We start from the raw sequence: 57671 nt of genomic DNA, 5'->3' as shown, positions 1-57671 counted from the left end.
TTTACCTCCTAATGGTTGTTGTGTTACTAGTGAATATGGACCAGTAGATCTTGCATGTATCTTATCATCAACCAAATGGGCAAGTTTTAAGATATACATTACACCTACAGTAACTTCATTATCAAATGCTTCTCCTGTTCTTCCGTCATATAGTTTTGTCTTTCCATTAGAATTATATCCTGCTTTTTCAAGACATTCTTCTATATCATTTTCTGTCGCTCCATCAAATACTGGTGTTGCTATGTGCCAGCCTAATTTTAGACCTGCCCATCCTAGATGTACTTCTAGTACCTGACCTATATTCATACGAGAAGGAACTCCCAGTGGGTTTAAGCAGATTTGAAGTGGTCTTCCATCTGGTAAGAATGGCATATCTTCTTCTGGTAATACTCTTGAGATAACACCCTTGTTACCATGACGACCAGCCATCTTATCTCCTACTGATATTTTTCTCTTTTGAGCGATATAACATCTTACTAATTCATTTACTCCTGGAGGAAGTTCATCTCCATTTTCTCTAGTAAATACTTTAACATCGACTATTATACCAGCTTCTCCATGTGGTACTCTAAGTGAAGTATCTCTTACTTCTCTAGCTTTTTCTCCAAAGATTGCTCTTAACAATCTTTCTTCAGCTGTTAATTCAGTTTCTCCCTTAGGTGTAACTTTTCCAACTAAGATATCTCCTGATCTAACTTCAGCACCAACTCTAATTATTCCTCTATCATCTAAATCCTTTAGTGAATCCTCACCAACATTAGGTATATCTCTAGTTATTTCTTCTGGTCCTAATTTAGTATCCCTAGCTTCACATTCATATTCTTCTATGTGGATTGATGTAAATACATCTTCTCTTACTAATTCTTCAGAGATTAACATGGCATCTTCATAGTTATATCCTTCCCATGTGATGAATCCCATAGTAATATTCTTTCCTAAAGCTATTTCTCCTAAATCTGTAGAAGGTCCATCAGCAAGAACTTGATCTTTATATATAATTTCATTCTTTGAAACTATCGGTCTTTGATTTATACAAGTTCCTTGGTTTGATCTCTTGAATTTAAGTAGCTTATAAACATCTGTGCCACCATCAGAATCTCTTTTGATTCTAACTTCATTTGCGCCAACATATGTTACTACACCGGCATTTTTCGCCTTAGGTAGAACCCCTGAATCAACAGCTGCTCTATACTCAATTCCAGTACCAACTATTGGAGCTTGTGGCTTTAATAGTGGAACTGCTTGACGTTGCATGTTTGAACCCATAAGTGCTCTAGATGCATCATCATTTTCAAGGAATGGTATCATAGCTGTTGCAACAGATACTATTTGTCTTGGAGATACGTCCATCAAGTCAACATCTTCTTTTGGAACAAACAATATGTCTTCTTGAGATCTAACAGTAATTCTAGTATCTACAAAGTATCCATTTTCATCTAATGGTTCTTTTGCCTGTGCAACTAAACAATGATCTTCTTCATCAGCAGTAAAATATCTAATTTCATCAGTAACTCTTCCAGTTTCTTTATCAACAACTCTATATGGTGTTTCAATAAAACCATATTCATTAACTCTTGCATAAGTTGCTAAAGAGTTAATAAGTCCTATATTTGGACCTTCTGGAGTTTCTATTGGACACATTCTTCCATAATGTGAATGGTGAACGTCTCTTACTTCGAAACCAGCTCTTTCTCTTGAAAGACCTCCTGGTCCAAGTGCTGATAATCTTCTCTTATGAGTTAACTCAGAAAGAGGATTATTTTGATCCATGAATTGTGATAATTGTGAACTACCAAAGAATTCTTTTATAGCAGCTACAACTGGTCTAGTATTGATTAAGGCTTGTGGAGTTATTGCTTCTTGGTCTTGAATGGTCATTCTTTCTTTAACTACTCTTTCCATTCTTGATAAACCAATTCTAAATTGATTTTGTAGCAATTCGCCTACAGACTTTAATCTTCTGTTTCCTAAGTGATCTATATCATCAACTGTACCTACACCATAAGCCAATCCTAATTCGTGACTAATAGTTGCAAATATATCGTCTTTGATTATGTGCTTTGGTATAAGTCTATTTATATTTTTCTTTATTTCTTCTTTAATTATTTTTTCATCTGAATAATTATCTAGTATTTCTCTAAGTGTTGGATAATGTACTAATTCCTTAATATTTAAATCATCAATATTAAAGTCTACATGCTTATGGATATCCACAAAGTGATTTCCTATTACCCTAACTATTTTATCTTCTACAGTTATGTCGACAGAATTAATTCCTAAACTTTGGATTTGATCTGCCTTAGTTCTACTAATCTTTTCTCCACTAGAAACAATGATTTCTCCTGTTTCAGGGTTTACTATATCATTAGTAGCTATTTGATTAGCTATTCTTAAGTTAATTGCTAACTTCTTGTTAAACTTATATCTACCTACTTTAGATAAATCATATCTTTTTGCATCAAAGAATAATGAATCAATAAGTGAAACTGCACTGTCTACAGTAGGTGGTTCACCTGGTCTTAACCTTTTATAAATTTCTAATAAAGCTTCTTCCCTTGTTTTTGTATTATCTTTTTCTATACTTGCTTTTAATCTTTCTTCTTCTCCGAAATAATCAAGTAATTCTTGATCACTTCCAAGACCCATAGCTCTTGCAAGTATACTTATAGGAAGTTTTCTTGTTTTGTCTATCCTAACATAGATAATATCATTGGAGTCAGTTTCATATTCTAACCAAGCTCCTCTATTAGGATTTATTGTTGCTGCAAACAACTTTTTACCACTCTTATCAACGGTGTAGCTGTAATATACTCCTGGTGATCTTACCAATTGTGAAACTATTACTCTTTCTGCACCATTAATAATGAATGTTCCTTGATCTGTCATCAATGGGAAATCTCCCATATAGACTTCTTGCTCTTTTATTTCGCCTGTTTCTTTGTTTTGAAGTCTTACTGCAACTTTTAGAGGAGCTGCAAAATTTGCATCTCTTTCTTTACATTCTTCAACAGGATATTTAATGCTATCCATATCAAGCTTATAACCTATAAATTCAAGTACTAGATTACCAGCAAAATTTGATATAGGATTTACATCATCAAAAACCTCTTGAAGCCCTTCATCTAAAAACCATCTGTACGAATCTAATTGTACTTCAATAAGATTCGGCATTTGTACGACTTCTTTTACCTTTCCAAAACTCATTCTAGTTCGTTTACCGACTTGGACAGGATGTATCATAAGTTTTCACCCCTTGTATATAGTAAAATAACCAATAACTCAATTTTTGTTTTTGTTACTGGATTGTATACACTGCATTTAAACATTAACCATTACCCAAACTAATACTTTTCAGTAAAATATTTTGCTCTTCTGGATACATTTCAATGCAATTAAATATGTTACCACAATAGTTGTCAAGTGTCAATATTTATTCATAAAAATATATTATAAGTTATATATTACTCTTTTGCAACATATTACTTTAATAATCTTAATTTATTATTTTTTAATCAGATGTTCTAGTAATCTCTTGAACATAAACACTCAAGCATACCACTTCATCTATCAATTCATCATAATCTATGCCATATTCTTCAAAAGAAATATTAAAACTATTTTTAATTATATCTAAAACATCATTTACTATACTTCTTATAGTATAATTTTATATGTTTTTTTATTATTTGCTTATCTATTAGTAAAAATCATATACTTTAATAGATATTATGTATATATTTTTATTTAATGTTATATCTAATCATTTCCAATTCTTTTTTGCTATATCATCCTAATATAATAAGGAAATCAGGTTATATATAACTTTTTAACTTTGCATATTGGTCGACTATAAATCTAGAATCTATATCATTGGTATCAACTTGTTCCAACTCTTTTACAAACTTATTTAAATAGTATCATTACCAATTTGCTTAGTCAATATCTTTATTTACCAACAAATTATACATATAATCATGATAAAACAGTAATATATTTCTAGTTAAAAATAAAACTCCATTGGATTATAATTTATCAGATAAATTATTATATCCAACGGAGTCATTGTATCTAGAAATTAAAACTTCTATGAATCAAATTACTTTAATTCAACAGTTGCTCCAACTTCTGCAAGCTTAGCTTTTATAGCTTCTGCTTCTTCTTTAGCTACAGCTTCTTTTAATGTCTTAGGAGCTCCATCAACTATTTCCTTAGCTTCTTTTAATCCTAATCCAGTTACTTCTCTAACTACTTTTATAACCTTTATCTTTTCTGAACCAGCAGCAGCTAAAACTACGTCAAATTCAGTCTTTTCTTCAGCAGCAGCTGCACCAGCAACTCCACCAGCTACAGCTACAGGAGCAGCAGCACTTACACCAAATTCAGCTTCACAAGCCTCAACTAATTCATTTAATTCTAAAACTGTCATATTCTTTATAGCTTCTATTATTTGTTCTTTATTCATTATTCGCACCTCCGAAATTTTTCACTATTTTTTAATTATTCAGCACTTTCTGCTTCTTTTTTGTCTTTTATTGCATTAATTAAATATGCAAAGTTTGATACTGGAGCCTTGAAGCTTCCAAGAAGTTTTGCTATTAGTACATCCTTTGGTGGGATTGTAGCTAATTGCTTAATCTTAGCTTCATCATAGATATCTCCACCAACTATACCTGCTTTTAATTCAAGTTTCTTATGATCTTTTGCAAAATCATTAAGAATTCTTGCAGGTGCAGTAGCATCTTCATATCCAAATGCTATTGAAACTGGTCCTTCTAAGAATTCAACTATTCCATCATGTCCTAATTCCTTAGCAGCTAATGAAACTAACTTGTTCTTGTATACTTTATACTCAACGCCAGCTTCTCTTAAATTCTTTCTTAGTAATGTATCTTCTTCAACAGTTAGTCCTTGATAATCTGCAAGTACAACTGCCTCAGCCTTTTCTAACTTTTCTTTAATTTCAGCAACTTTAGCTTCTTTTAATTGTCTATTCTTATTTGCCACTGTTTAGTCCACCTCCTCACAGTTATTAACTGCTTTATAAATCAATAAAGGTCTCCCCATAGACATAGGAAGACCATTCAATTTCTTGTATGGAATCCTCGGCAGGTTGATTTACGTTATGACTAGCACCTGCTATCTACGGAGATCTTTATTCTGTTTTTTGCAACGGTTAAATTATATCAAAACTTTTATCACTAGTCAATACTATTCTAAAACTTTTGTTGGGTTAACCTTTGCTCCTGGTCCCATAGTTGCTGCTACAGATACAGATTTAATGTATTGTCCTTTAGCAGCTGCTGGCTTAGCCTTAACTATAGCTTCTATTAATGTATGGAAGTTTTCCTTTAACTTTTCAGCTCCAAATGAAGCCTTTCCTATTGGACAGTGGATTATAGCAGTCTTATCAAGTCTGTATTCAACTTTACCAGCTTTAATTTCTGATATAGCTTTAGCTACGTCAAATGTAACTGTACCAGACTTAGGATTTGGCATTAATCCCTTTGGTCCTAATACTCTACCTAATCTACCTACAACACCCATCATATCTGGAGTTGCAACTACAACATCATAATCAAACCAGTTTTCACCTTGGATCTTTCCAACTAGTTCATCTGCTCCAACAAAGTCAGCTCCTGCTGCTTCAGCTTCTTTAGCTTTATCTCCTCTAGCGAATACAAGTACTCTTGCACTCTTTCCTGTTCCATGAGGTAAAACTACAGCACCTCTTACTTGTTGATCTGCATGTCTTGAATCTACTCCAAGTCTAACGTGACATTCTATAGTCTCATCAAACTTAGCTTTAGCAGTTTTTACTGAAAGTTCTAGTGCTTCAGCTGGTGTATATAATGCATTTCTATCCACTAACTTAGCGCTTTCTACATATTTCTTACCCATTATTAATCCTCCTTTGTGGTATTAACGGTTTTTACCTCCCACCAATTTAGTTACGTGAAAGATTATTCTTGTACAGTTATTCCCATACTTCTTGCAGTTCCAGCTATCATGCTCATAGCTGTTTCAATTGTAGCTGCATTTAAGTCTGGCATTTTTGTTTCTGCTATCTTTCTAACTTGATCTTTTGTTAAAGATCCAACCTTAGTTCTATTTGGCACTCCTGATCCGCTTTCAAGTCCTAATTCTTTCTTTATTAGAACTGCTGCTGGAGGAGTCTTTAGTATAAAACTGAATGATCTGTCTTGATATACAGTTATAACTACTGGAATTATTAATCCAGCTTGATTTGCAGTTTTTGCATTGAATTCTTTACAGAATCCCATTATATTTACACCGTGTTGTCCTAGTGCTGGTCCAACTGGTGGTGCTGGTGTCGCCTTACCTGCTACAAGTTGAAGCTTAATCATTCCTGTTACTTTCTTAGCCATTAGTTATTCCTCCTATACTGTGGTAATTTCGGACTTACGCCCTCCCACTTAATAAAGACGTTAGTCTGATTATTAATCTAATTTTTCTATTTGATTAAAGTCTAGTTCAGCAAGAGTTTCTCTACCAAACATATCTACTAAGCCCTTAATCTTGTGTTTTTCAGAATTTATTTCTTGTATAGTAGCTACAAAATCCTTAATAGGACCTGAAATAATTCTCACAGACTCTCCTACCTCCAAGTCGATTTCTACAGGCATTTCTAAAACTCCCATAGACTCCACCTCTTCATCGGTAAGTGGTACAGGTTTAGAAGCTGGACCAACAAATCCAGTAACTCCTCTTGTATTTCTTACGACATACCATGATTCGTCTGTCATAAACATTTTTATCAATACATATCCTGGGAACTTTTTCTTTGTTAAAACTTTTTGCTTTCCATCCTTCTCTTCAACAACATCTTCTACAGGAACCTGTATATCAACTATTAAAGATCCAAGATTTCTATTTTCTATAGTCTTTTCTATATTCGCTTTAACCTTGTTTTCATAGCCTGAATATGTATGAACTACGTACCATCTAGCTCTTTCACTCATATTACATTCGGATGATTAATCATCCAAACCTCCTCTTTTATTTCTTTAGCTTATAAATTAAATCAAAGAGGTTGCTAAAACCATAATCCATTACACCTACTAATATCATAGATATTATGGTGAAAACTAATACTGCTAAAAAAGCCTTTTTAGTATCTTCTTTTGAAGGCCAAGTTATTCTTTTAACTTCTGCCTTAACCTCTCTAAAAAAATTTGTTTTCTTAACTCCCTTACTAGGAGCTGCTTTTTTAACGTTTCCCTCTACAGCCATAACCTTCACATCCTTAAGCTTTTAATCAAACACTCAAGTCATTCCTAATTGAAACTATTTTGTTTCTTTATGAAGAGTATGAGTTTTACAGAACTTGCAATACTTCTTCATTTCTAATCTATCTGGGTCATTCTTCTTATTCTTCATTGAATTGTAGTTTCTTTGCTTGCATTCTGTGCATGCTAAAGTTATTTTTACTCTCACTTTCTGCACCTCCAGTTCATTGGTATATAGGTATAATCTTCCATATTTTCGATTCTTACGCGTTACTTATTTACATTATCACACTTTTTTGATTATGTCAATAATACATCACTATGCAAAGGACTAGTTATTTAACCCAGCCCTTCCATTTAAATCTAAATACTGATGTCTGTTTATATTATTTTATAAATTAAGCGTTAATTGATGTAACAACTCCAGAACCTACTGTTCTTCCGCCTTCTCTGATTGCGAATCTTAATCCTTCATCCATTGCTATTTGTGTTATTAATTCAACATTCATGTCAATGTGATCTCCTGGCATTACCATTTCCATTCCTTCTGGTAATTTGATTGATCCTGTAACGTCTGTTGTTCTGAAGTAGAATTGTGGTCTGTATCCATCGAAGAATGGTGTATGTCTTCCGCCTTCTTCTTTCTTTAATACATATACTTGACCTACGAAGCTCTTATGTGGGTGTACTGAATTTGGCTTTGATAATACTTGACCTCTTTCGATGTCTGTTCTTTGAACTCCTCTTAAAAGTACTCCTACGTTATCTCCAGCTTGTGCTTCGTCTAGTAACTTTCTGAACATTTCTATTCCTGTTACTACAACTTTCTTCTTTTCTTCCATTAATCCAACGATTTCTACTTCGTCTCCTACATGTAGAACTCCACTTTCAACTCTTCCTGTTGCAACTGTTCCTCTTCCTGTTATAGTGAAGACATCTTCTACTGGTAATAAGAATGGCTTATCTGTTGCTCTTTCTGGTGTTGGGATGTAGCTATCTACTGCTGCCATTAATTCCATTATTGGTGCTATCTTAGCTTCATCTGTTGGGTTTTCTAATGCTTGTAATGCTGATCCCTTTATTACTGGAATATCATCGCCTGGGAAGTCATATTCACTTAATAATTCTCTTACTTCCATTTCAACTAATTCTAATAATTCTTCATCATCTACCATATCTGCTTTGTTTAAGAATACTACGATGTAGTTTACTCCAACTCTTGATGCTAGTAGTATATGTTCTCTTGTTTGTGGCATTGGACCATCTGCTGCTGATACAACTAGTATAGCTCCATCCATTTGTGCTGCTCCTGTTATCATGTTCTTTACGTAGTCAGCATGTCCTGGACAGTCAACGTGTGCATAATGTCTGTTTTCTGTTTCATATTCAACGTGTGCTGTATTGATTGTGATTCCTCTTTCTTTTTCTTCTGGAGCCTTATCTATATCAGCATAGTTAAATGCTTCTGCAAATCCCTTGTTTGCTAATACTGTTGTGATTGCAGCTGTTAATGTTGTCTTACCGTGGTCTACGTGTCCGATTGTTCCGATGTTAACGTGTGGTTTATTTCTTTCAAATTTTGACTTAGCCATTGTTAAATTCCTCCCTAAATATAAATAAATATCCTTTAGAATTTTTTCATCTTCTGGAGCTCACGATCGGGATTGAACCGACGACCTCCACCTTACCAAGGTGACGCTCTACCGACTGAGCTACGTGAGCAATTTATGGATAATTATATAATTAACTATACCAATTATATAGTTTACTAGCAAATTCTTTATTTGTCAATATTTTTTCTCCATCTACAAACATACTATATTTTATTTTTTTATTGTATATTTTATTTTTCATTAAGACATTTTTCTAGTTTTCTTTTTACCCTTTGGAGCGCATTATCTATAGATTTGGGTTCTCTATCTAATGTACATGCAATCTCTTGATACGAACGCCCATCAATGTACGAATTTAGAACCTTAAGTTCAAAATCAGACAGGACATTACCAATTTGATTTTGCATTCTCTTCATCTCTTCTTGACCTATTATTAATTCTTCAGGATTTGATATGTTTAAACTTGAAATAACATCAAGTAAAGTTCTATCTGACTCTTCCTCATAAATTGGTTTATTTAGAGAAACATAAGTATTAAGCGGTATATGTTTTTGCCTGGTTGCAGTTTTAATTGCAGTTATTATTTGTCTTGTTACACACAACTCCGCAAAAGCTCTAAAAGAAGATAATTTTTCCTCATTATAATCTCGTATTGCTTTATATAATCCAATCATACCTTCTTGATATATATCTTCCTTATCGGCGCCCACTAGAAAATATGATTTAGATTTTAATTTAACAAAGTTCTCATACCTACTTATAAGACATTCTTGTGCTCTATAATCTCCGGTTTTAGCCATAACAACTATATTCTCATCCGGCTCCCCTTCAAAATCTGTATTTCCTTTTTTCCCCATAAATCCCTGCATAAATTACACCCCTTTTGCGCCTTCATACTATTAAATTATAGAACACCTTATTTAATCAAGTCAAGCATTTAACTAGCTTCTCCTCATATTTTCAAGTTTTTTCAATACATCTTCACTTATACTATCTTCCAACAAATTTCTATCTTTTGCATAATTACTTTTGGTTTTTTTTCTAATTTTTTCTTCCGATTTTAACACATCATGATAAAATTCTAAAGAAGACATTCTCATTGCGCCTCTTTGAAAAATTGTTTGTTGTTCTAACCAATCAGAAGTTACAACCATAATTTCTGATTTTCTACCTAAATTATTCACCATCTTTTCAATAAATTGATCTGCAGTCTCACCATCTTTAGTAAAAACCACATTAATATACTTATCTGAATGAATCTTCTCTACATTTCCTGCTACCATATGAGCATCATAGACTAAATATACTTTGCAATTATTAAAACTAGCATAGTTAATCAATATATCTTCAAGCTTTTCTCTTGCACCGGAAAAGCTATACTCTTTAATTTTATTCAAATTAGGCCAACAATTAATAACATTATATCCATCAACAAATAAAATTTTCATTGCTATCACCATATAGACAATTAACTTATAGATTAATTTATCTAAATCTTCCTCTTAACACCTCATACATCATTATTCCACCTGCAACTGAAGCATTAAGTGAGTTTATCTTTCCTACCATTGGTATTTTGATAAGCTTATCACATCTATCCTTTGTAAGTTTAGCCATTCCTGTTCCTTCATTCCCTACTATCAAGCAACATGGTCCACTAAAATCAGTTTCATATGAATACTCTGTACCTTCTATATCTGCACCATAAACCCAAACGCCTTCCTTTTTAAGAGTATCTATAGTTTGGTTTATATTTGTGACCTTAGCTATCTTCATATGCTCTATAGCTCCAGCAGCAGTTTTGTATACAGTAGGAGTTATCCCCACATTTCTTCTTTTAGGTATTACTATTCCGTGAACGCCACATAATTCTGCTGTTCTAACTATTGATCCTAAATTATGAGGGTCCTCTATTTCATCTAAAATAACAATGAAAGGACTCTCCCCTCTGCTCTTGGCAAAATCTAAAATTTCTTCTACTGTCGAATATTTAAATGGCGTAACAATAGCAATTACTCCTTGATGTGCTCCTGTTTCACTTATTCCATCTAGTTTCCTTCTATCTACTTCTTTTATTACAATCCCTTTATCTTTAGCCATTTGTATAAGTTTTATTATAGAACCTTCTTTATCACCTTTAGCAATCATAATTTGCTCTATTGTTCTATCAGATTTTAAAGCTTCTATTACTGCATTTCTTCCTTCAATTATGTCTTCTCTTACTGCTTCATTAAAATTATCAGCTTTCTTAACAGTACTATTTTCGTCCCTTCTTCTATTATCCTTGAATACTTTTTTGTTGTTAAATTCTTCTTTGGACTTACAAACCTTACTTTCCTTCTGAAATCTTCCTTTTTTATTATCAACTTTCACAACACTTACCTCCAAATCTTAAGATTTTTCTTCTATTATTTGAACACACTTCTTAAAAATACTTTCAAGTCTTTCATTTTTGCCAGTTAGATATAAATATCCAATTAAAGCTTCAAACCCTGTTGCATTTCTATAATCTCTAACATCAGCATTTTTAGGAACTGTAGGTGATTTTGCATTTCTTCCTCTTTTATAAAAATACTCTTCCGCCTCTAATAATTCATTCTCCAAAACCAACATTATATCACTTTGAGCCTTTGCTTTAACAAATTTTATTGCTTTAACATGTATCTTATGTGCATTCAATTCTCTATTATTTAAAAGTATATAATTTCTAATATAAACTTCATAAGCAGCATCTCCAATCAATGCTAATTGAAGTGGATTTAATCGTCTTACTTCTTCATCACTTAATTGCTGTATCAAAAGATTTTCCAAATATAAGCACTCCTCTACTTTTAATAAGACATCTAAAAATAAATACAAGTTTCAAATATGCGACAGATATTTCTAGTTATACAAAGAAACAAGTTCCCAGATAGTAATTTATCTAAAGATTCTGTTGACATAGTATAACATAAAATGAACTAGCATATGGATTTATTTACTTCGTGAAAATGCCTAATATAACAATACCATAAAATTCGATATAAACTACACTACACACATAAATTTATTTCAACGAATATATAAAAATTTTATAAAACTTTGATAGATACTATTTTTTATATCTTATATCTTAATTAATAATAAAATCCTTGAGACAAGTCCTAATATGACATGTAAGTTAAATACAATTTCATATAACCAGACTATCTCAAGGACTTTATTCACATTATCATTACTTCATAAGCGTATATATTAAGCTCTTTTCCATCTTATGCCTTCTGGCGTATCTTCTAAAACAATATTTCTTGCTTTTAATTCATCTCTAATCTTGTCTGCTAAAGCCCAATTCTTCTCTTTTCTTGCTTTTTGTCTTTCTTCTATCAACTTTTCAATTTCCTGATCTAAATCTCCTTGAGTTGATTTTTGTAAAATTCCTAATGGTCCCCCTAACTCTCTTAATAAGGATAAAGCTCCATTAATAACAGCTTTTGAAGACTCACCAGTAATATTGCTATTTATATCTTTTACTAAATCAAATAATACTGTTATAGCATCAGCAGTATTAAAATCATCATCCATCTTTTCAATATACTTTTCTCTATACTTATTTAAATCTTCTAAGTACTTAACTTCCTCTTCATTTACATCTTCTCTAGTTGAATGACTCAAATTTGTTTCCAAACTGCACACTGCATTATATAATCTCTGCATAGATGCTTTAGCTGATTCTAATAATTCCTTTGAGAAATTCATTTGCACTCTATAATGTCCTGATAATAATAAGAATCTTATTACATCTGCATCATATTGCTCCAATAGATCTCTTACTGTAAAGAAGTTATTCAAAGACTTTGACATCTTCTTGTTATCTACATTCACAAAAGCTGCATGCATCCAATAGTTTGAAAATGTCTTTCCTGTAACTGCTTCACTTTGAGCAATTTCATTTTCATGGTGTGGAAATGCTAAATCTGTTCCACCTGCATGGATATCAATTGTATCTCCTAAAAGATTCTTTGCCATACATGAGCATTCTATATGCCAACCTGGTCTTCCCATTCCCCATGGACTTTCCCATGCTGGTTCACCTGGTTTTTGAGATTTCCATACAGCAAAATCCATTGGATCTTGCTTTCTTTCATCTACATTTATTCTTGCACCCATTTGAAGGTCATCTAGGTTTTGTCCTGATAATTTTCCATAACTCTCAAATTTCTTTGTAGAGAAATAAACATCTCCATCAACCTCGTAGGCATATCCTTTTTCTATAAGCTCTTTTACAAATTCAATAATCTTATCAATGTATTCAGTTGCTCTTGGATTTACAGTTGCTCTTTCTATATGCAATCCATCTGCATCTTTATAATATTCATCTATATACTTATCACCAAGATCTTTTACTGTAGTATTTTCTTCATTTGCTCTATTTATCATTTTATCATCTATATCAGTAAAATTTTGAACAAACTTAACATCATATCCTCTATACTCTAGATATCTTCTAATAGTATCAAAAGCAATAAAAGTTCTTGCATTACCTAAGTGGAAGTAATTATACACTGTTGGTCCACAGACGTACATTCTTACCTTTCCAGCTTCTATAGGCACGAATTCTTCTTTCTTTTTCGTAAGATCATTATAAATCTTCATACTCCTACACCTCCTCTATATTTTATTTCAATTTCATGCTATTTTCTTGAAATATACTTTTAACTCTATTGTATACATCAGCTATATTTATAGTTTCTGTATCTTCAGCATTTCTTAGCTTAAATTCTACTTGGCCTTCAGCTATCTTCTTTCCAACTGTAATTCTCATTGGAATACCCATTAAATCAGAATCTTTGAACTTAACTCCAGCTCTTTCTTTTCTGTCATCCATAATTACATCAACACCAAGTACCTTTAGTTGTGCATATATTTCCTCAGCAACCTTCATTTGCTCTTCATCTTTAGAATTAACTGGTATAACTGAAACTTCATATGGAGCAACAGCTAATGGCCATACTATACCATTTTCATCATGGTTTTGTTCTATTATTGAGGCAACAGTTCTAGTTACACCTATTCCATAGCAACCCATTATGAATGGCTTACTTTGACCATTTTCATCTATAAAATTAGCATTCATTGCTTCAGAATATTTTGTTCCTAACTTGAATATATGTCCAACCTCTGTGCCTCTAGCAATAGTTACCTCGCCTCCACATTTAGGACATTTTTCACCTTCTGTTATATTTCTAAAATCTCCTAATGTTCCTTTAAAATCTCTGCCATAGTTTACATTTTCATAGTGATATCCTGTCTTGTTAGCTCCTACTATAAAGTTATACATATTTGCTACTTCGTTATCAACAAGTAAGGTATCAACATTTATGCCTATTGGCCCAGCAAAACCTATAGCTGCTGATGTTGCTTTTTTAACTTCTGCTTCTGTTGCCATTTGTAGATTGTTAACTCCACCTAAAGCATTTGCAACCTTAGTTTCATTAACTTCTCTATCTCCTCTAACCATTACTGCTACTATCTTTCCATCTGCATTGAAAATTAATGTCTTAGCAAATTTCTTTTCAGTAGTATTAAAGAATTTCACAAGTTCTTCAATTGTTCTAGCATTTGGAGTTTCTACTTCACCTAAGTCTTTTTTAGTTTCTTCTTGAGATATTTCTGGAGTTGATACTGCCTTTTCTATATTAGCTGCATAATCACAACATGTGCAGAACACAACGTCATCTTCACCAACTTCTGATTTCACCATAAATTCAGCTGAGTTTGATCCTCCAATAGCTCCTGAATCAGCTTCTACTGGTTTTGCATCTAAGCCACATCTGTTAAATATTCTTACATACGCATCATGCATTTTGTTATAAGATATATCCAATCCTTCTTGGTCCTTATCAAAGCTGTAAGCATCCTTCATCACGAATTCTCTAGATCTCATAACTCCAAATCTAGGTCTTCTTTCATCTCTATACTTAGTTTGAATTTGATATAGGTTTATTGGAAGTTGCTTATATGATTTAATTTCATTTCTTGCTATATCTGTAAAAACTTCTTCATGAGTTGGTCCAAGACAAAAATCTCTATCATTTCTATCTTTAACTCTAAACATTTCTGCACCATAAGCATCCCATCTTCCAGATTCTTGCCATAACTCTCCTGGTATCATAGCAGAAGCCAAGAATTCTTGTGCTCCAGTATTATTCATTTCTTCTCTAACTATATCTTCTACTTTTTTTAGAACTTTTAATCCCAATGGCATATAATTATATATTCCTGATGCCATCTTTCTCATCATACCTGCTCTTAACATTAGTTGATGGCTTGATATTTCTGCTTCTGCTGGAACTTCTTTCATTGTCAAAACCAACATATTAGACATTTTCATTATTATTATCCTCCTAAAATCAAATATTTTATAACAAAAAAACTCACCCTAATTTTTATATTAGGGCGAGTTATATCCGCGGTACCACCTAAATTTGTACTCTAATTATAATAACGGTATAATACCGATAGGTTTTTCCTATAACTCCGAAGTAGGTTCGAAACGGGGTAAAAATCTTTCAGCCTAGGATCTTTTCTCTGTAATTGTTTGTTTCTACTAATCTTCATCATTGTTTGCTATTAAATTTTGTGTAAATTATATCATATGGTAATTTTACTGTCAATTATACTTGTGCTGCTAAATGTTCTGCAATTATAAGATCCTCAGGTGTTGTAACCTTAATGTTAGTATATTCACCTTCATAAATATAAACCTTATGTGCATATCTTTCAACAGCCATTGTATCGTCTGTAACTTGAACTTGATTTTCTTTAATATTATCATGACACTTTTTTATAATATCATACCTAAAACATTGAGGAGTTTGTATCGCTACAAGTGAACTTCTCTCTGGTGTTGATATTGAAAAGTTATCTTTATCTTTTACTTTTATTGTATCTTTAGGAGTTACCCCTGGGGCTGCAGCACCATATAATTTCGCAAATTCTATACCTTTATCAATAATTTCTGTGGTTACAAACGGTCTAGCTCCATCATGTATAAGTACAACATCACAGTCTTGAAGTCTGTTTAATGCATTATAAACTGAATCTTGACGTTCTTTGCCGCCTTCTACCAAATCATCAATTTTTAAATTATATTTTTGAATAACTTCCTTTACACAATAATCAATTTCATTCTTTGGCAAAACTAATATAATTGAATCAACATTCGGATTTTGTTCAAATGCCTTAATTGTATAGTATATGAGAGGTTTTCCATTAAGCGAAAGAAACTGCTTGCTCTTATCCATATTCATTCTAGTTCCTCTTCCACCTGCTAAAATAATAGCTGCTACCTTTTTCATATTAAATCCCCCATGCTAATATTAATTCTTCTGTTTTGCAAATATCATTCTACCTGCCGCAGTTTGAAGCACTGATGTTACAATAGCATTTATCTGTTCACCCATGAACTTTCTGCCACCCTCTACTACAATCATAGTTCCATCATCTAAATATGCAACCCCTTGTCCAGCTTCCTTTCCATCCTTTACCACTGTTAATTTCAATTCTTCCCCTGGTAAAACAACAGACTTTATAGCATTAGCCAATTCATTTATATTAAGAACAGGAACTCCCTGGAATTCAGCTACTTTATTCAAATTATAATCGTTTGTAACTACTTTCCCACCTAGTTTCTGAGCTAACTTTAAAAGCTTTATATCAACTTCTGCTATTTCAGGAAAATCACCTTCCCAATTTTCTACTTCTATAGTCAATTCTTTTTGTATTTTGTTTAAGATATCCAAACCTCTTCTTCCCCTGTTTCTTTTTAATGCATCAGAAGAATCAGATACATGTCTTAATTCATCCAATACAAAATTAGGAATCACTAATGGTCCTTCTATAAATCCAGTTTGGCATAAATCAAAAATTCTACCATCAATAATTACAGATGTATCTAGCACTTTGGCAGTAGTTTTTGTTTTTGATTTCTTTTCCTTACCTCCATCCTTTTTAAAATTCTTAAAGAATAGAAGCATATCATCCTTTTTCTTTATACTTAAATTTACTCCAACTATTACAGCTACTAAATTTATTACAATAAATACTACAGAGCTTAAAACTTGATTAATCTCTCCAAAAAGTCTGCTTATAGGTGCTAAAAATAACGTTGTTAATATAAGCGCAACAGTAGCTCCTAATATACCAAATAAAATTTCACTTACAGTTATTTTTTGAGTATTTTTTTCTACAATGTTGATTAGTTTTTCAATGCCCTTATACAATGTAGAAGATATCAAAAAAGATATAATGCCGAATAAAATTAATAAAAATACATATACAACTATTGTCTTCACCAGATCAGAAGCTATAGTTATATGTTTAAAATATTCACTTCCAACTACAGCAGCTGATAAAAATCCACCTATAACTAAGCCTAAAATCACTATTGTAGTCCTAAAAATATTTTTCACCAACTTTTTTCACCTCCATTTAAATTAATCTCCAATTTCTTGCTATTTTAATCTAATAATCTACACCTAATAAAATAATTATATCACAACTTAATTATACCCCCTATCAATTTTTTTATAATTCTTTTAATATATAACTACGATATGAATCCAAAAGTCCATTAAATGATTGACAAAATTGTAAGAAAATACTTATAATTAAATAGACAGTCATAGTTATTATGTAAGGGAGTGATACTGATGAAGGATATTATATTTGACGACTTTCAAAATTCAGTTGATGATTCATTATTTAGACACAGAAGTATACTTGATATAATGTCAAAGTACTCAGAGTCAACAGCTAGAGTAAATCGCGCAATTACAAAAGCTGTGACTAATTGTGGTTGTATAGGGATAAATGCTGAAAAACAACCAACTTATGATATTGACTTATCCATTGAAAATTTAACTGATACCTTAAATGATCATTTAGATGGACAATTGTGTGATAATTGTCGAGAAGTTGTTGAAAAGGAAATTGGAAATAGCTTATTCTATCTTACTTCTCTGTGTAATCTATTAGATGTAAATCTTTATGATGTTTTAATTAAGGAATATGATAAGATCAATACATTAGGTAAGTATACTTTTAGGTAAACGTATCCTTACTCTATTATTCCAGTAATTAATTAATCTATTCAGATTTTCTATAAACTTATTAAGGATATTTGCTTTATAATTAAACATAGTTTTATTTACATTACTTAAAACTATGTTTCCAATTATCTACGCAAATATCCTTATTTTTTATCAAAACTGTTTATTTAAATTAACCTGTTCCTTTATTCTTCTTACTCCATTTCTTATAGCCTTAGCTCTAGCTTCACCTATACCTTCTACGCTATCTAGTTCTTCTAGGTTTGCCTCCAATATACTCTTCAAATCTTTAAACTGTTTTACCAAATTATCTATAACACTTGCTGGAATTCTTGGAATCTTGTTAAGGATTCTATACCCCTTAGAGGAAATGAACGTATCTATCAATGACACAGAAGAATAACCTAGCTCTTTTGCTATGGATTCTAAAGATAGTAACTCTTCCGAGTTCAATTTTTGGATTCCTTCATATATTTCAACATAATCTAAATTAGGTTTACAATAATCTCTAATCATCAATATACCATCTTGTTCTATATTCTTCACTAGCTCATTTAGTTGCATTGAAATCAATCTACCCTCATTGCCTAATTCAACAATGTAAGTTTCAATTTCTTCCACTATTCTCATCACCATTTCAGTTCTTTGTATAGCTGTTACCGCATCAAATAAAGTTGACAAATCTTTAAACTCTAATAGATTAAGGTTGTTTATAACTCTATCTAGCACAGCAACATACTTTTCTAAAGTTTGTACTGCTTGATTTGCTCTAGATATAATTTCACTTGTATCTCTTAAAACATATTTTATGTCACCTTTATACACTGTAATTATATTTCTTCTTTGTGATATAGCTATAGTTACATTGCCTGTTTGCTTAGCAACTCTTTGAGCCGTCCTATGTCTAGTTCCTGTTTCAACTGTAGTAGTTGTTGGATTAGTTAATAATTGAGTATTAGCTAACAGTATCTTTTTCAAATCTGAACTCAGAACAATCGCACCATCCATTTTAGCCAATTCATATATGTACGCTGGCGAATATTCCGCATTTATTTTAAATCCACCATCTGCAAGTTTCATTACCTTTTCATTATCTCCAAGTACAATCAATCCACCAGTTTTTGCTCTTAATATATTCTCAAGTCCTTCTCTTAATTGAGTTCCTGGACTCATAATCTTTAAGATGTCTTTTATCTCTTTATCCTTATCTCTTCTCATATTTTCACCCGATTCATCTTATTATTTATATACATTATATATTACTTCATTCAATGTCTTTAGGGCAACAACTTCTATTCCTGAGAATTTTGTTCCTTTAGCAAAGGAATCTTTAGGCACATATACTTTCTTAAAGCCCATTCTCGCTAATTCTTTTACCCTGCTTTCTAAGGAAGGCACCTTTTTTAATTCTCCTGTTAATCCAACATCTGCAATAAAAGCTATATTAGAATCTATGCCTTTTTGTTTTACAGAAGAAACAATACTCATGATTACTGCTAAATTTATTGCCTGCTCTCTTATTCTCATTCCACCTGTAGTCTTAATTATTACATTTTTATCATAGAGATTTATACTGCCTCTTTGCTCAAGAATAGATATTAAGGTATTTAATTTGTCCTTACCTAAAGTTTCTCCTATTCTTGTTGGATAAGGAGTAAAGGTCTTTGAAACTAAACTTTCAATTTCTGTAATTATAGCTCTGGAACCTTCTTTTATTACAGTCAATGTACTTCCAGATACTATTTCTCCCCCTTCTCTTTTTGTCATAAAAAATTCTGAAGGGTTATCTATAGACACCATTCCTTTTTCACTCATCTGAAAGAATCCCATTTCCCCTGTACTTCCAAATCTATTCTTAGAACTTAATAAACCTCTTAGCTGCTCATCACTATCAGCTTCTATAATCAAAACAGTATCAACCAAATGCTCCAACGCTCTAAGACCTGCTAATTCATCAGACTTAGTCATCTGTCCTACAATTATTACAGCTCTTGGTCTTTTGCTGTCTTTAGCTATTCTTAAAAGTTCATTTGCACACTCCATAGTCTGAGTTGGAGATCCTGCTCTTGCTGGCAGTGAAGCTTCCATAGTAAAAGTCTGAATACTATCTATTATTAATAAATCAGGATCTATATCTTTTACTACATCAATAACATTGTCCATACTTGTTTCTTGTACTACCCATATATTATCGTGAATTTCATCGAGAATTCTATCCGCTCTATTTTTAATTTGACTGTCACTTTCCTCCCCAGATGCATACACTACTTTTTTCCCTTTTTGTGCTATGCTATCTGCTACTTGAAGTAACAAGGTTGATTTTCCCGCTCCTGGCCTTGCTGTAATTATGGTAATAGAATCTTTTACAATTCCACCTCCCATAACTCTGTCAAATTCATTAATTCCTGTAATAATTCTATCACTTTTACTTGATGTAACTTCTGATAATTTTTGAACAGGTTTCCTAGGAGTTGAACTTACTTTAAGGCTGCTACTTGAACTTCTATTGTCAACTATAGTTTCTTCAAAGGTATTCCAAGCTGCACAATCTGGACATTTTCCCATCCACTTTGGAGTTTCATATCCACATTTACTACAAACATATACGGTTTTAACTTTAGCCACCAAACTTCCTCCTATTAATCTATTTATATTCTTATTATTAAAAATTTATTATATTTCTCTTTTTTCCTCATACATAATATCTTATTATTATGAACACTATATGCGGGAAATAACCTTGTATTAAGCATATAGACTTACTTATCTTTTAATATATCTTATCTTAACTTTCCAATTCTTGTTGACATATTAACCTCTAATACATACTTATCTGACCTATAAACTGATTCTTCTACAAATAGAAACTTTCCATCTTCAGTAAAAAAGTTAGAATGTATCTTTAATAAAGGAATTTCTTTATCAATTTCAAATAATTGCTTATACTCTTCATTCATTATTACAGCACGTATATCTGAATCTGCATTGCCTACCTCATATCCAAAATCTTTTAACATACTAAAAAATGAACCCTGTAGTTTTTCCTCATCTATGTATCCGCAATAATCACAAGGAATATACACAATCTCATTAGCAACTATGTCTCCATCCACAATTCTGAGTCTATCTATCTTATATAACTGCTCAAACTTAAAAATCTCTTCAAATTCTTCTGGTGTATCTATTATCATAAACTCTCTTACACGTGTTTCTAAAATTCTTCCTGACTTACTTACTATTTCAGAGAAACTCATTATATTCTTTTGTTTTACTTTAGGCTCACAAACAAAGGTTCCTTTGCCTTTCTCTCTAACTAAAATTCCTTCTTGAACTAATTCTCCTAGTGCCTGCCTTATTGTCATCCTACTTACAGAGTATTGATCAGAAAGTTCTCGCTCACTATCTATGCACTCTCCAACCTTCCATACTCCTCTATTTATTTTATTTTTTATATCTTCTTTCAGCTGATAATAAACTGGTATAGGACTACTCTTATCTATCATAGGTGTACCCCCTAAATTAGTGTAATTATATTATATCATTTCCTTTGATTCTGTGTTGATTTAGTTTGATTATTTATTGAATTAATTTATAGTTTGTACTATATTTTAAAACTGTAACACTCTCTTATCTATATCTATGAACTTATTTATTTTTTAATATTCCTTATTATATTACGATGGTACTTGTATAGCTGAAACTTGAAAAAGAATTTTTTCAGAGTTTCTTCCAAGTTCAGAGTATGCTATGCTTGATGATACTGATTTCGAATTATACTCAGATGACTTTACTGCTGAATGCTTCTGTGAAATATAGATTCCTGTTGAAAAGAAAACTAATTTATAGATTGCAAAAAATAAACTACACACAAAATTTACTGTGTGTAGTTTTATATACTTATAATCAAAATCCCTCTCAGCCTTGATTTTTGCTATAAATATTTATATATTTTTATATAAATATATGTTTACATTTTTATAGATAACTATTTAAATAGTTACTAATTTATTTCTTCAGTACTTCACTTTCACTTAATCCTGTTATTTCTATAAGAATAAATTTATTTTTTCAATTTTAATACAGGTGTTACCTTCAAAAATAAACTTTACAACCCATGGCATTAAATTCTTTATAGAAGCAAAATCTTCATACCCAAAAGATTTATCATAATAATTTATTATAGTACTAAGTGCTGTACCATGACTGCCAACTATAATCTTTTTACCACTATGTGTTTTTAGTACCTTTTGTAAAGCAGCTATATTTCTGCTTTGAACTTCCTCTAGACATTCCCCATCACTAAGCTTATATTTAAAATCATTCCACTGGGACTTTGAAAATTCTTTAAAGTCTTCCACCCAACAACTATCAATTTTACGTTCTCTAAAATCCTCTATTTTTTCTATATCCATGTTATGCTTATCTGCAAAATGCTTAACAGTATCTATAGCTCTTTTATATGGACTGGACAAAACTATTTCTATGTTTTTATCAGAAAGATAATTTGTAACAAGTTCTCGATCAGTTAAGCCTTTTGAGGTTAATTCACGTTCCAAATCATCATGATTATTATAGTTTGATTCAGCATGTCTGATAAAATATATTTCTGTTTGCATAATAATGTCCTCCCATTATTACATAATAAAATAGTTTAGTTCTTTCTAAAAACATCTAAACTATGATGAGTTATTCCAACCAAATCTTCCCGTTCACATACAGAAAAATGATATTGTAAGTATGCTTCAAACATTTTTTCATCCATTCCACAAATTGTATCTCTCATATGATTTGTGAATAAATCAGTTGCAACAAAATGAAGACGCTCCACATCATATTCTGCCATTAATTTATCTATATCCTCTTTCCTATACATTTCAAATAGCAATGACGGATTTGATAAACACTTAAATGTCTTATTGTCAACAATACCATTTTGAATACCTTCAAGAATATTACCTTTCTGAAAGCCCCAATTTAAAATTGTTGCATCATTCATACAATATGAAACAAATACAATCCCACCTTTTTTTGTAACTCTAGTTGCTTCACTGATTGCCTGCTTTTTATCTTTTTCATTAAACAAATGGTATAAAGGGCCCAGCACTAATGTTATATCAAAGGTTTCATCCTCATAACATGATAAATCTATGGCGTTACCTTGCCTGATATCTATATTGAAACTTTCAGTAATTTTGCTCTTGAGAATATCAATATTATGTTGTATAAGTTCAACTGCATCAACTTGAAATCCTTTTTCTGCAATATCAAGTGAATATCTGCCCGTTCCTGCACCTACCTCTAGTACTCGTGCTCCTTTTTTTAAGAACTTTTCTATATACTTCATTGTCGTAAGATATTCTACCTGTCCATATTTTGATGTAAGTCGTCCCTCTTCATCATAATTACTATAATAATCAGTTAAGTATTTAAGTTCCTCCATATATTATCCACCTCCTTTTTCACTTTGCTAAAAATAATGTGACATGCTTCTTATTCTAATTGCTTGTTTACCTCTACTTGTTCATCAATCCATTTGTATACTTCATTCATTTCTGATACATAATCATCATTAATTTCAAAAAATTTAGTATTATTCTTCTTACAGAGTTCTTTTACTTGCGAATGAAGTTTAATAAAATTGTTTTTATTCATATAATCATCATAGCCCTTTTGCTCTATCTCACTTCTATGCTCAATAATACCAAAATCAAAATTCTTCTCAATATACTCCTTTGAAAATCCTATATATAGGGCAATTATATGTTTTAAATAGTTAGGTTCAAAATCACTAATAAATTCAGGAGGTAGATAACACCCTTCAATAATTATATGTTGTCCATTCTCAATATTAGTCATTATTATACCTTTTACTATTGGCCATAACTTGTACGTAAGCTCATCATCACCGTCAGTTGCTGAAAAATCACAATATTTACTTCCACGAATCAATCCCATTTTTATATGGTCTATAGACAAATATGGAATCTTGTATTTTTCTAGTAGTTTCTGAGCCATAACTGTTTTCCCTGTACAACTAACTCCACCAATTAAAATAACCATCCTATATCCCTCCATCTATAAAATACCTTTGTATTACAATCACTTATATTTGTGTAATGAGTATTTATATACTGATTTTTATTTCAATGAAGAAATAATCTTAGCTAATGCATATCCTAAAGGAAATAACATGAACATAATTCCTAAAATTATTGAACTTATATTAAATAAAGAACTTGACGAACTATCTTTTTCTTTCATCTGTTTTAAATATATTTTATTCATTGCTATGCCTGTGCAACCGATAACCACTAGACATGTCCCTATAAAGCAAATAACAGCAATAATAACACCAATCAAAGCAGTAAAAAGTGGTAAAAAAATCAAAAAGCCCATAAAATCACCCTCCTTATAATTTATTCAAAACCAATACTCCTGCAATCAAATAGCAGACAGTTATTAAAATTCCTGCCCACATCTGTATACCTGAAAGCAGCCAATAAGCAATTTTTATCTTTTTATCAGATGTAGCAAAATTTTTGCTCATCTTCATCCCCTTATAGCCTCGTATTATAGCAATGATACCTAAAAGTAGTGCCATTATAAGTGCTAAAATAATAAGCATGTTTCCTAATTTTATCATCTTATTTCCCCCATTCTATCAATAATTACTTCAATTGGATTTACACTATATTTAAAGGTAGATAAAATGCAATCACAGAATGTTACATTTTTCTAGTCATTTGAACCTCTTTTGCAAAATATTCTTTTCTCATTCCTAATATACAATAAAATAATTTCTATAGCTCATCATATCTTTGTTTACTATATTTCATTATCCATCCATCTTCCGTATACAATTCTCCTGCTAATCCATCACTTATATCTTTTATATTGCAAGCTAAATTACCAGTGCTTATTTCTACATTAATTTCATCATTATCTTCAATCATACAAAGCATATTGTGCAAGCTTAAATCTACAGTTTTAGATATTAAGTATTTTAATGCTTCTACTTGTTCTGCATTAAATCCTGATATATTCTCTAATATGCTCTTTGCTGTTATCCCTTTCATTCTTCCACTCAAAATCATATCCATAGAACGTATCGTTCTGTCTCTAACATCTGACATTAATATTTGTCCGTATTTTTCTAAACAATCTTTATCCATTTTATTTATCTCCTCATCTGATTATATAAACAGTTTTATATGATTTCTTTATCACAAATTAAAAACTACTTAAGTTTTGCTAATGAAATTTCTTGCTCTAAAACATCAGCAAATCTTTGAACACTGTTTCCAAGAGTCTCCAACCACTTCATTACTTCACTATCATTTTTATATCTATTAGGCTCCTTCCTGATTTTTACAATATCTTCCATTATATCAGTATCTGGAACTAAATTATTATCTAAAGCCCATCTCCCTGCTTTTGTTTTAGATATAATTTTACCTGTCCTAAGGGTGTAAATACACCTTGCAATATCCAAATACCAACCTGCTGAATATAAGCTTCTGTCTGTTGTAACTGCAAATTTTCTTATTGTTTCGTAATAGCTTGAAACGGCTTCTATAATTTTTTCTTTTGTTGGATAGGTAAATCTATCTCTTATTTCATTGCCATATAATAAATCTCCATTCTCAATTAGTTCTATCATTGAAAAAGGGTCAAAATAGTGTCTATCTGTTATCCTTTGGCCACTTGTCCCCCAATATATAACTGTATCAGGAATATAATTAATAAATGCCTCATGTGTTAAAAAGCCCCCCTCAAATGAGCGAAAATATAAATTATTTCTATATTCATTCAAAAGTTCTTGTCTTAAATTAAGTAATTGTTTTGCTTGTGCATCAGAAATTTTTGTTTCTGTTAGACACAATATATCAATATCACTCCATCCAAGCTTAAAATCTTCAAGTACAATTGACCCATAAAGATAGATTGAAGGATTATTATCCAATAAAATCTGTACTATACGATTTTTCATTATTTCAATTGACTGTTCCATTTTTAACCCTCATTTTTATTTTGATTAATCATAACACTATGATTCCAACTACAGTAAGTTGATTATCGTATTATGTCCCATTAAACCGTATTACTATCTTGTTCTTTCATATAAAAATAGAAAAAAACCGTCATCCCTTGGCTTAGTTTGTCCAACTTTAACAAATCCATGTTTTTCATAAAAATGATGATTTCTATAACTTAAATATGGAGTTTCTAATGTCCATGTTATAGCATTAGGAAATTTATCATCCAAAAATTTCATTATCATACTGCCGACACCTTTACTCTGATACTCTAATGCAACATAGATACATCCTAAATAGAAATTTCCATTTCCTTTATCAACACCTCCTATGCCTCCTATTATTTTGCCATCATCTAATAAAATGTAACTAAAATTATTACCATCTATATTTCTAATAAATGCTCTTTCTTTCTCTACTGAATCCTTTTCGTTAGGGCCATGACCATACATTTTTACTTCCTCTTTAAATGCATTTGCCTTTACAAGTATAATTTCCTCTGCATCACTTATTTCTGACTTTCTAAATTCAATATTCATGCTTCTTAGCTCCCTTTTACCACAAAATGTTCCTTGATCTTGTACACAATAATTTATCCGATAGCTAGCATCCGTAACACTCCAACTTTATATGAAACTCCTCTTCCTAAAGTCAGAAGAGTAAGCGATTCACACTAAATCATAGATTTAGGTTTTCTGCTTAAGTTGGAGATAACGGCTGCACGCTCCTGGACGAGGTACCCCTTGAGGATGTAAGTTCAACTAAGATTCAGATGGGGATCAAACCCCACCTGAATCAAGTTTCACTTGATAATTGTGCAACAGACTGCATTCAACATTTTTTCTAATGATTTTAAATTAAAAATATAAATATAAAATCATTTCTCCTTAATTTGCTTCATATAATTCTTTTCCCCACAAAATGGACATCTTAAATTATATTCATCAAAAACATGTGCAGTAATTAATAATTTTTTTGCTGGTATTTTTAATCTCTGATTACATTTTGGACAAATGAAGTAAAAATTTTTAGATAAATACATGATAGATATAACTACAGTAGCACTAGTTAATATTATTAAAATTAAAACTATATATGACTCCATATATTAACCTCCGTTAATTTTTTGAATATAATTTATCTTTTAAGGATATTCCTTATTAACTCACCAATAAATTGAAATTTATTGGTTAATTTGCTTTAACGCAGACATGATATCTTTATATACTAAAGGTTGCATACTATCCTTATAAATTCCTGTATCTGCTGTTCTCAATGCTCCTATAATACACTCCACTAACTCTGGTTTGTATCTTGCAATATTAGGTAATGCCTTAATACATTGCCTTGATGTAATAGGCTTCTCATCTAGAATGTGTTTTAAATATTCATCAATAATTTCATCAATTTTGTATTCTGTATCCCATTTCGCATTAGCAGATATTAATATAAGTCCTCTGTTTCTTCTATATGAGTTGCTATCTTCAATCAATTCAACAAACCTATCAAAAAATTTATAGACATCATTTGACTTTTCACTTTCAGCTTGTAACAACTGTAATGCTGCATATGCAGATTTCTCATCTTTAGAGTATAACCTTTCAATCAATTCTGTGACATTCTCCATAGTTTCATCTCTCTCTCATCAAAATTCCTGCTTACTAAAAAGTTATATTTTGTATCCAATAATTTTAATTTCATAATTATTTAGCGTATTACGCTCATGTTTATCCTAATTATAACATTATCGCCAATATAATGTACACACTGATACTGATATCAACTTTCCCTCTCCAGAATTCACCCTTATTGTAAGTTAAGTTTCTATTTACTTTATATAATCAAAAAGTGGCACAGTCTGAAAAAACTATGCCACTCTCTAAAAAAGATTAACTTATTAAATTAAAAACTTCTCAACAAACTCACTTACATATTGTGCATTCATGAGACTAGACATTACTGCTATGCCTTCTGCCCCAGCTTCAAGCACTTCTTTGTAGTTACAGTGATTTATCCCCCCTAGGCCAATAACAGGAATATCAATATCTTTAGCTATTTTTGAAAGTTCTATAAATCCTCTAGGTTTTAGACCTTTCTTACACTCAGTTTCAAAAACATGTCCATAAATAACATAATCTGCACCCAATTTATATGCTTCAATTGCTTCCTTATAGCTATGTATGGAAACTCCAACTTTCTTAAAAGGTCTATGCTTGAGTTCTAAAAATTTATTATAAGAAAGCTGAATTCCATCTGCTTTTATTGCTTTAGCTACATCTATATTGGAGTTGATTATTAACTTTATGTTAGTTAATTTCAGTCTGTTCTTCACTTCTAATGCTAACTGCAATAACTCTTCTTCGGACAAATCTTTTTCTCTTAAAATTAAATAATCTAATTTTGATGTTGAGATTTTATTTATCTGATTATAAAAATCTTCACAAAGCTTTCTGTTAGTTATGCCAAATACCATCATAATTAGTCTACAAAACTTTCCCAATCTTTAAATATTGGTTGATATCCCAAGCCCTTTATCATTTCCTTCATTTGAACTGTGGTTCTTTTATCGTTTGTATCAAATTGGCTTTCTCCTGTATTCTCCTTGTCCTTAGTATGTCCTCCAACTGCTGTAGAAACTCCAGCTGAAATCTTATTTATTCCAAGAGGAATTAATCTGTCTCTGAAGCCTTCTGCTTCTCTTGTAGAAATGTTGAGAACACTATTAGGAAACATGATTCTAGCCGCTACAATAGCCTGTACTATATTCTTATCGGTAACTTCTTGAATATGATCAAATCCACCAACGCAAGGCCTTATTCTTGAGAAGGAGAATCCCACATCTGCTGCTGGAAAGTTTTTTCTTAAATAATAACCATGCATTATCTCCTTAAACATTTCTATTCTCCAATTGTTAAGTCCAAGCAATGCACCAATGTTTACAGTTCTTACTCCAGCTTTTATGGCTCTTTCAGGAGTTTCAAGTCTATATCTAAAGTCTTTCTTTGGGCCTCCCAAATGTACCTTATTATATATCTCTTCATCATAAACCTCTTGGTATACACTTAGAGAATCTACTCCTTCTTTAACAACTTTCCTATAATCCTCTTCATCCATTGGATATATTTCTATAGCAATTGAAGGAAAGTATTTCTTCAAAGTCTTTGTTGCTTCCACAATATAACTAACTGGTGTATCCTTTGGAGATTCTCCTGTTAAAAATAATATTTGTTTAAAACCTTCAGAACTGATTGCCTTGGCTTCCTCTGCAATTTCTTCCATGGTTAATTGCTTTCTTGCAATTATATTATCATGATTGTAACCACAATAAGCACATCTGTTTATGCAGTAGTTTGCTATATACATTGGAGTATATAACATTACAGCCTTACCAAAATGCTGCATGGTAAGTGCATGTGCCTTTTGTGCCATTTCCTCTAAACATTCCTCTGCTTTTTCAGAAATTAGAATTAAAAAATCCTCATCTGTATGCTTCCTTTTGTTTATAACTCTAAGTACATCTTCTTTGGTTACATTGTTCCAAAATTCCTCAAAGTTAAAAGTATCGTACTTCTTTAAATACTCATAAGCACTATCTTCTAAATAAGTATGTCCAAACATTTTCTCACCCTCTAACCTAAAAATCCTGTTAATGGTGATGAAGCTACTGCTGTGTTTTGTTGAGCTCCAAGACCTGCAAGATATGCAATTCTTCCACTATCAACAGCCATTCTAAAAGCTTTTGCCATTTCAATTGGATTTTTTGAAGAAGCTATGGCTGTGTTTACAAGTACAGCTGATGCTCCCATTTCCATTGCAAGTGCTGCATCTGAAGGGGCTCCTATCCCTGCATCCACAATAATTGGAGCGTTGATGCCATCAATCATTATTTCAATCAACTCTTTAGTTCTAATTCCTCTGTTACTTCCTATTGGTGATCCAAGAGGCATAACTGCTGCTGCCCCTACATCTACCATTTTTTTACCCATCATTAAATCAGGACTCATATATGGAAGTACAATAAATCCTTCTTTTACTAAGGCTTCAGTTGCTTTTAATGTTTCAAGATTGTCTGGAATAAGGTATTTTGCATCTGATATCACCTCAATTTTAACCCAGTTTCCACATCCCATTGCCTTTGCCATCCTTGCAATTCTTATAGCCTCTTCAGCATTCCTAGCTCCTGATGTATTTGGAAGTAAAGTAATATCCTTTGGAATATATCCAAGCACATCCTCTTCTTTATTATCAAGATCAACTCTTCTTACTGCCATGGTGACCATCTCTGTTTGAGCATTCTCAATAACCTTAGGCAAATCTGCATTGCTACCATATTTCCCTGTACCAACTAATAACCTACTTTTAAACTCTTTTCCACCTAATATGAATATATCATTTTCTATCATTTAAACTTCCCCCTAAACTTCAAATTCTTCTAATATTAATCTTAGTGCTGTATTTGCCTCATGGCAGGCTGCAATTCCAACTCTAGGTGCCATTAATCCTTGATTTACCTGTGCTGCATTTTCAAAATCTCCACACATATATAATCTAGAATTTACTTTCTTTGTTTTTATAATATTATTTGAATAATATCCAGCCATACCTGAAGCTGATATTATCTTAGGCTTTACTGTTTGCAGTAAAACTTCTCTTACTATCATGGCTTTATTTTCTGCACCATCAAAGGCTTCAATAACAATATCTACATCTGAAAATAATTCCTCTATATTATCAGGCTTTACCATAACATCTATAGCTTCAACCTCTATAAAGGGATTTATTTCTTCAAGCAGTCCTTTTAAAGCTTCACATTTTTTCATTCCTATATGCTTAATAAAATATTGTTGCCTGTTCAAATTACTAGGTTCAACTACATCAAAATCTATTATCTTAATGTACCCTACTCCAATTCTCCCAAGAGCTAATGCTGCTGTAGAACCTAATCCCCCTAAGCCTGCAATAGCCACTCTTGCTTGTTTAAGCTTTTCATGCACCTTAGGAGTATGCCTACTCATCATCAAAGCTTCTAAATCTTCTTTTGCAGGAATTTCTCCTCTTTTTATTAAAGCAACCTTGTCTCCTTCCTTAAGAACGTAATCTTGTTTTATAGGAAACCCGTTTACTATAACTATATCTGCATCACTCTTGTACTTATCTCTCACTCCAAATGCTGTAATACCTTTCTCTTCTGTTTTATTTTTCTCATTTACTAATATATTCACTTTAGCCGCCCCCAACAAAGCTTACCACTTCAACAATATTGCTTTCTTCTAACTTATGTGTTTGAAAATCTTCCTTGTGGATGATAACACCATCAATTTCAACCACTATTCTATCCACATTTAAATTAAGTTCTTTGGCTAGATCCATAATACTTTCATTTTCCTTACATTCTATTTGTTTTCCATTCACTATCATAATATTTTCATCTCCTTTCCTACAAAATTAAAATCTTTACTAGGGGCAAATATTCAACAAAAAAAAGAACTTACCCACGGCAAGTTCTTAAAATTCACATCATTATATATTAATTAAATCCACTAATTATAAACGATTATGATTCAGTGCTTCCCTACGGTGGTATTAACCACATCAGGTTTAAAGAGTTAAAGTATTGTACAACTTCTCTCAGCCAACTTACATTGGCACCCCTAGCCTTCGATTTATTTGGTTTTCATTTTTATTATAAGTTTACAATTTTTATTTGTAAAGAATAATTTTGCATTCATCTGCTATTCATTTTAGGAATTATTCTTTAAAATACTTCTTTATATTATCTATAGTCAATAATATCTCATCTATATTTTCCTTAGTTTTATAATTTTCTTTGCAGTACCCCATCATATCTCTAATGCTACTTAAAGAATTGCTGAATCTATCTTGCATCCAATCATGTCTAGGTAATAACCATAAATGAAAATGTCCTGAACGTTCTTCTTGAATTATAGTCACTTCTTTTATTTGTGCTACCTTCTCCATCGCCAATCTTGCTCTATATACTAACCTAAATAGCTCTGAAGATTCTTCTAATGTAAGTTGAGCTATAGATTTTATATGTTTTTTAGAAGCAATGATTAGAAATCCTTTTATAGGCACTTCTGGATCTTGATGAAGTACAAAATTTTTTGTTTCAGTTATTATTCCTCTAGGTGGAGTAGCCTGTCCATTTCCTATAGCGCACCCTATACATTCACACTCAATTTCATTATTTAAAAAATCCTTAATTATCACTTCTATTCTCCCCTTCAATTCCTGATAGCACAAGCAAGATTCCGAGCATTGAAGGTCCACACTTTATTTCATTTTTACCTATCATTTCTTTTATTGTACTAACAGGCATCCATTTGATTTCTTTTACTTCATTTTTATCAAAAGTTTCAATACTACTTATTGCTTTACATTTTACTATATTAAAAACTGCATCAGACATACCATTGGAAGGATTAAAACTACATATAAGCTTCGGCTCAGTTACTGTATATCCTGTTTCCTCCAAAGCTTCTCTTTTAGCTGCTTCTTCTGGTGTCTCTCCTTCTTCTATCCCTCCAGCTGGTATTTCCCATCCCACTGAATTGGTAACATACCTATAGGAATGAATAAGAAGGATTTCACCCCTATCATTTTCTATCACTGCACCTACAGACTGCTTATCATAATGAAGGAAATGATGTTTTTCTATTAACCTTCCATCTGGAAACAAAACCTTATCAACATATAAATTTACCCAAGGATTTTCATAAATTATAGTTCTATCTAGTCTTTTAGGAAACATATTTTTTCTCCTTCTCTCTACATCCCTTTAAAAGAAAATCTTTCTTTAATAAGTCTATTTAAATCGTCACTCTCTACATATGGAATTAAGGCTACAACATCACCAAAGTTTCCTTTTTCTATTTCCCCAACAACTATTTTCGTTAATGTTTCTTCTTCCATAAAAGGAGCTACTGGAATTATTACATCAACTGCTGAGTTATTTTCTCGTACTTTAAGAACAATTTTATCAAGCTTTTCTGAATCAATATATGGTATTAAACTCATTATCTTATCAAAAGAATTTGTTTCAGTTACTGATTTTTCTATTAATTCAACTAAGTAATCTTCTGCTAAATATGGTGCAATTGATGCTAATTCATTTAAATTATTTGTTGATATATTCTTCGCAAATTCACTCAAAGTTTCTTCACTTAAGTACGGTGCAAGTGATGCCAGCTCCTTTAAACTTATATCCTTTTTCTCTACCATTTGTTTTGCTAAAATTTCAGAACTTTCTGGTTTAATAATTGGCGCAATTTCTATAAACTCATCTACTGATTCTACATTAATATCTTCTTCATTTTTAATAATCCTTTGAATTATATTGGTCCCATTTTTATTATTTAGAAGCTCATCTATTGATATATTTAAAATTTTTGATAGCTCATCAAGCTTAGTAATATCAGGCATAGTTTGTCCTCTCTCCCAACTACTTACTGCTTGAAAAGTAACTCCTAATTTATCTGCCACCTCCATTTGAGTTAGATTTAATCTTCTTCTTTGATCAGAAATTATTTTGCCTATTTTTATCATATCCAACATTATTTATTCCTCCTTTTAAATTATACCTGTATTCTAGCATAATAATTTAAAACAAACTATAAAGTAATTCTTGAGTTAAATTTAAAGATACCTTCTACACTAAAGCTTAATTTGAATTAATACATAATTACAAAAAACAGAGATATCAAATACAATATCTCTGTCTTAAAATCTCATACTATTTTAATTTGTCTTCAAGCATTTGCTTAACCATAGGTGGATTTGCTTTTCCTTTAGTTGCCTTCATAACTTGACCTACAAGGAAGCCTATAGCTTGAAGTTTTCCACTCTTATAGTCCTCTACTGACTGTGGATGTTTTTCCATAGCTTCTATAACTGCTTTTTCTATTTCATCTTCATTATTGATTTGAGTAAGTCCCTTCTCCTCAACAATAACCTTTGGTTCTTTTCCTGTGTTGAATACTTCCTCAAACACTTCTTTAGCTGCAGTGCTACTTAAAGTTCCCTTGCTTACCATATCAGCAATTTCTACTATATGATCTTGCTTAACTGGAATATCATCAAAGTCTCCTTCATGATCCTTCATAAGTCTGAATAAATCTCCAAGTATCCAGTTTGCAGCTATTTTACTTTCACAGCCTTTTTCAACTAAGCCTTCATAGTAATCTGCTAAATATTTATCTCCTGTTAAAATATCAATCTCTTTTTCAGTAAGATCATAGGTTGTTGCAAATCTTTGCTTTCTTGCCTTTGGTAACTCTGGCATTGTTTTCTCTGCATTTTCTAAAATGAAATCTTCAATTACAACAGGAAGCAAATCTGGATCTGGGAAGTATCTATAATCATCAGCATCTTCCTTAGTTCTCATAACTATAGTTCTTCCTTTTGCTGAATCCCAACGTCTTGTTTCTTGTTTTATCTTGTAACTTTCCCCATACTCATACAGCTCTCTTTGTCTCTTCTCTTCTTTTTCAAGAGCCTTTTGTACTTCCTTAAAGGAGTTAATGTTTTTTATTTCAACCTTACAGTTTAATTCTTTCTTTCCAACCTCTCTTAAAGAAATATTAGCATCACATCTTAAGGAACCTTCCTCCATACGACAGTCTGATATCTCAGCATATTCTAATATGTTCTTTAAGTTCTTAAGGAAGGCTACAGCTTCTTCTGGTGAACTCATATCTGGTTCAGTAACTATTTCAACTAGAGGTACCCCAACACGGTTATAGTCAATTAGTGAATATGGTTCATACTCTAAATGCACTAACTTACCTGCATCCTCTTCTATATGAATTCTGTTTAATCTTACAGTTTTAATGCCATCTTTAGTTTCTATTTCTACACTTCCACCTGAACATATAGGTAAATCAAATTGAGATATCTGATATGCCTTTGGAAGGTCTGGATAGAAGTAATTCTTTCTGTCCAATTTGTTTAATTGATTTATTTTACAATTTAATGCCTTACCTGCTTTTACTGCTAAATTTACTACTTCTTCATTTAATACTGGAAGAGTACCTGGTAATCCTAAACAGACAGGACAAGTATTTTCATTTGGTTTTGAACCAAACGCTGTTGAGCAGTTACAGAATATTTTTGTTTTTGTTTTGAGCTCAGCATGTATTTCAAGCCCAATTATAGTTTCGTATGCCATAATTTCTTACTCCTTCCCTATCTCTTAGAATATGAATATGATTCTTCTCTTAATTTTACTAAGTCTAAATCTAATTCTTTTTCAAGAGCCTTAGCTCCTTTTAATATTTTCTTTTCACCAAAGTGTGGTCCCATTATCTGCAATCCTATTGGAAGCTTGCTTTCTTTACCTACTCCACAAGGTATTGATATGGCAGGGATTCCAGCTAAGTTTATATTAACTGTATAAATATCTGCTAAATACATTTCTAGAGGATTGCTCTTCTTCTCTCCCATCTTAAATGGAAGAACTGGTGATACTGGTCCTACAATTAAATCATACTTTTCAAATACTTCTCTAAATTGATTTTTTATCTTCTTCTTTAACTTCATTGCTCTATTATAGTAAGCATCATAATAACCTGATGAAAGACTGTAAGTTCCAATCATAATTCTTCTCTTTACTTCATCTCCAAAGGCTTCACTTCTGCTCTTTTCCATAAGCTCATATACATCTTCAAATTCCTTAGTTCTATATCCATATCTAATTCCATCATATCTAGAAAGATTTGAACTAGCTTCTGCTGAAGAAATAATGTAGTAAGCTGAAAGTCCTTCTTTAGTTATAGGAAGAGAAATTTCTTCTACTATAGCTCCTAACTTCTTGAACTTCTCTATAGCTTCTTTAACGCTTTCTGCTATTTCTTCATTTAAGCCCTCTTCGAAGAATTCTTTAGGAACTGCTATCCTCATTCCTTTGACTCCATCCTCAAGACCTTCTAAGTAATCTTCTTCCTTAAGATCTCTTTTGCTGGTATTGTCCATAGGATCAGTACCTGCTATTGCTTGAAGTAATAATGCACAATCTTCTACATTCTTTCCTATAGGTCCTATTTGATCTAGAGATGATGCAAAAGCTATAAGGCCAAATCTTGATACAAGTCCATAGGTTGGCTTAAGTCCAACAACTCCACAGAAACCTGCTGGCTGTCTTATCGATCCACCTGTGTCTGAACCTAAAGATATAGGAGCCATTTCTGCTGAAACTACTGCAGCTGATCCACCAGAAGACCCACCAGGTACTCTAGCAACATCCCAAGGATTTTTAGTTTTCTTAAAGGCTGAATTTTCTGTAGAAGATCCCATGGCAAACTCATCCATGTTCACTTTTCCAAGAATAATTGCGCCCTCTTCTTTAAGCTTTTTAACTACGGTTGCATCATAAGGAGGCACAAAATCTTCTAACATTTTTGAAGCACAAGTAGTTCTTACTCCATCCGTACAAATGTTATCCTTTATGGCTATAGGAACTCCTTGAAGTATTCCTACCTTTTCTCCCCTTTTAATTTTTTCATCTGTGTCCTTTGCTGCCTTTATAGCCTCTTCTTGGCATAATGTTAAATAAGCTTCTATTTCTGAATTTTTTTCTTTAATCTTTTCAAAATATGCTTTAACTACTTCTTCTGAAGTAAATTTGCCATCTCTAATACCATCTCTTATATCTTTAACTTTCATGTGATAAAAATCCATTTTTTCGCCTCCTAATCTAATATCTTAGGTACCTCTATTGCACCATCTCTTAAGGTTTTTACATTTTGCATTAACTTTTTCTTATCCTCAAAAACTTGTGGGATATCTTTTCTAAAGTCTTTATTTGTATCTTCCATCTTTGTTAAATCAATATCTGATAAATCTAGCTTATCTAAATCTTCAAAATGTCCAAGTATATCTTGAAATTGCTCTGTCATCTTTTTTAAATCTTCTTCTGTAAACTTCAATTTTGCAAGTTTAGCCACATATTGAACTTCTTCAATAGTCACTTCTGTTTTTGCCATATCTCTTCACTCCTCTTCCTTACACTCTTACTATCTTAAGGTGTTATTCTCTTCATATCTCTTGGCAATAAAGATGCTTCTCTAATATTCTGTAAATCTAAAATCTTCATTGTAAGTCTTTCTAATCCTATTGCAAGACCTCCATGTGGTGGCATTCCATATTTAAAGTTTTCTGTATAGAAATCAAAATCTTCTGGCTTCATACCAAACTTCTTAATGTTCTCAACTAACATTTCATAATCATGAATTCTTTGTCCACCTGTAGTTATTTCAAGTCCTTTATATATTAAGTCAAAGCTCTTTGTAACTGTGTCATCTTCATCATCTGGCATAGTATACATTGGTCTTTTTGATCTTGTGTACTTTGTCAAAAAGACGAAGTCACTATCATATTTTTCTTTTACATATTGAGAGAACAACTTTTCACCTTCTGCATCTAAATTTCCTACTGGTGATCTCTTACCATACTCTTCAAGAATTATATCTTGCGCTTCTGTAAGCTTTATTCTTGGAATCTTAATTGCTTCAGGTAACTTTATGTCAAACATCTTAAGCACATCTGCACAAGTTTCATTTAGATGTTTGAAAAGGAAATTCATAAAACCTTCTTCTAAATCCATAATTTCATATTCATCCTTTATGAACCCCATCTCTATATCCATACTTACATACTCGTTTAAATGTCTCCAAGTATTATGAAGCTCTGCTCTGTACGCATGACCTATTTCAAATACTCTCTCAAAACCTACTCCAACCATCATTTGTTTGTAGAATTGAGGACTTTGTGCAAGGAATGCTCTATGGTCAAAGTAATTTACAGTGAACATTTCACTTCCACCTTCAGTACCAGATGCTATTATCTTTGGTGTATGAACTTCAGTAAAGTTTCTTTCTTTTAAGTAAGCTCTAAATGCTGTTTGAATTTCTTCTTGAATCTTAAAAGTAGCCATTATCTTTGGTTGTCTAAGACTTATAACTCTATGATCTAATTGAGTCTCTAAACTTGCAGTTATTTTTCCTTTGTTGATTTCAAAAGGAAGTTCATCATAATAACTCTTACCTATTATGCTAAGTTCACTTACTTGAATTTCAACTCCATCAATAGCCTTTTCATTTGATACTTTAACCCCAGATGCTTCAATACACATTTCTAATCTTAATCCTGCACACATTTCTTTTGTAAGCACTAACTGTAGTATGCCAGTCTTATCTCTAAGTCTTACAAAGTTTACATGACCAAGCTCATATATTTTATATACCCATCCTTTTACTAATACTTTTTCATCATCTTTTACTTCTTTAACTTGCTTTACGTATAATCTTTCCATTAATTAATTCCTCCCAGTTATATTTATTACTTATTGCTTAATTTTTTCTTCTAAGATATTATTTGAAAAATAAAAAGTCCCTATACCATATAAAAATATGGTATAGGGACGACATATCGCGGTACCACCCTAATTGATTCTAAATAAAACAATATATAGAATCATCTCTGACAAGTAACATCTTAATTACTCTATCCTTTTAACGGTGGATACTTCCGTCCAAGTCTACTCTTTAAATGAAGTTTCATATAAATTTCGGTTGAATCCTCAAGGCTGTTCTTCCACAAAGCTTCCATGCAAGGATTTCACCATCCCTTACTCTCTAAAACTTCTACTTTGCTTACTCTTCCTATCATAGTTCTAAAATATTCTGTTTTTTCTCACTACTTTGTCAATATAATATCACTTTAATTTACACATTGCAATATTTTTTTGTAATTTTAAATTAATAATTATTGGTTAAAATAAAGAAGGTAGAAATTGCAAGCAATTTCTACCCTTTGTTTTATATATTAAAGATTTAAGGCTTTATCAATTTCTGGCTTATCAAAACCAACAATGATAGTACCATCTATGTCTAGTACTGGTACTCCCATTTGTTTTGACTTAGATACCATTTCTTCTCTAGCTTCCATGTTTTCTTGAACATTTAGATCTTCAAAATCTACTCCTTTTGAAGATAAATAATTTTTTGCTTTTACACACCATGGACATGAATTTGTTGAATAAACTTTAACCATTATAATCACTCCTAATTTATAAATATTTATTATTCAATAATGTTTAACACAATTGCTTTTGGTCTAGACATAGCTTCAATTGAATATTTTATACCTTGAGTTCCTATGCCTGATGACTTTACTCCTAAGAATGGAAAATGATCTGGTCCTCTCTCAGGTTTATTATTTACTTGAACAGTTCCAACCTCTAACTTATCTGCTATATAAAATGCATCATTTATATTTTGTGTAAATACAGATGCTTGAAGCCCATATTCTGATTTATTTGCTATTTCAATAGCTTCATCCTTATCCTTAACTCTTATTACAGGTAGTACTGGACCAAAAGGTTCCTCCCAAGCTAGCCTCATATCAAGACTAACATTATCATATAAAGTCGGATAAATTAAGTTTCCTTCTCTACTGCCACCTATTACTTTTGTGGCTCCTTTTTCTTCTGCCTCTTTCATTAATTCTTCAACGAAATCAGCAGATTTACTATCTATAAGAGGAACTACATCCACATCTCCATCAAGGGGATTTCCAACCTTAAGCTTTTCAATTCCTGCTTTTATTTTTTCAATAAGTGTATCTGCTATAGAATCTTCTACAAGAATTCTCTTAACAGCTGTACAACGCTGACCTGAATATGAATATGCACCTGAAACTATATTTTTTGCTGCTACATTTAAATCAGCGCTAGGTAAAACTATGGCCGCATCCTTGCCTCCAAGTTCCATCAACAAAGGCTTCATTGATGAAATGCTTGAAATTCTTTTACCTATCTCAGTACTTCCTGTAAAATTAATAAAATCAATAAGTTTATGTGTAACACAATAATCACCAATCTCACTGCCTCTGCCAGTTACAGTATTTAAAACTCCTGCTGGCAAACCTGCTTCTTGAAATATTCTTGCTAAATATAAGGCAGAAATACTTCCTTGAGTAGCAGGTTTTAAAATAACAGAATTTCCTGCTATTAGAGCTGGTGCTATTTTAGATGCAGATAAATTCACCGGATAGTTGAAAGGTGAAATTGCCAAAACCACACCTAGTGGTTCTCTCGTTACAATAGAAACCTTATTTCTTTTAAACCCAGGGAAGGTATCTGATGGAATGCTCTCTCCTTCCATTGCTTTCGCTGCATCAGCTGTAAATCTTATATAATCAGCTGTTCTTAGAGCTTCTGATTCAGAACTCTTCCTATCTTTACCAACTTCTCTAAGCATAATTTCTACGAAATCATCTACTCTTTCCTCTATCAAATCCGCAGCTCTATATAAAATTCTAGCCCTTTTATTCAAAGGAACATTTCTCCATAGCTTTTGAGCTTTTCTAGCATTTTTTATAGAATCATCTACCTCTTCCTTGCTCATGGCTTGAACTTTTCCAACTACTTTATTATCCAAAGGTGATACTATCTCTATAAGATTTCCTGTACTACTTTCTATCCACTTTCCATCTAATAGAGTTTTTAGAGTAGTGTCATCTTTATATATTTCCTTAAACACTTATCTCACCTCCAAAGCTTTATCTATCAAGGCTTTATCAAATCCTACTATTACATTTTCATCTATACATATTACTGGTACAGATCTTTGTCCTGATACTTCCATAACTCCATTTCTATCCTCATGTCTGTCAGCTACATTAATTTCTTTGTACTTTACACCTTGCATGTCAAAATATTTTTTAGCCTTTATACATGATGGACACCATGAAGTAGAATAAATCTTTACTCTTCCTTCATCCATAATTATTCTCCTTTCACCACATCTACTATATACTTCTCTGCATCAAGTGCAGCTATAGTTCCATCTGATACTGCAGTAGTTATCTGTCTATACTTTTTATTTCTAACGTCTCCTGCTGCATATACACCTTTAACGTTAGTTCTCATATCCTCATCAGTTATAATATACCCTGATTTTGATAATTCTATATAATCCTTAAAAAGACTTGTTTTAGGTTCTGTTCCTATATACCCAAAAACTGCATCCAATTCTATTTCTTTTTCTTCTTCAGTTTTTGTATTTTTTATCTTAGCTGAAGTCATAAAGTTATCACCATTAACATCAACTAAATCCCAATTATACATTATTTCAATCTTTGGATTTGCTTCTACCTCATCCAATAACTTCTTTTCTCCATTAAAATAATCATGTCTTCTTATAATCAATACTTTTTTGGCAAATCTTGATAAAAATACAGCTTCTTCTAATGCAGAATTTCCTCCTCCAACTACTCCGACAATCTTGCCTTCATACATCGCTCCATCACAAACTGCACAATAATGAACACCCTTACCTGAGTACTTTTGTTCATTTGGAATCGGCAATTTTTTAGGCTCTGCTCCAGTTGCTATTATTACTGCTTTTGTCTTATATATATAGCTATTAGTCTCTATTATTTTCTCATTATCAGTTAACTGAACTTTTTCTATCATATCAAATTCATCTATATTGGCGCCTAAAGAAAGTGCCTGCTCATACATTAAATCTGACAATTCAATTCCTGATGTCTTTTTGAATCCAGGGTAATTTTCTATAGAGTAGCTATTTCTTACTTGACCACCAATTATTGCTTCTTCTAAAAGTAAGCTATTAAGTTTAGCTCTAGATGCATATATGGATGCTGTAATTCCAGCTGGTCCTGCTCCTATAATAATTAAATCTATATCCTTTATGTCTTTACTCATTGTATCACCTCTTTAGTACCCCCAAGGGGTATCATTATTTATATTATATCACTTATTTTTATAAATACAACTTTTTTTATACCAAAATAAAAAACAAAGTAGAGATTATTATAAAATCTCTACTTTATATTAAATAATAAGGACTCTTCAAAAACAAGTAACTTCATAGGCGACAGACATTAGGACTTGCTATTTATTTTTAATTGCCTTATTGAGTTACAAGCTTTGCAAATTTTAGTTCATCATTTTCCACTGTTACTCTTACAGTATCTCCTGTTTTTATTGTCTGCTTCAATAACTCCTCACTTAATTTATCTTCTATATTCTTAGTTATTATTCTCTTAAGAGGTCTTGCTCCATAACTCAAGTCATTTCCTTTGTTTACAAGATATTTTTTACTTTCTTCATCCAATTCTATCGAAATATCTATATTCTTAAGATTTTCATTAACTGATGATAGCATAAGATCTATTATCTTAAATAAGTCTTGTTCTTCTAATTTATGAAACACTATAGTATCATCTATTCTATTTAAAAATTCAGGTCTAAATGTTCTTTTTAACTCTTCCATAACATTTTCTTTCATCTTCTCATATTCTGAATCTGATTCTGATTCACTTACTGCAAATCCCATGCTTCTTTGTTTCTTTATAGTATGAGCGCCTACATTCGAAGTCATTATTACTATAGTGTTTTTAAAGTTAACTGTTTTTCCTTTTCCATCTGTAAGTCTGCCATCTTCTAGTATTTGTAATAGAATATTAAATACATCTGGATGAGCTTTTTCTATTTCATCTAACAAAATAACTGAATAAGGACTTTTTCTAACAGCTCCTGTTAATTGGCCACCTTCTTCATATCCTACATACCCTGGAGGGGAACCAATTAATCTTGATACTGAGTGTTTCTCCATATATTCACTCATATCAATTCTAATTATATTACTTTCTTCACCAAACATTGCTTCTGCTAATGCTTTAGATAATTCAGTTTTTCCTACTCCTGTTGGTCCTAAGAATATAAAGGAACCTATTGGTTTCTTAGGATCTTTTAATCCCACTCTAGCTCTTCTTACAGCCCTAGCAATTGATTTGACGGCTTCTTCTTGACCAATAACTCTCTCATGTAAAATATCTTCTAGTTTAAGAAGTCTTTCAGCTTCAGTCTCAGTTAATTTTTCTACCGGAACTTTGGTCCACATTGATACAACAGCTGCTATTTCTTCTTCACCAACTTCTTCTGTTATTGATCTAGTTTTAGCAATTAAATTATTTTTTATCTCTTCTAAATTAGTTCTTAAAGCTTTCTCATTATCTCTAAGTTCTGCAGCCTTTTCGTAGTTTTGAGTAGAAATTGCATCTTCTTTTTCTTTAACTACTCTCTCTATATCTTCTTCTATCTCCTTAACATCTGGAGGAGTAATAAAACTCTTTATTCTAACTTTAGCAGCTGCTTCATCAATAAGATCAATTGCTTTGTCTGGCATATATCTATCTGTTATATACCTATCAGATAATTCTACTGCTGCCTTTAAAGCCTCATCAAGAATCTTCACTCCATGATGAGCTTCATATTTGTCCCTCAATCCATTTAAAATTTGTAAAGTTTCTTCCTTTGTTGGTTCACCAACCATAACTGGCTGAAATCTTCTTTCAAGAGCTGAATCTTTCTCAATATACTTTCTATATTCATCAATAGTAGTAGCTCCAATACATTGTATTTCTCCTCTTGCAAGAGATGGTTTTAGTATATTAGACGCATCTATGGCACCTTCTGCTCCTCCAGCACCAACTATAGTATGAATTTCATCTATAAATAAGAATACGTCTCCTGCAGCTTTTATATCCTGCATTACGCTTTTTAATCTATCTTCAAATTCACCTCTGTACTTAGCTCCTGCAATAAGTGAACTTAAGTCCAGAGATACAACTCTTTTATCTTTTAATATCTGAGGTACATTTCCCTCTACAATTCTCTGAGCTAGACCTTCTGCAATAGCTGTCTTTCCTACTCCAGGATCTCCAATTAAACAAGGGTTATTTTTAATCCTTCTACATAGTATTTCCAAAACTCTTTCTGTTTCCTCATCCCTTCCAACTACTGGATCTAACTTTCCCTCTGCAGCTTGTTGTGTCAAATCACTTCCATACTTATCTAATGAAGGGGTCTTTTGTGCTTTCTTTTTAATCGCATCTGCTCCATGTTTTTCAGCTTGATCAGCCCCATTAAAACTGTTAATTAAGTCATTCTTAATAGTATCAAAATTTACACCTAGCTTATTTAAAATGGAATGAGCAACACCCTCACTTTCTGCAATTAGTGAAAGTAATATATGCTCTGGTGATATATAGTTATGGCCAAGATTTCTTGCTTCTACTAAAGCATTATCTAGCACTCTCTTAGTTCTTGGAGTTAAAGGTGGATCTCCCATTAAATATTCTACATCTCCAACTCCTACATATTCGCCAATTAAATTAACTATTTTTTCCTCTGTAGCTCCATAATTAGCAAGTAAAGTTTTGCTTGCTCCCTGTGACCCTACAATACCAAGTAAAATATGTTCTGTCCCTATATAACCATGCTTGAATTCTTGTGAATACTGTCTTGCTCTTACAAGCACTTGCTGAGCTCTATCATTGTATCTATCGTAACTCATCATCAATCCTCCTTTTCTATTTTGAGCCTCTCTCTAATTATTTTAGCTCTTTCTATATCTACTTCCCTCTCACTAACCTCTTTCCCTATACTCTTTTTAATATTATTAGGTTGAGTTATAACTAATAACTCATTTAATAAATTAAGATTAACATCTTTTATTATTGCCATTTCTACGCCCATTCTTACATATGAAAATAATTCCAACGATTCTCTATTAGAAATAATTATGGAATTTGTTAGTATTCCTAACGCTCTATATACTCTATCAAGAAATTCAAATTTATATTTTTCTAAACATATTTCACGTTTTTTATTTTCTTGATCTATAACTTGAGATAATACACCCTCTAAATTGCTTATTATCTCTTCTTCAGATAACCCTAAAGTTATTTGATTTGATAACTGATATATATTTCCATCAGCTCTAGATCCCTCACCATATAAACCTCTGATTGTTATTCCAAACTGAGTTAAAGTTTTTAATAGTGATGGAATTTCTTTGTATATAGTTAAGGCTGGCAAATGAACCATTACAGATGCTCTCATTCCTGTACCTAAATTGGTTGGACATGCTGTAAGATATCCTAACTTTTCATTAAAAGCATAATCTAGTTTGCTCTCTAACAAACTATCTATTTTATTGCATTCATCATAAGCACCCTTTAAATCTAAACCTGATGTAATACATTGCAATCTTATATGATCTTCCTCATTTATCATCAAACTTATAGTTTCTTTTTCATCAATAAGAAAAGCTGTTTTATTAAATTGATCCATTAAATTTTTGCTAATTAAATGCTTTTCTAAATAGCATCCAATATCTATAGGATCATTCTCTAAAAGCTTTATCAATTTTAGATTTTGTAATTCATCTATAGATGTGCATGCACCTGATACCTTACTAATAATATCATTTGATCTCTCTTCATCTAATTTAATTGGGAAAGGCATCTTATCTAAATTTCTTGCTAATCTTACCCTTGAACTTATAACCAAATTATTAGTGTTATTATATCCACTTATCCAATTATTCATTTTCTCCACCTCCCACTAAATTATTCTTTCTCTTGAATTTCTTTTATTTTATCTCTAATTACAGCTGCTTCCTCATATGCTTCTTCCAAAATGCACTTCTGTAACTCTTCTTTTAACTTATTAATTTTTTTCTTAATAATTACTTCCTTGCCCATTCTTTCTGGAATCTTGCCTTCGTGTTCACAATCACCTTGAACCCTTTTAATTATAGTGGATAAATGTTTTGAAAATGTATTATAACATTCACTACATCCTAGCAATCCGGAATTCTTAAATTCTCTATATGTTAAACCACAATTTTCACACTCAATATCCTTCTCATTCATTTTATCCCCTATGTTTGTTATATAATCCATAAGTCCACCAAGGATATTTTGAACTGAAATTTCATTCTTATTAAGGTCTCCCATAATTGCAACATCATGATCTTCCTTGGCACATTCACTACATAACCAAGTTTCAGTTTTTTCTCCTTTGACCACCTTCATTATATGGATATTTGCTTCATTTTTCCCACACTTATCACAAAGCATTTTAACACCACCTTTTATAATATTGTTAAAAGCATAGCCTTTAATATATCTGCTCTCAATTTATTTTTATTCTCCACACCTTGCAACGTACTATCAGTTATTGCCATCTTCATTAAATTTAATTCTCTCAAAGATATTTTTTCAATGTCATATAAATGATCTATTATCATTGCTGCGTTATGATAAGTTATTGTTGAGCCTATGCTTTCCATGATTAAATCCATAATTTGATTCATAGTATTACCAACAACTTTTCTTATAACAATGTAGCCACCGCCACCTCTTCTACTCTCTATAAGATATCCTTTATCATTGGTGAATCTTGTAGATAATACGTAATTTATTTGAGACGGAGCACAACTAAACTTATCTGCCAACTCATTTCTCTGAATTTGAAGTTCATCATTTAAACTATCATCAAATAACTCCTTTATGAACTCCTCAATTATATCTGACAACCTTGCCATACAATCACCAGCCTTTATCTTGACTTTCTTTGACTTTTATTATAGCTCAATCTTTTTTATTAATCAATTAATTTGGATATATAATTTTCTATTGGCAATAATCATACATATATGGAGGTGTTTTATGAAAATTCAATGGTTTGGTCATTCCTCTTTTCTAATTACAGGTAGTTTAGGCAAACGTATATTAACAGATCCATTTAATGTCGACATTGGATACACAACCTATACTGGTTTTAGTAATATAGTAACAGTTAGTCATAATCATTTTGATCACTGTAATTTAAAAAATATAACTGCAGATACAAAAGTAATCAATTCCATAGGAACTAATGTTTTTGACTTTTGTAAAATAACTGGCTTTCCAAGCTTTCATGATGACTGTGATGGACTTAAAAGAGGGAAAAATATAATTTATCTTTATGAACTAGATGGCTTCAGATTGTGCCACTTAGGTGATTTAGGACATGATTTATCTAAAGAATTTTTAGATTTGATTAAGCCAATAGATATTTTATTCATACCTATTGGAGGTAATTACACAATAGATGGATCTTGGGCTAGTAAGATTGCAAAAAATATAGATGCCACTTATATTTTTCCTATGCATTATAAAACAAATAAACTCTCTTTAATGTTAGATGGGCCTGAAGATTTTATATTATCTTTTAAAAATGTAGAAAAATTAAAAACAGATACCATATACATTGATCCAAAGGAAAAAATAAATAATAGTACTGCGTTCTTATTTAATCTGTGAATTATGCTATCCTATTGAAGTCTATCATTATATAACTAGCGTTTTATTTACAATATAATTTCGTATTTTTCAGGTGTGGTTTGCTTCTAATTTACTTACTTAACTAAAAACTTAAATAAAAAAACAGACAAGGGTTGTCCTAAAACAACCCTTGTCTTATTATAATTATTCTTGAGCTGGAGCTCCTACTGGGCAAACGTTAGCACAGTTTCCGCAATCGATACAAGTTGATGCATCAATTACAAATTGAGTATCTCCTTGAGATATTGCGCTTACTGGACATTCGCTTGCGCATGCTCCACAGCTTACACATGAATCTTCTATTTTATATGCCATTGTAAAACACCTCCTAAAATTATCTGTATTATGTATTAGTATAATACACGTATAATTCTACCATGTATACTATGAAATTAAAAGTGTTTTAAAAATATTTTACACTTTGTCTATGACAATATATCCACATTCCTCTATTGCATCTATTATATCTTCTTCGGAAGTTAAATAATTATCGTAAACAATACTAATACTTCCCTTATCTGTAATCTCACAAGCTAAAATTCCTTCGTTTGTAGTAATAGCTGTTCTAACTTTTGTTACATCTGAAGCCTTTTTGATATTACCTACTCTTAAAGATAATTTCATTTCCTATGCCTCCTAAATTAGCCTTTGAATAATTCTTTAATTAGTGATTTATCTTCTTCATCTTGAATTTCTAATTTTATATCTGATTCATCAACTGTATCTTCATAACCACCAGAAATTAATTTTAGGTCTTTTATATTTACATCTTCAAGTATTTCTTCATCATTTCTTCTAATTTTGACCTTAACACTTTCTTTTACCACATTATTTAGAACAACTTCACCCCTGCCGAAATCTGTTTCCACAATAGAACCAACCTTAGGTAGCTTCTTTCTAATCTGTTCATAAGCACTTTGCTCATAATTTAAACAGCACATTAATCTACCACATATACCTGAAATCTTTGTAGGATTTAAAGATAGATTTTGCTCTTTTGCCATTTTAATTGATACTGAAGCAAAATCACCTAAAAATGTAGAGCAACATAAAGATCTGCCGCATGGTCCTAAACCACCTAACATTTTTGCTTCATCTCTTACTCCTATTTGTCTTAATTCAATTCTTGTCTTGAATATTGAAGCTAGATTTTTAACTAATTCTCTAAAGTCTATTCTTCCGTCAGCTGTAAAATAAAATATTACTTTATTATTATCAAAAGTATATTCTACATCTATAAGCTTCATATCAAGACCATGTTCCATTATCTTTTCTAAACATATATTAAAAGCATCTATTTCCTTTGCTTTATTCTCTTCATGTTTTTTAATATCTTCTTCACTTGCCGCCCTAATAACCAATTTTAATGGGGCAACTATCTCTTCTTCCTTTATTTCTTTCTCACCTATTACACATTGACCAAACTCTATGCCTCTTGCAGTTTCTACAATTGCATAATCATCCTTTTTAACATTGCTTTCATTAGGATCGAAATAATATATTTTTCCAGCTTTCTTAAAGCGAATTCCTACAACCTTTATCATTGTTATACCTCCAATAGTTTTATGAACATGACATTAAAGGTAATTGTTGAATTAGTATTGCTCCTAAGATTTCTTTTTGTTTCTCCTACAATACTAACAATTTCATTTAACTTTTTATATGACATTTCATTTGCTAATTTTCTAATATCATCTATCTTATCTCCATTAATTAAAATGGACGTATCTTGCAATTCTTTATATAAAATAACATCTCGTCCCAAAGAAACTACATTCGCTAATATCTCTTCTTCTTTATCTTTAAGTTTGCTAAACTCTTCTTCATACTTTAATACAACAGCTGCATTTTTTCTATTTATATCATCAAAGAGTCTAATTACCATATTTCTTATATTACCAAAACTCTCATCTTTTAAGAAGGTTTCTATTCTACCAGGCACCCCTTCTGAAAAAGCTATTACAGTTTTCCTTAGTTCTTCTCTTAATTCATTATGATGTATATCTAAATACTTATTAATTTCATTAATACTCAATGGTGTTAATTTATAAATCTGACATCTTGATTTAACTGTATCTAAGATTTGTTCTCCATTTTCGCATAATATTATTATAAATACTCCTACCGGGGGCTCCTCTATAGTTTTAAGTAATGCATTTTGAGCTTGAATAGTTAACTTATCCCCATTATATATAATTATAACCTTTTTATCTCCTTCAAATGGCCTCTTATATACTTCTGTTGTTATTGCTCTAACCTCTTCAACTCCAAATGAATTTTTATCAGTCCTATATTTGACTATATCTACATACTCTCTATTCTGTTCCTTATTTAATATTGTAAGTGCAAACTCTTGTGCCAAAAGACTTTTTCCTATTCCATTCGCACCTATTATTAAATGTGCATGAGAGAGTGTATTGTTTATAACACACTTTTTAAACCCATTTCTAATGTTATCATGACCAACAAAATTCAATTCACTCTCTCCTTTTAAACTTATATATTATATCTTAACAAATTGATCAACATCTACTACAAACACTGTAGCTCCGCCAACTTCAACTTCTATAGGATATGGTACATATATTGATGATCCACTTTCCATAGGATTTGGAGAAGAGACAATTTGACTTCTTGTACTGCAAATTTCCTTTACAACTTTAATTACATCATCAACCTTTTCCTTTTCTACCCCCATCATCAATGTAGTATTACCTGATTTTAAGAAACCACCTGTAGTAGCAAGCTTTGTCACCATAAAACCTGCATCAGTTATAGCATCAATTACATCTGATGCATCATCATCTTGCACTATTGCTATTACTAATTTCATAATTACTCCCCCTTTTCAATAAAAAGCTTATTAATTTTATAAGTATATTCTAACATAGTTTTTTTACTTTAACATAAATTATTTTTTCCTAAATAGGTCTATTTTTATATTGTTAATGCACTCATTAAAGTTATTATTAATATAATGTTTTTCTATACCACATAAATCTAAATTCTGCTTACTAAAATCTACATTATCTGCTAAAAATCTTCTACATACTTCATCAAAGTTTGGATTCACTTGCTCTCGTTCTCTCTTTATTGCCCGTTCAAGTCTTACCCCATCATCTACACTTATATATATTGGTATTATGCTAGATTCTCCATAATATTTTCTTAAATCTCTATACGCTTCTAATGTTGCTATTAACAAATAGTTATTTTGAGATAAATCAACCTTTCCATCATCTATAGTACAATAGTACCACTTTCCATAAACAGTATCATACTCCCTCTTTTCTATAACTTTGCCTTGCATAATATATTCTTTTAGTATATCTTCACCTATAAAATTATATTCAACTCCCTGAGTCTCTGTAACTCTCCTAGGTCTGGTGGTATAAGTTATTATGGGTTGTAAACTTAAAGCCTTATCATTCATCAACTCTTTAAAAATTGTATCCTTACCACAACTACTCTTACCCATTAATGCATAAATTTTACCCATACTGTCCTCCGCTCTTCTACATGTTTATATCTCTTCAATTACTAATATCATATTTTCATCCACACCTAACACTTGAACCCTATCATTCAAGGCTTTTCGAATAACCTCTATATGCTTTTTAGTTATTTTTTCACCCATAACTATAAGGGGTGTACCTGGTGGATATAACACTATGTTATCTCCTGCAACAAAATCTTCAGCTTCTTTAAAATTTATTTTTCTCTTATATTTATTTAGTACTTCATATGGTTCAAGAACTTTTTCATACTCTGCATTAGAATACACCGGCTTTACTTTTTCTTCTAATAGTTTTATATTACATTTATTTAATGCATTAAGCAATTTATCATAATCTTCATCAATATTAAATGGTGTAGGAATCAAAACTACATTTCTATCATTGCTCATTTCAGCTTGAATCTTATTTTCCCTTAAATATTCTAGAAGCCTGTGCCCACTAAGTCCTTGTTTAACATTTATAACAATCCTTGTATCATCAAAACAAAAATTCCTGTATCCTAAATGTTCTTCTAGGCAATGTTTGTCTATAACCCTAAATCCATCTATAGAGTTTATTCTATTTTTTAATAAGTTGATTCTATTAATCAATCTCTCATATTCTGTTGAAGCCTTATTTTTTACAAAATCTTTGCTATATTCTAATGAAAGCATAAACATATATGAGGGGCTTGTACTGCTGAATACACTAATATAAAAATTCATTTTAGGTATTAGATCAACATTGTTTATATGTAAGTATGCAGTCTGTGTAAAGCTTGGTAGAGTTTTATGAGCACTTTCTACCACTGCATCAACACCTAATTTCACTGCATTCTCTGGTAATTTATTGTTGAATCCAAAATGTGCTCCATGAGCTGAATCTACAATTAAGTATATTTTTTTCTTCTTGCAATTGTCTGCTATGCTTTTTAGGTCACATCCAATACCATAATAATTAGGATAAGTAAGTATAACTCCTTTTATATTTTTTTCTCTTTCTATTGCTGCAATAACATCTTTAGAATTATTAGGAACATCAATTCCTAATTCTGTGTTGTAACTATGCTCTAAATATATTGGCTTTAATTTTCTTAATATGATTGCATTGAATATTGATCTGTGACAACCTCTTTCAACTAAAACCTCATCACCTTCATTAAACGCAGCAAAAATCATAGCTAAATTTCCACTAGTACTCCCATTAACCAAAAAGTATGACTTCTTACTACCGTAGACATTTGATAAATCTTCTAGACATTCCTTAATCATCTCTTCTGGATGATGTAAATTGTCTAATCCATCAACTTCAGTTAAATCTGCCTTTAAGAACAAATTTAATTTATCTTCAGCTAACAGCAAGTTTTGAAAAGCTCTACCTTGTTTATGCCCTGGCATTGAAAAAGGAGCTATATCTTCATCAATATACTCTTCTATCGTTTCTAAAATACTTTTTCCCAATCTTAATTCCTCTATTTCTGATATAATTTTTTTGGCTTTGGTACATTGGCAAAAATTCTACCAATAGCTTTTCTATAATAATCATAAAGTTTACTGGAAGGAGTTATGTTTATAATAGCAGTCTCACAGCTATTACATATTGTGCTTCCATTTATTATTATACCACTACCTGCCTTGCCACATATTGCACACTTATTTTTTTCTTGCATTTCGTTTCTCCTTTATTTAATAATAACATCTTAATTCTCTCCAATAAAGTTCAATATATTCTTTATGAAATTTTTATCTATATAAATATTTTTATATGCTTTAGGAAAAAATACTTAATATATATGTAATAGGAGGAACTAACTTATGAAACAAGAAATAATATCATACTTATCTACCGAGAAAACTTCTTTATCTGAATTATGTAAATTTCTATATGATAACCCTGAAGAGAGTTATGTTGAATATAAAGCTTACGATTATATAACAAACTTTTTAAAGCAACGTCAATTTGATGTTAAATATAATTTTGAAAATATAGAAACTTCATTTTTAGCTACTAAAGGTAATGGTCACCCTAGAATATGCTTTTTATGTGAATATGATGCTGTAAAAGGCCAAGGACATTTAACTGGACATAATTTATTAAGCACTATATCTGTAGCAGCTGCCATAGGCTTAGGCCATATTATTGATAAAACTCATGGTAGTGTACACATAATAGGTTGCCCAGGTGAATACAGAGGAGGTGTTATGGAAACTTTAGTACACCAAGGTGTATTTAAAGATATGGATGTTGTTATGGTAGCTCATCCGGATGTTGTTACCAGTGAAAGCGGAACTTCATCTGCAATAATACCATTAAGTATAAAATATATAGGTTCAGAGAAATTAAGCTTTTTAAATCAAAATAAATATACAGCATTAGATGCAATACTTTTAACTTTTAATATTATTAATTCACTTTTAAAAGGTCTACCAAAGAATACAAGCATAGACTCGGTTTTATCTAAAGGTGGTTATACACCTTTATTGCAACCATTAGAAGCAGAAGCTCAGCTTTATATCCGTTCAGAATCTATGGCTACAGCAGCTAAAGTTGAAAAAAAGATTCGTGAAGGTGTTAAATTTATAGGTGATTTAATGAATCTAGAAAGTTGCGTTAGTTTAAATGACCCTCATAGTGAAGAGCTTCTAACCAATATAACATTAAGCAGGCTATGCTGTCATAATCTAAAAGAGGCAGGCATAATAGATGTTGGTCCTTTCAGAAACGTGAATTCAGGATTAAGTATTGGAGCTGTAAGCCAAAAGGTCCCTACTATCCATCCTTATATACGTATTACAGAAGATAATGTTGTACAATATGGTACAAAAGAATTTGCTCAAGCAACAATAAGTGAATTTGCCATAGAACAATCCATTAAGGCAGCATTAGCCTTATGTTACACTTCACTAGATATTATAGAAAATGAAAATTTATTAGGTGAAGTTAAAAGCGAATTTTTTGATAATAGCAAATGTACTTGCCAAATTTAATTATTATGACTGTTACTCAAACATTCAGTTAATTTTTGAGTAACAGTCTTTTTTCATACCTCCAAAACTCTTTCATGCAAACATGCAAGCAAAATACTATGGATAATTTTCATTTTATACTCTAAAATAAAACTATAAAATCTTTTATGGGGGACTATACATAATGTTAAACATATATAAAACAACTAGTGAAACTAATGCAACTCTTGAAAAATTAAATGATATAAAGCCAGGCTGTTGGATAAATTTAATTGCACCTACAGATGAAGAGTTAATATTAGTACACAAAAAAACAAATATCCCAATGGAATCTCTGATGGCTCCTTTAGATGATGAGGAAACAAGTCGTATCGAAATTGAGGATAATCATATACTTGTAATTGTGGATATTCCTTTTACTGAAGTAGAAGAAAATTCATTAACTTATGATACATATCCTCTAGGTATTATACATACTGATGATTACATATTAACCATATGCTTAAAAAATAGTAGAATATTAACCGACTTCACTTCTAGAAAAATCAAATCATTTTATACTTTTAAAAAATCTAGGTTTATACTACAAATTTTAAATAAGATATCTAGTTCATACCTACTATATCTTCGCCAAATAGATAAAAAAAGTGAAATGATTGAAAAAAAATTACAAAACTCTATGAAGAATAGAGAGCTTATCCAGCTCCACTGCTTAGAAAAATCATTGGTATATTTCTCAACTTCGTTAAAATCTAACGAAATAACTCTTGAAAAGATGTTAAAGTTAGAACTAATGCAAAAATACAATGAAGATAAAGATATTCTTGAGGACGTAATAATAGAAAATAAACAAGCTATTGAAATGACTGAAATATATAGTAATATTCTAGCTAGTACAATGGACTTTTTTGCTTCTGTTATTTCAAACAACTTAAACATAGTAATGAAAATCTTAGCATGTGTAACTATACTCATGGCTATTCCTACTATTGTAGGTGGAATATTTGGTATGAACGTTGCTTTGCCTTTAGCCGATAACCCCTATGCTTTTCATATAATAATGGTTATCACTGTATGCATCTGCTTTAGCGTAGCTTACTTTTTATATAAAAAGGATATGTTTTAAAAACATTTATTAACCAATTGTTATTATGGTGCATAAAATAATACTAGTATAAATTTGTAATGGGAGTTACCTATGATTTATCCAAGCAAATTGAAAATAGGTGATACAATAGGAATTTTTGCACCTGCTGGTTTCTACGATAAAGATCTAATGCTATCTCATATTGATAAGTTTAAAAATTTAGGATTTAATATTAAACTAGGAAGTCATTTGTTTGATACTTATAAATATCTTGCTGGCACTGACCAAAATCGAGCATACGACTTTATGGAATTGCTTCAAGATTCAGAAGTTAAAGCACTGATGGCTTTTCGAGGTGGTTATGGTTGTATTCGAATGTTACCACATATCTCTCTTGACGTGATAGTGGAAAATCCAAAAATAATTTGTGGCTTTAGTGACCTTACCGTATTGTTAAATTATATATCACAAAAAACAAATTTAATTACTTATCATGGCCCCATGATAAATTCAGATCTAACTGATATTATGACTAGAAATTCATTCTTGAATTGCCTTTGTGGCAACTATTCTACATTACCTTTAAAATTTCATTATATGCCAACTACTATATATAATCCAGCTAATGTTAATGGTACGTTAGTTGGAGGTAATCTCTCTTTAATTTGTTCTTCTTTAAGCACACCTTATGAAATTAACACTGATAATTCAATTTTACTGTTAGAAGATGTAAATGAATCCCCTTATAAAATTGATCGTTTATTATCTCAATTATTACTTTCTAGCAAACTAGATAATTGTAACGGATTTATTATTGGTTATGTAAATTATACTGATTCTGATAGTAATGATATGAACTCTGAAATTAAAGATATCATTGAAGAACTTCTTGTTCCTTTAGGAAAACCAATAATTTTAGGATATCCTTTTGGTCATAGTTATCCTAACTTATGCCTGCCTTTAGGAGCTAATGTAACTCTAGATATTGATAATAATAAATTAATTATTTCTTAAACTAACAAAAAAGTTATCCACAAAACTCTTGAAAATTAATTGTTGTTTTCCACATTCACTGTTTATATTGTTTATATATTTGCAAAATAAAAAAACCAGTATAATCTAAGTTAGAGATTATACTGGTTTTATTTGGAGGCGCCACCCAGATTTGAACTGGGGATCAAGGTGTTGCAGACCTATGCCTTACCACTTGGCTATAGCGCCATATATGGTGGCTCGAACTGGAATCGAACCAGTGACACGAGGATTTTCAGTCCTCTGCTCTACCGACTGAGCTATCGAGCCATATATTTACCTGGCGACCACTTACTCTCCCACACAGTCGCCCATGCAGTACCATCAGCTGTAATTGGCTTAACCATCCTGTTCGGAATGGGAAGGGGTGTAACCCAAAAACACATCATCACCAGATGCTTAATTTGCAGAAATTTTATATTTCTTTGCAAATTTGTACTCCTCAGCTTTGCTGAGTGAGTTTCCTAAAAGAACTTTTATGTTCTTTCAAAATTGCACACAAGTTTTATCTCTTTTTGTTAATCTATTTTATTGGTCAAGCCCTCGATCTATTAGTATCAGTCAGCTAAATATGTTACCACACTTACACCTCTGACCTATCAACCTTGTGTTCTTCAAGGGATCTTACTAGCTTACGCTATGGGAAATCTCATCTTGAGGTGGGCTTCACGCTTAGATGCTTTCAGCGTTTATCCCTTCCCGACTTAGCTACCCAGCCATGCTCCTGGCGGAACAACTGGTACACCAGAGGTCAGTCCATCCCGGTCCTCTCGTACTAAGGACAGCTCCTCTCAAATTTCCTGCGCCCGCGACGGATAGGGACCGAACTGTCTCACGACGTTCTGAACCCAGCTCGCGTGCCGCTTTAATGGGCGAACAGCCCAACCCTTGGGACCTACTTCAGCCCCAGGATGCGACGAGCCGACATCGAGGTGCCAAACCTCCCCGTCGATGTGGACTCTTGGGGGAGATCAGCCTGTTATCCCCGAGGTAGCTTTTATCCGTTGAGCGATGGCCCTCCCACGAGGTACCACCGGATCACTAAGCCCGACTTTCGTCCCTGCTCCACTTGTAGGTGTCGCAGTCAGGCTCCCTTCTGCCTTTGCACTCTTCGAACGATTTCCGACCGTTCTGAGGGAACCTTTGGGCGCCTCCGTTACTTTTTTGGAGGCGACCGCCCCAGTCAAACTGCCCATCTAACAATGTCCCGTCACCAGTTTCATGGCGCCCGGTTAGAATTCCAGTACTGTCAGGGTGGTATCCCAAGGGTGACTCCACCAAGGCTGACGCCCTGGTTTCTCAGTCTCCCACCTATCCTGTACAGACAATACCGAAACTCAATGCTAAACTACAGTAAAGCTCTACGGGGTCTTTCCGTCCAATCGCGGGTAACCAGCATCTTCACTGGTACTACAACTTCGCCGGATTTACAGTTGAGACAGTGCTCAAGTCATTACGCCATTCGTGCGGGTCGGAACTTACCCGACAAGGAATTTCGCTACCTTAGGACCGTTATAGTTACGGCCGCCGTTTACTGGGGCTTAAGTTCATACCTTCGCTTGCGCTAAGTATTCCCCTTAACCTTCCAGCACCGGGCAGGCGTCAGCCCCTATACATCAGCTTTCGCTTTAGCAGAGACCTGTGTTTTTGCTAAACAGTTGCTTGAGCCTATTCTCTGCGACCTACTCTCGTAGGCACCCCTTCTCCCGAAGTTACGGGGTCAATTTGCCTAGTTCCTTAACTGTAATTCTTCCGCCGGCCTTAGGATTCTCTCCTCACCTACCTGTGTCGGTTTGCGGTACGGGCACTATTTCTCTCCCTAGAAGCTTTTCTTGACAGCGTGGAATCAGATACTTCGGAACCGTAGTTCCTTCCCCATCACACC

63 protein-coding genes, 3 tRNA genes, 2 rRNA genes, 1 riboswitch and 3 other annotated features (2 of these 72 cut by a window edge) are annotated in these 57671 nt (G+C 31.9%); of the genes, 5 read left to right on the top strand and 63 right to left on the bottom strand.

Annotated elements, in window-relative coordinates; translation table 11 throughout:
- The 18 genes from rpoB to OCU47_RS20615 form a co-directional block, all read right to left on the bottom strand.
- A protein-coding gene (gene rpoB / locus OCU47_RS20700; RefSeq protein WP_261830451.1) for a DNA-directed RNA polymerase subunit beta crosses the window boundary here: on the bottom strand, nucleotides 1-3240 show its 5' portion. It extends 474 nt beyond the left edge of the window; the window shows 3240 of its 3714 coding nt (coding positions 1-3240); its start codon is at nucleotides 3238-3240; the stop codon falls past the left edge of the window.
- An 856-nt stretch (nucleotides 3241-4096) separates the two neighbouring features.
- Nucleotides 4097-4462, bottom strand: coding sequence for a 50S ribosomal protein L7/L12 (rplL, locus tag OCU47_RS20695; protein WP_261830450.1), 366 nt, complete (start codon nucleotides 4460-4462; stop codon nucleotides 4097-4099).
- Nucleotides 4463-4497: 35 nt separating this feature from the next.
- On the bottom strand, nucleotides 4498-5004 hold the full coding sequence (rplJ, locus tag OCU47_RS20690) for a 50S ribosomal protein L10 (protein ID WP_261830449.1): 507 nt from the start codon (nucleotides 5002-5004) through the stop codon (nucleotides 4498-4500).
- 34 nt (nucleotides 5005-5038) lie between these two features.
- Nucleotides 5039-5164: a sequence feature (ribosomal protein L10 leader region), on the bottom strand.
- Between the two features lie 44 nt (nucleotides 5165-5208).
- Nucleotides 5209-5898 carry a 50S ribosomal protein L1 gene (gene rplA, locus OCU47_RS20685; RefSeq protein ID WP_261830448.1) on the bottom strand — a complete coding sequence of 230 codons (690 nt, stop codon included), beginning with the start codon at nucleotides 5896-5898 and terminating at the stop codon, nucleotides 5209-5211.
- 62 nt (nucleotides 5899-5960) lie between these two features.
- Nucleotides 5961-6386, bottom strand: coding sequence for a 50S ribosomal protein L11 (rplK, locus tag OCU47_RS20680; RefSeq protein WP_261830447.1), 426 nt, complete (start codon nucleotides 6384-6386; stop codon nucleotides 5961-5963).
- A 72-nt stretch (nucleotides 6387-6458) separates the two neighbouring features.
- The gene (nusG, locus tag OCU47_RS20675; RefSeq protein ID WP_261830446.1) at nucleotides 6459-6980 is read right to left on the bottom strand and encodes a transcription termination/antitermination protein NusG; all 522 of its coding nucleotides are present in this window, start codon (nucleotides 6978-6980) and stop codon (nucleotides 6459-6461) included.
- Between the two features lie 37 nt (nucleotides 6981-7017).
- Nucleotides 7018-7251: a preprotein translocase subunit SecE gene (gene secE, locus OCU47_RS20670; RefSeq protein ID WP_261830445.1), complete on the bottom strand. Its 234-nt coding sequence runs from the start codon at nucleotides 7249-7251 to the stop codon at nucleotides 7018-7020.
- Between the two features lie 54 nt (nucleotides 7252-7305).
- A complete protein-coding gene (gene rpmG, locus OCU47_RS20665; protein WP_261830444.1) occupies nucleotides 7306-7455 on the bottom strand; it encodes a 50S ribosomal protein L33 in 150 nt (49 codons plus the stop codon).
- A 190-nt stretch (nucleotides 7456-7645) separates the two neighbouring features.
- Nucleotides 7646-8839, bottom strand: a complete 1194-nt coding sequence (tuf, locus tag OCU47_RS20660) for an elongation factor Tu (protein WP_261830443.1) — start codon at nucleotides 8837-8839, stop codon at nucleotides 7646-7648.
- A gap of 54 nt (nucleotides 8840-8893) precedes the next feature.
- Nucleotides 8894-8969, bottom strand: a tRNA-Thr gene (locus OCU47_RS20655).
- Nucleotides 8970-9090: 121 nt separating this feature from the next.
- A complete protein-coding gene (sigH, locus tag OCU47_RS20650) occupies nucleotides 9091-9729 on the bottom strand; it encodes an RNA polymerase sporulation sigma factor SigH (RefSeq protein ID WP_261830442.1) in 639 nt (212 codons plus the stop codon).
- A 72-nt stretch (nucleotides 9730-9801) separates the two neighbouring features.
- Nucleotides 9802-10308 (bottom strand): NYN domain-containing protein, encoded by a 507-nt coding sequence (locus OCU47_RS20645; protein ID WP_261830441.1) that lies wholly within the window; start codon nucleotides 10306-10308, stop codon nucleotides 9802-9804.
- A 37-nt stretch (nucleotides 10309-10345) separates the two neighbouring features.
- Nucleotides 10346-11233, bottom strand: coding sequence for a 23S rRNA (guanosine(2251)-2'-O)-methyltransferase RlmB (rlmB, locus tag OCU47_RS20640; protein WP_261830440.1), 888 nt, complete (start codon nucleotides 11231-11233; stop codon nucleotides 10346-10348).
- Nucleotides 11234-11251: 18 nt separating this feature from the next.
- A complete protein-coding gene (locus tag OCU47_RS20635; protein WP_261830439.1) occupies nucleotides 11252-11671 on the bottom strand; it encodes a Mini-ribonuclease 3 in 420 nt (139 codons plus the stop codon).
- 423 nt (nucleotides 11672-12094) lie between these two features.
- The gene (gene cysS, locus OCU47_RS20630; protein ID WP_261830438.1) at nucleotides 12095-13492 is read right to left on the bottom strand and encodes a cysteine--tRNA ligase; all 1398 of its coding nucleotides are present in this window, start codon (nucleotides 13490-13492) and stop codon (nucleotides 12095-12097) included.
- Nucleotides 13493-13514: 22 nt separating this feature from the next.
- Entirely contained in the window at nucleotides 13515-15230 is a 1716-nt protein-coding gene (locus tag OCU47_RS20625; protein ID WP_261830437.1) for a proline--tRNA ligase, read from the bottom strand.
- Between the two features lie 58 nt (nucleotides 15231-15288).
- Nucleotides 15289-15469, bottom strand: a binding site (T-box leader).
- A 44-nt stretch (nucleotides 15470-15513) separates the two neighbouring features.
- Nucleotides 15514-16197, bottom strand: a complete 684-nt coding sequence (gene ispD, locus OCU47_RS20620; RefSeq protein WP_261830436.1) for a 2-C-methyl-D-erythritol 4-phosphate cytidylyltransferase — start codon at nucleotides 16195-16197, stop codon at nucleotides 15514-15516.
- 21 nt (nucleotides 16198-16218) lie between these two features.
- Nucleotides 16219-17313, bottom strand: coding sequence for a PIN/TRAM domain-containing protein (locus tag OCU47_RS20615; protein ID WP_261830435.1), 1095 nt, complete (start codon nucleotides 17311-17313; stop codon nucleotides 16219-16221).
- 237 nt (nucleotides 17314-17550) lie between these two features.
- On the opposite strand from OCU47_RS20615, the gene OCU47_RS20610 reads away from it, so the two are divergent.
- The gene (locus OCU47_RS20610) at nucleotides 17551-17949 is read left to right on the top strand and encodes a nucleoside triphosphate pyrophosphohydrolase family protein (protein WP_261830434.1); all 399 of its coding nucleotides are present in this window, start codon (nucleotides 17551-17553) and stop codon (nucleotides 17947-17949) included.
- A gap of 153 nt (nucleotides 17950-18102) precedes the next feature.
- Here OCU47_RS20610 and disA read toward each other — a convergent pair whose 3' ends face one another.
- The 33 genes from disA to OCU47_RS20445 form a co-directional block, all read right to left on the bottom strand.
- Complete coding sequence (gene disA, locus OCU47_RS20605; RefSeq protein ID WP_261830433.1) at nucleotides 18103-19167, bottom strand: DNA integrity scanning diadenylate cyclase DisA; 1065 nt, start codon at nucleotides 19165-19167, stop codon at nucleotides 18103-18105.
- Between the two features lie 21 nt (nucleotides 19168-19188).
- Nucleotides 19189-20514: a DNA repair protein RadA gene (gene radA / locus OCU47_RS20600; RefSeq protein WP_376778066.1), complete on the bottom strand. Its 1326-nt coding sequence runs from the start codon at nucleotides 20512-20514 to the stop codon at nucleotides 19189-19191.
- Nucleotides 20515-20729: 215 nt separating this feature from the next.
- Nucleotides 20730-21452 carry a GntR family transcriptional regulator gene (locus OCU47_RS20595; protein ID WP_261830431.1) on the bottom strand — a complete coding sequence of 241 codons (723 nt, stop codon included), beginning with the start codon at nucleotides 21450-21452 and terminating at the stop codon, nucleotides 20730-20732.
- 543 nt (nucleotides 21453-21995) lie between these two features.
- Nucleotides 21996-22565 (bottom strand): histidine phosphatase family protein, encoded by a 570-nt coding sequence (locus tag OCU47_RS20590; protein ID WP_261830430.1) that lies wholly within the window; start codon nucleotides 22563-22565, stop codon nucleotides 21996-21998.
- Nucleotides 22566-22600: 35 nt separating this feature from the next.
- Entirely contained in the window at nucleotides 22601-23389 is a 789-nt protein-coding gene (locus OCU47_RS20585; protein ID WP_261830429.1) for a class I SAM-dependent methyltransferase, read from the bottom strand.
- A gap of 50 nt (nucleotides 23390-23439) precedes the next feature.
- Nucleotides 23440-24009, bottom strand: a complete 570-nt coding sequence (locus tag OCU47_RS20580; RefSeq protein WP_261830428.1) for a 2-phosphoglycerate kinase — start codon at nucleotides 24007-24009, stop codon at nucleotides 23440-23442.
- Between the two features lie 78 nt (nucleotides 24010-24087).
- Nucleotides 24088-24345, bottom strand: a complete 258-nt coding sequence (locus OCU47_RS20575) for a hypothetical protein (protein ID WP_261830427.1) — start codon at nucleotides 24343-24345, stop codon at nucleotides 24088-24090.
- Between the two features lie 13 nt (nucleotides 24346-24358).
- Nucleotides 24359-24592, bottom strand: a complete 234-nt coding sequence (locus tag OCU47_RS20570; protein ID WP_261830426.1) for a hypothetical protein — start codon at nucleotides 24590-24592, stop codon at nucleotides 24359-24361.
- A gap of 157 nt (nucleotides 24593-24749) precedes the next feature.
- Nucleotides 24750-25121, bottom strand: a complete 372-nt coding sequence (locus tag OCU47_RS20565; RefSeq protein ID WP_261830425.1) for a hypothetical protein — start codon at nucleotides 25119-25121, stop codon at nucleotides 24750-24752.
- Nucleotides 25122-25186: 65 nt separating this feature from the next.
- On the bottom strand, nucleotides 25187-25960 hold the full coding sequence (locus tag OCU47_RS20560; protein WP_261830424.1) for a nucleotidyltransferase domain-containing protein: 774 nt from the start codon (nucleotides 25958-25960) through the stop codon (nucleotides 25187-25189).
- A 93-nt stretch (nucleotides 25961-26053) separates the two neighbouring features.
- Nucleotides 26054-26524, bottom strand: coding sequence for a GNAT family N-acetyltransferase (locus OCU47_RS20555; protein WP_261830423.1), 471 nt, complete (start codon nucleotides 26522-26524; stop codon nucleotides 26054-26056).
- A 338-nt stretch (nucleotides 26525-26862) separates the two neighbouring features.
- Nucleotides 26863-27090 carry a hypothetical protein gene (locus OCU47_RS20550; RefSeq protein WP_261830422.1) on the bottom strand — a complete coding sequence of 76 codons (228 nt, stop codon included), beginning with the start codon at nucleotides 27088-27090 and terminating at the stop codon, nucleotides 26863-26865.
- Between the two features lie 78 nt (nucleotides 27091-27168).
- The gene (locus tag OCU47_RS20545) at nucleotides 27169-27612 is read right to left on the bottom strand and encodes a SufBD protein (protein ID WP_261830421.1); all 444 of its coding nucleotides are present in this window, start codon (nucleotides 27610-27612) and stop codon (nucleotides 27169-27171) included.
- Nucleotides 27613-27882: 270 nt separating this feature from the next.
- Nucleotides 27883-28461, bottom strand: coding sequence for a thiamine phosphate synthase (locus tag OCU47_RS20540; protein ID WP_261830420.1), 579 nt, complete (start codon nucleotides 28459-28461; stop codon nucleotides 27883-27885).
- Between the two features lie 2 nt (nucleotides 28462-28463).
- A complete protein-coding gene (gene thiH, locus OCU47_RS20535; RefSeq protein ID WP_261830419.1) occupies nucleotides 28464-29603 on the bottom strand; it encodes a 2-iminoacetate synthase ThiH in 1140 nt (379 codons plus the stop codon).
- A gap of 11 nt (nucleotides 29604-29614) precedes the next feature.
- Nucleotides 29615-30388 (bottom strand): thiazole synthase, encoded by a 774-nt coding sequence (locus tag OCU47_RS20530; RefSeq protein WP_261830418.1) that lies wholly within the window; start codon nucleotides 30386-30388, stop codon nucleotides 29615-29617.
- A 12-nt stretch (nucleotides 30389-30400) separates the two neighbouring features.
- Nucleotides 30401-31207, bottom strand: a complete 807-nt coding sequence (thiF, locus tag OCU47_RS20525; RefSeq protein WP_261830417.1) for a sulfur carrier protein ThiS adenylyltransferase ThiF — start codon at nucleotides 31205-31207, stop codon at nucleotides 30401-30403.
- A gap of 1 nt (nucleotide 31208) precedes the next feature.
- Nucleotides 31209-31403, bottom strand: coding sequence for a sulfur carrier protein ThiS (gene thiS, locus OCU47_RS20520; RefSeq protein ID WP_261830416.1), 195 nt, complete (start codon nucleotides 31401-31403; stop codon nucleotides 31209-31211).
- 134 nt (nucleotides 31404-31537) lie between these two features.
- Nucleotides 31538-31648: riboswitch (TPP riboswitch) on the bottom strand.
- Nucleotides 31649-31733: 85 nt separating this feature from the next.
- Nucleotides 31734-32216, bottom strand: coding sequence for an HIT family protein (locus OCU47_RS20515; RefSeq protein WP_261830415.1), 483 nt, complete (start codon nucleotides 32214-32216; stop codon nucleotides 31734-31736).
- The gene (locus OCU47_RS20510) at nucleotides 32206-32757 is read right to left on the bottom strand and encodes an NUDIX hydrolase (protein ID WP_261830414.1); all 552 of its coding nucleotides are present in this window, start codon (nucleotides 32755-32757) and stop codon (nucleotides 32206-32208) included. The genes OCU47_RS20515 and OCU47_RS20510 overlap by 11 nt, the downstream gene beginning before the upstream one ends.
- Before the next feature lie 17 nt (nucleotides 32758-32774).
- On the bottom strand, nucleotides 32775-33560 hold the full coding sequence (locus OCU47_RS20505) for a helix-turn-helix domain-containing protein (protein ID WP_261830413.1): 786 nt from the start codon (nucleotides 33558-33560) through the stop codon (nucleotides 32775-32777).
- A gap of 178 nt (nucleotides 33561-33738) precedes the next feature.
- Nucleotides 33739-35172 carry an Asp-tRNA(Asn)/Glu-tRNA(Gln) amidotransferase subunit GatB gene (gene gatB / locus OCU47_RS20500; protein ID WP_261830412.1) on the bottom strand — a complete coding sequence of 478 codons (1434 nt, stop codon included), beginning with the start codon at nucleotides 35170-35172 and terminating at the stop codon, nucleotides 33739-33741.
- A 17-nt stretch (nucleotides 35173-35189) separates the two neighbouring features.
- Nucleotides 35190-36680: an Asp-tRNA(Asn)/Glu-tRNA(Gln) amidotransferase subunit GatA gene (gene gatA / locus OCU47_RS20495; RefSeq protein ID WP_261830411.1), complete on the bottom strand. Its 1491-nt coding sequence runs from the start codon at nucleotides 36678-36680 to the stop codon at nucleotides 35190-35192.
- An 11-nt stretch (nucleotides 36681-36691) separates the two neighbouring features.
- A complete protein-coding gene (gene gatC / locus OCU47_RS20490; RefSeq protein WP_261830410.1) occupies nucleotides 36692-36985 on the bottom strand; it encodes an Asp-tRNA(Asn)/Glu-tRNA(Gln) amidotransferase subunit GatC in 294 nt (97 codons plus the stop codon).
- A gap of 35 nt (nucleotides 36986-37020) precedes the next feature.
- A complete protein-coding gene (gene aspS, locus OCU47_RS20485) occupies nucleotides 37021-38313 on the bottom strand; it encodes an aspartate--tRNA(Asn) ligase (RefSeq protein WP_261830409.1) in 1293 nt (430 codons plus the stop codon).
- Nucleotides 38314-38414: 101 nt separating this feature from the next.
- Nucleotides 38415-38678 (bottom strand) — a binding site (T-box leader).
- A gap of 147 nt (nucleotides 38679-38825) precedes the next feature.
- On the bottom strand, nucleotides 38826-39053 hold the full coding sequence (locus OCU47_RS20480; protein WP_261830408.1) for a glutaredoxin family protein: 228 nt from the start codon (nucleotides 39051-39053) through the stop codon (nucleotides 38826-38828).
- Between the two features lie 29 nt (nucleotides 39054-39082).
- The gene (locus OCU47_RS20475; RefSeq protein WP_376778065.1) at nucleotides 39083-40483 is read right to left on the bottom strand and encodes an NADP-dependent glyceraldehyde-3-phosphate dehydrogenase; all 1401 of its coding nucleotides are present in this window, start codon (nucleotides 40481-40483) and stop codon (nucleotides 39083-39085) included.
- Nucleotides 40484-40543: 60 nt separating this feature from the next.
- The gene (locus OCU47_RS20470; RefSeq protein WP_261830406.1) at nucleotides 40544-40786 is read right to left on the bottom strand and encodes a glutaredoxin domain-containing protein; all 243 of its coding nucleotides are present in this window, start codon (nucleotides 40784-40786) and stop codon (nucleotides 40544-40546) included.
- Nucleotides 40787-40788: 2 nt separating this feature from the next.
- Nucleotides 40789-41730 (bottom strand): thioredoxin-disulfide reductase, encoded by a 942-nt coding sequence (gene trxB / locus OCU47_RS20465; protein WP_261830405.1) that lies wholly within the window; start codon nucleotides 41728-41730, stop codon nucleotides 40789-40791.
- Between the two features lie 208 nt (nucleotides 41731-41938).
- Nucleotides 41939-44386 (bottom strand): ATP-dependent Clp protease ATP-binding subunit, encoded by a 2448-nt coding sequence (locus OCU47_RS20460; protein WP_261830404.1) that lies wholly within the window; start codon nucleotides 44384-44386, stop codon nucleotides 41939-41941.
- A 2-nt stretch (nucleotides 44387-44388) separates the two neighbouring features.
- Complete coding sequence (locus tag OCU47_RS20455) at nucleotides 44389-45423, bottom strand: protein arginine kinase (protein WP_261830403.1); 1035 nt, start codon at nucleotides 45421-45423, stop codon at nucleotides 44389-44391.
- A gap of 20 nt (nucleotides 45424-45443) precedes the next feature.
- Entirely contained in the window at nucleotides 45444-45956 is a 513-nt protein-coding gene (locus OCU47_RS20450; protein ID WP_261830402.1) for a UvrB/UvrC motif-containing protein, read from the bottom strand.
- A 14-nt stretch (nucleotides 45957-45970) separates the two neighbouring features.
- Nucleotides 45971-46423 (bottom strand): CtsR family transcriptional regulator, encoded by a 453-nt coding sequence (locus OCU47_RS20445; protein ID WP_261830401.1) that lies wholly within the window; start codon nucleotides 46421-46423, stop codon nucleotides 45971-45973.
- 124 nt (nucleotides 46424-46547) lie between these two features.
- On the opposite strand from OCU47_RS20445, the gene OCU47_RS20440 reads away from it, so the two are divergent.
- Entirely contained in the window at nucleotides 46548-47183 is a 636-nt protein-coding gene (locus OCU47_RS20440) for an MBL fold metallo-hydrolase (RefSeq protein WP_261830400.1), read from the top strand.
- A gap of 165 nt (nucleotides 47184-47348) precedes the next feature.
- Here OCU47_RS20440 and OCU47_RS20435 read toward each other — a convergent pair whose 3' ends face one another.
- The 8 genes from OCU47_RS20435 to OCU47_RS20400 all read right to left on the bottom strand — a co-directional run bounded on the left by OCU47_RS20435 (nucleotide 47349) and on the right by OCU47_RS20400 (nucleotide 52370).
- Entirely contained in the window at nucleotides 47349-47519 is a 171-nt protein-coding gene (locus OCU47_RS20435) for a DUF362 domain-containing protein (protein ID WP_261830399.1), read from the bottom strand.
- 99 nt (nucleotides 47520-47618) lie between these two features.
- On the bottom strand, nucleotides 47619-47828 hold the full coding sequence (locus OCU47_RS20430) for a heavy-metal-associated domain-containing protein (protein WP_261830398.1): 210 nt from the start codon (nucleotides 47826-47828) through the stop codon (nucleotides 47619-47621).
- A gap of 17 nt (nucleotides 47829-47845) precedes the next feature.
- On the bottom strand, nucleotides 47846-48748 hold the full coding sequence (locus OCU47_RS20425) for a PSP1 domain-containing protein (RefSeq protein ID WP_261830397.1): 903 nt from the start codon (nucleotides 48746-48748) through the stop codon (nucleotides 47846-47848).
- Nucleotides 48749-48750: 2 nt separating this feature from the next.
- Entirely contained in the window at nucleotides 48751-49680 is a 930-nt protein-coding gene (locus OCU47_RS20420; protein ID WP_261830396.1) for a DNA polymerase III subunit delta', read from the bottom strand.
- Nucleotides 49681-49707: 27 nt separating this feature from the next.
- Nucleotides 49708-50037, bottom strand: coding sequence for a cyclic-di-AMP receptor (locus tag OCU47_RS20415; RefSeq protein ID WP_261830395.1), 330 nt, complete (start codon nucleotides 50035-50037; stop codon nucleotides 49708-49710).
- Between the two features lie 78 nt (nucleotides 50038-50115).
- Nucleotides 50116-50703, bottom strand: a complete 588-nt coding sequence (locus tag OCU47_RS20410; protein WP_261830394.1) for a nucleoside/nucleotide kinase family protein — start codon at nucleotides 50701-50703, stop codon at nucleotides 50116-50118.
- Nucleotides 50704-50727: 24 nt separating this feature from the next.
- Nucleotides 50728-52161 carry an aminotransferase class I/II-fold pyridoxal phosphate-dependent enzyme gene (locus OCU47_RS20405; RefSeq protein ID WP_261830393.1) on the bottom strand — a complete coding sequence of 478 codons (1434 nt, stop codon included), beginning with the start codon at nucleotides 52159-52161 and terminating at the stop codon, nucleotides 50728-50730.
- Between the two features lie 11 nt (nucleotides 52162-52172).
- Nucleotides 52173-52370: a sigma factor G inhibitor Gin gene (locus tag OCU47_RS20400; RefSeq protein WP_261830392.1), complete on the bottom strand. Its 198-nt coding sequence runs from the start codon at nucleotides 52368-52370 to the stop codon at nucleotides 52173-52175.
- Nucleotides 52371-52515: 145 nt separating this feature from the next.
- On the opposite strand from OCU47_RS20400, the gene OCU47_RS20395 reads away from it, so the two are divergent.
- The 3 genes from OCU47_RS20395 (at nucleotide 52516) to OCU47_RS20385 (ending at nucleotide 55768) form a co-directional block, all read left to right on the top strand.
- Complete coding sequence (locus OCU47_RS20395; protein ID WP_261830391.1) at nucleotides 52516-53688, top strand: zinc-binding metallopeptidase family protein; 1173 nt, start codon at nucleotides 52516-52518, stop codon at nucleotides 53686-53688.
- A 163-nt stretch (nucleotides 53689-53851) separates the two neighbouring features.
- A complete protein-coding gene (locus OCU47_RS20390) occupies nucleotides 53852-54793 on the top strand; it encodes a magnesium transporter CorA family protein (protein WP_261830390.1) in 942 nt (313 codons plus the stop codon).
- A gap of 72 nt (nucleotides 54794-54865) precedes the next feature.
- Nucleotides 54866-55768, top strand: a complete 903-nt coding sequence (locus OCU47_RS20385) for a S66 peptidase family protein (RefSeq protein WP_261830389.1) — start codon at nucleotides 54866-54868, stop codon at nucleotides 55766-55768.
- A 133-nt stretch (nucleotides 55769-55901) separates the two neighbouring features.
- Here OCU47_RS20385 and OCU47_RS20380 read toward each other — a convergent pair.
- The 4 genes from OCU47_RS20380 to OCU47_RS20365 all read right to left on the bottom strand — a co-directional run.
- Nucleotides 55902-55975, bottom strand: a tRNA-Cys gene (locus OCU47_RS20380).
- A gap of 5 nt (nucleotides 55976-55980) precedes the next feature.
- Nucleotides 55981-56056: transfer RNA gene (locus OCU47_RS20375), tRNA-Phe, on the bottom strand.
- An 8-nt stretch (nucleotides 56057-56064) separates the two neighbouring features.
- Nucleotides 56065-56182, bottom strand: a 5S ribosomal RNA gene (gene rrf, locus OCU47_RS20370).
- Between the two features lie 135 nt (nucleotides 56183-56317).
- Nucleotides 56318-57671: ribosomal RNA gene (locus OCU47_RS20365) — 23S ribosomal RNA — on the bottom strand; it runs 1548 nt beyond the window's last position.

This window comes from Clostridium sp. TW13 (genome assembly GCF_024345225.1).
Taxonomy (GTDB): Bacteria; Bacillota; Clostridia; order Clostridiales; family Clostridiaceae; genus Inconstantimicrobium; species Inconstantimicrobium mannanitabidum.
The sequence above is the reverse complement of the archived record's forward strand: the minus strand, read 5'-3'. Positions and strand labels throughout refer to the sequence as shown.

Coding starts and splice junctions, on each gene's coding strand:
- OCU47_RS20540 (WP_261830420.1), bottom strand. CDS start 28,461: ATGATGGTATTTGGCATAACTAACAGAAAGCTTTGTGAAGATTTTTAT.
- OCU47_RS20585 (WP_261830429.1), bottom strand. CDS start 23,389: ATGGAGGAACTTAAATACTTAACTGATTATTATAGTAATTATGATGAA.
- cysS (WP_261830438.1), bottom strand. CDS start 13,492: ATGAAGATTTATAATGATCTTACGAAAAAGAAAGAAGAATTCGTGCCT.
- OCU47_RS20445 (WP_261830401.1), bottom strand. CDS start 46,423: ATGGCAAGGTTGTCAGATATAATTGAGGAGTTCATAAAGGAGTTATTT.
- OCU47_RS20595 (WP_261830431.1), bottom strand. CDS start 21,452: ATGATAGATAAGAGTAGTCCTATACCAGTTTATTATCAGCTGAAAGAA.
- OCU47_RS20545 (WP_261830421.1), bottom strand. CDS start 27,612: ATGGAGAATGTCACAGAATTGATTGAAAGGTTATACTCTAAAGATGAG.
- OCU47_RS20410 (WP_261830394.1), bottom strand. CDS start 50,703: ATGGGTAAAATTTATGCATTAATGGGTAAGAGTAGTTGTGGTAAGGAT.
- rplK (WP_261830447.1), bottom strand. CDS start 6,386: ATGGCTAAGAAAGTAACAGGAATGATTAAGCTTCAACTTGTAGCAGGT.
- OCU47_RS20460 (WP_261830404.1), bottom strand. CDS start 44,386: ATGAGTTACGATAGATACAATGATAGAGCTCAGCAAGTGCTTGTAAGA.
- OCU47_RS20480 (WP_261830408.1), bottom strand. CDS start 39,053: ATGGTTAAAGTTTATTCAACAAATTCATGTCCATGGTGTGTAAAAGCA.
- OCU47_RS20575 (WP_261830427.1), bottom strand. CDS start 24,345: ATGGGCTTTTTGATTTTTTTACCACTTTTTACTGCTTTGATTGGTGTT.
- OCU47_RS20560 (WP_261830424.1), bottom strand. CDS start 25,960: ATGGAACAGTCAATTGAAATAATGAAAAATCGTATAGTACAGATTTTA.
- OCU47_RS20390 (WP_261830390.1), top strand. CDS start 53,852: ATGTTAAACATATATAAAACAACTAGTGAAACTAATGCAACTCTTGAA.
- OCU47_RS20555 (WP_261830423.1), bottom strand. CDS start 26,524: ATGAATATTGAATTTAGAAAGTCAGAAATAAGTGATGCAGAGGAAATT.
- OCU47_RS20610 (WP_261830434.1), top strand. CDS start 17,551: ATGAAGGATATTATATTTGACGACTTTCAAAATTCAGTTGATGATTCA.
- OCU47_RS20565 (WP_261830425.1), bottom strand. CDS start 25,121: ATGGATAAAGATTGTTTAGAAAAATACGGACAAATATTAATGTCAGAT.
- OCU47_RS20435 (WP_261830399.1), bottom strand. CDS start 47,519: ATGGCATATAAAATAGAAGATTCATGTGTAAGCTGTGGAGCATGCGCA.
- gatB (WP_261830412.1), bottom strand. CDS start 35,172: ATGGCATACGAAACTATAATTGGGCTTGAAATACATGCTGAGCTCAAA.
- OCU47_RS20440 (WP_261830400.1), top strand. CDS start 46,548: ATGAAAATTCAATGGTTTGGTCATTCCTCTTTTCTAATTACAGGTAGT.
- aspS (WP_261830409.1), bottom strand. CDS start 38,313: ATGGAAAGATTATACGTAAAGCAAGTTAAAGAAGTAAAAGATGATGAA.
- secE (WP_261830445.1), bottom strand. CDS start 7,251: ATGGCTGTAGAGGGAAACGTTAAAAAAGCAGCTCCTAGTAAGGGAGTT.
- trxB (WP_261830405.1), bottom strand. CDS start 41,730: ATGAGTAAAGACATAAAGGATATAGATTTAATTATTATAGGAGCAGGA.
- OCU47_RS20590 (WP_261830430.1), bottom strand. CDS start 22,565: ATGCAAACAGAAATATATTTTATCAGACATGCTGAATCAAACTATAAT.
- OCU47_RS20625 (WP_261830437.1), bottom strand. CDS start 15,230: ATGAAAATGTCTAATATGTTGGTTTTGACAATGAAAGAAGTTCCAGCA.
- nusG (WP_261830446.1), bottom strand. CDS start 6,980: ATGAGTGAAAGAGCTAGATGGTACGTAGTTCATACATATTCAGGCTAT.
- ispD (WP_261830436.1), bottom strand. CDS start 16,197: ATGAAAAAGGTAGCAGCTATTATTTTAGCAGGTGGAAGAGGAACTAGA.
- radA (WP_376778066.1), bottom strand. CDS start 20,514: ATGGGAAAATGTCCAGATTGTGCAGCTTGGAATACCTTTGAAGAAACT.
- tuf (WP_261830443.1), bottom strand. CDS start 8,839: ATGGCTAAGTCAAAATTTGAAAGAAATAAACCACACGTTAACATCGGA.
- gatA (WP_261830411.1), bottom strand. CDS start 36,680: ATGGATTTTTATCACATGAAAGTTAAAGATATAAGAGATGGTATTAGA.
- gatC (WP_261830410.1), bottom strand. CDS start 36,985: ATGGCAAAAACAGAAGTGACTATTGAAGAAGTTCAATATGTGGCTAAA.
- OCU47_RS20530 (WP_261830418.1), bottom strand. CDS start 30,388: ATGATAGAAAATGATATATTCATATTAGGTGGAAAAGAGTTTAAAAGT.
- OCU47_RS20470 (WP_261830406.1), bottom strand. CDS start 40,786: ATGGATGAAGGAAGAGTAAAGATTTATTCTACTTCATGGTGTCCATCA.
- disA (WP_261830433.1), bottom strand. CDS start 19,167: ATGAGAAGAGATAAGGATAAAGAGATAAAAGACATCTTAAAGATTATG.
- OCU47_RS20505 (WP_261830413.1), bottom strand. CDS start 33,560: ATGTTGGATATGATAAAAATAGGCAAAATAATTTCTGATCAAAGAAGA.
- OCU47_RS20395 (WP_261830391.1), top strand. CDS start 52,516: ATGAAACAAGAAATAATATCATACTTATCTACCGAGAAAACTTCTTTA.
- rplL (WP_261830450.1), bottom strand. CDS start 4,462: ATGAATAAAGAACAAATAATAGAAGCTATAAAGAATATGACAGTTTTA.
- OCU47_RS20400 (WP_261830392.1), bottom strand. CDS start 52,370: ATGCAAGAAAAAAATAAGTGTGCAATATGTGGCAAGGCAGGTAGTGGT.
- OCU47_RS20430 (WP_261830398.1), bottom strand. CDS start 47,828: ATGAAATTATCTTTAAGAGTAGGTAATATCAAAAAGGCTTCAGATGTA.
- OCU47_RS20450 (WP_261830402.1), bottom strand. CDS start 45,956: ATGCTTTGTGATAAGTGTGGGAAAAATGAAGCAAATATCCATATAATG.
- OCU47_RS20385 (WP_261830389.1), top strand. CDS start 54,866: ATGATTTATCCAAGCAAATTGAAAATAGGTGATACAATAGGAATTTTT.
- thiS (WP_261830416.1), bottom strand. CDS start 31,403: ATGATAGTGAATGGAAAACAAATAGAATGTAAGGAAAATGAAAGTATT.
- rplA (WP_261830448.1), bottom strand. CDS start 5,898: ATGGGTAAGAAATATGTAGAAAGCGCTAAGTTAGTGGATAGAAATGCA.
- sigH (WP_261830442.1), bottom strand. CDS start 9,729: ATGCAGGGATTTATGGGGAAAAAAGGAAATACAGATTTTGAAGGGGAG.
- OCU47_RS20415 (WP_261830395.1), bottom strand. CDS start 50,037: ATGAAATTAGTAATAGCAATAGTGCAAGATGATGATGCATCAGATGTA.
- OCU47_RS20425 (WP_261830397.1), bottom strand. CDS start 48,748: ATGATAAAGGTTGTAGGAATTCGCTTTAAGAAAGCTGGAAAAATATAT.
- thiH (WP_261830419.1), bottom strand. CDS start 29,603: ATGTTTGGACATACTTATTTAGAAGATAGTGCTTATGAGTATTTAAAG.
- OCU47_RS20570 (WP_261830426.1), bottom strand. CDS start 24,592: ATGATAAAATTAGGAAACATGCTTATTATTTTAGCACTTATAATGGCA.
- OCU47_RS20645 (WP_261830441.1), bottom strand. CDS start 10,308: ATGAAAATTTTATTTGTTGATGGATATAATGTTATTAATTGTTGGCCT.
- OCU47_RS20455 (WP_261830403.1), bottom strand. CDS start 45,423: ATGAATAATTGGATAAGTGGATATAATAACACTAATAATTTGGTTATA.
- OCU47_RS20580 (WP_261830428.1), bottom strand. CDS start 24,009: ATGGTTATTTTAATTGGTGGAGTTAGTTGTACAGGGAAAACAGTTATG.
- OCU47_RS20550 (WP_261830422.1), bottom strand. CDS start 27,090: ATGGAGTCATATATAGTTTTAATTTTAATAATATTAACTAGTGCTACT.
- OCU47_RS20510 (WP_261830414.1), bottom strand. CDS start 32,757: ATGTTTCCTAAAAGACTAGATAGAACTATAATTTATGAAAATCCTTGG.